Genomic DNA, 57,671 nt, shown 5'->3' with positions numbered 1-57,671 from the left:
CGATACGCTCACAGAAATTGCGAATGGATGCAGCAGTGTAACCTCTTCGACGAAGCGCAGAAATAGTTGGCATACGTGGATCATCCCAACCCGACACAACTTTCTCATTGACCATTTGAAGCAATTTACGCTTACTCATCACGGTATGGGAAAGATTTAAGCGCGCAAACTCATACTGATGCGAGGTAAAAATTTCCAATTTATTGATAAACCAATCATACAAAGGGCGATGCACATCAAATTCCAATGTACAGATCGAGTGCGTGATACCTTCCATCGAATCACTTTGCCCGTGAGCAAAATCATACATGGGATAGATACACCATTGATTACCTGTCCGGTGATGAGGCACATGGCGGATGCGATACATTAAAGGATCGCGCATGTGCATGTTGGGGTGCGCCATGTCAATTTTGGCGCGCAACACTTTAGCACCATCAGGAAATTCACCATTGCGCATCGCAGCAAAAAGCGCTAAATTTTCATCTACGGAACGGTCACGATATGGACTGTTTGTTCCGGGAGTCGTGGGAGTACCCTTCAGTGCGGCAATATCCTCAGCAGAGGAATCGTCCACATAGGCTAGGCCTTTTTTAATTAATGAAACGGCAAATTGATAGATTTGCTCGAAATAATTTGAGGCATAAAGTTCATTTTCCCATTCAAACCCTAACCAAGCAACATCCGACTTGATTGAATCCACGTATTCCGTTTCTTCAGTCATGGGATTTGTATCATCGAAACGCAAATTCGTTTTTCCTCCAAACTTTTGAGCTAATCCAAAATTCAAGCAAATACTTTTCGCATGACCAATGTGTAAGTAGCCATTAGGTTCAGGAGGGAACCGAGTAAAAATCCCCTGTGGATATTTGCCTGCAGCAAGGTCTGCTTGAACGATTTCTTCTAAAAAATTCAAAGATTTGGATTTGGATTCTTCCATGAACGCGATTGGTTTACTTGAATGTAAATTGTAGCGACAAAAATAAACATATTTTAGCTACGGTGTACACTAAAATACAAGATATCACGTTACTAAAAAAATGCCCAATAGCTACCAAATAATAATTTTTCTATTTAATTTAAAAAATAATTTTTAACTTGGCATTTGAAAAAGTAACCAATAGTTTTTAACCAGAACATCTACTCAATTATTCCTTATCATAATGAATAAATTATTCAAATTTTCCCTCTCGATTGCCCTGACATTTGTTAGTGTATTCGCATTTTCACAGACGACACCCCTCATTAATGGCGCCTCAAACGTCAAAATGAATGGAATCAACACTTATTCTGTTTTCTTTAAGGTTTCGGGCTGTGCCTCAGGATATGATTGGTCGGCAAGTAATGCGGCAGGTCAAACATCAGACATGGCAACAAGTTGGGATCTAAGCTATGGTTCGAGTAGCACGGACACTGTATCAACAGTAGTATTGGGCAGTGGGGATAGTAATGCCCCTTGGCAACCCGACCCTAAGAGTCAATACCAATATACCGTTCAGTGTGTTGGAGCAACTGCATCCTCTGATCCTAAGGCAACGGTTCAAATATTCATGTTACCTACAAATGTAAACGAATCGGCAAGACAAGTTACTGTGGATAGTCGCACATGTGCTTACATCGAAAACCCTACAGATGCCGTTGTACGATTGAAAGCTGAAGGTTGCTATGATGAGGTTGAATGGACTAAGCCTGGTGGAGCTACTGAAGTAGTCTGGGCTGAATTTGATGGTATTTTGACCTTAAGCGGTGACTATGCCGAAGGAACATATTTAGCTAAATGTAAATTCAATGGTCTTTATCAAGACAGCAACAATGCCGTCGTAACGGTATATCCGGAGTCTCAACTTGGAGGAGGTTTATTCATAGGTAAAGAATTTTACCCGCCAAGAAATTTAAGACTTTCTTCATCAGCTGCTTTAGGTGGTGGAGATTGGACAGAAATTTGTAATGGAACAGCTATCGATCTGAAGCCTGTTATGTCTGCTGCATATGATGGAAAGATGTCATACCAATTTTTCTATAACAACTCAGCAGTAACTGTCAACAATACAGGTGTATTGAGTGCAACAGGATCAGGAAACTATTTTGTTCGAGTTTGGTCGAAAGGTGGTCCAGGAGTATGTGGATTCTCAGATTCGAATGTCTTTAACATCAATAAAGTAGGATTAGACAAACCTGTCATTTTAGGAAACAATAAATATTGTTTAGAAGGTGTGACAACATTGAATGTTGACTCTACTAGCCTAATCAAGCAAGAAGGATACTTGATGCCTGCTAAACCGACAGTCCCAACATCATTCAAATGGTATGTGAACGGTACTGAACAGACTAGCTTAGGAAATTTATCTACAATCAAGGCAAATACAAACATTTCCGTACAAGTTTCGTATACGACTAACTACGGATGTAATTCAGCTCTTTCTGACGCTGTTGCGGTTACAAACTATGAACGTCCTGTTACTCCAAGTATCACAGCTAAAACAAAATTAGGCTGGTGTTTCGGAACTCCAATTGAAGCTGTACTAGAATCATCTGATCTTCCTGATGGAGAAACAACTAAATACGAATGGAGCAATAATGCAACAGGCAAGTCGGCGAGCATCAATAAAGATGGTAGCTATACAGTACGTCTAATTAATACAGACGGTTGTTATTCATTAGCATCAAGCCCAGTTGTCATCACAGTTTTGCCATTGCCAGCTGCACCATCAATCGCAACCGTTAATGCTGCTTCACCTTATTTCTGTGTTAAGTCAGAAACTGGTACAATCAATACAGTGAGCTTAGTAGCAACTTCAACAAACGATGTTATTTGGAGCACAAAATTTGAAGGAAAGGTATTAGCGGATGTTAAAACAAGCGGAACGTACACAGCGACTGCACGTGATATCAATGGTTGTATTTCATTGAATTCGAATATTATCAAAGTAGTAGCTCAACCTAATCCAGCGTTAGCATCTGATACGAAGATTGTTAAAGAAGGCGTTTATACATTAAAAGCAACAAACTTCCCTTCTGCTGCTTCGGTTAACGCAACAGGAGCTGGTGAGTACGTTTGGAAATTCGGCTCAGCATTATTGACTCCGAAAACATACATTTCTAAAGTTAAAACGGCAGGCGATTATACAGTTGCTCGTAAATATTTATATACAGTCGACGGCACTCCATTAACTTGTATTACTGATGCAGTTAAATACACGTACACAGTTGATCCAGATTATTCAGGTGTAGCGGTTTATCCAAACCCAATTACAGCAGCATCTAGCTCTGATTTAACAGCTAAGGTTCAAATTCAAATCTTAGAAGATTGGACTAATGGCGAAATCACACTTTATGATATGGTAGGTCGTCCAGTATACGCAGGTAAAATTGCTAACACAGACGGAACTTCAATCTTAGAAGTGAGTGGATTAGCAAATGGAATCTATATTTTACAAATCAAGGCTGATGGCGGCAAATCGTTCGTTGGCAAGGTCATTGTAAATAAATAAGAACAAACACTTTTAAATCAAGCCGATCCGAAACGATCGGCTTTTTTTATGATGAACTATTTTCGGTACATACTGTTGCTCATAAGCATTCCTTGCCTATCCCAGTGGACAAAGGTGGAAATACCAAGCACTGCGTCATTCCGGGCATTAAAATCGCGTGGGCGGCATATATGGGTCAGTGGAACTCAAGGAACAGTAGGACACTCTAAGGATGCTGGAAAAACGTGGACATTCCAACAAATTCCCCATACAGAAAAACTCGATTTCAGGGACCTTGCCATCATAAATGATAAAGAAATCATGCTGATGAGTGCAGGACTATCCGATGAAGGAAAAGCTGTCATCTTCCGAACGATGGATGCTGGGAAAAAATGGAATGAAATTTTCAAAAAAAATGAACCTGGCTATTTCTTCGATTGCCTGCATTGGGACACAGCAAACAAACGAGCATGGCTTTTATCGGACCCGATTAAACAAAGACTCACGCTTTTTTCATATAAGAAAATTAGATTTGTAGAGCTAGACGCCTCTTCCACTCCTGAATTACAAACAAATGAAGCTTTTTTCGCTGCGAGTGGGTCTAGCATGTTACAAGCAAAAGGCCAACTAATTTTTGTGGGGGGCGGTGCAGATTCGGTCAAAATTTACACTTACAACATCTCTAAAAACACTTGGAAAACGAATAATCCAGGTATTGCATCAGGCGAAGCAAAAGGCTATTTTTCAATCGGCTCGAAAAACAAAAATGAATTTTGGGCAGTTGGAGGAGATTACCGTAAGTTAAACGAGCTTTCGGTTCCAATCATTACCACAATCGATGGAGGGAAGCATTGGGAAATAATACAAGACACACCCAAATTTTACATGGAAAAAGTGATTTGGGCGAAACCCTATTGGATTATATCGGGCCCAAGCCAAAGTGCTGCGTACCATCCACAAACGAAACGATGGAGAAGTTTAGGAAACAGCACGTATCACAACATCATACAAGTAGGTGACACCATTTGGGGTATAGGAGCGAAAGGCCAATTAGGTTACATCAGCCTTTCGTCCATCACTAACCTATTTCTTTCTAAAGAATAACGAAATAGGCGTCCCTTCTAATTTGAAATTCTTACGCATTTGATTCTCCATATAACGCTCGTAACTCTCTTTAATATACTGAGGTAGATTACAGAAGAAAATGAACGTAGGATAAGGCGTAGATACCTGTGTACAGTATTTAATCTTAATGTATTTTCCTTTCCATGCAGGTGGCGGATAATTTTGGATTACCTCCAACATCACATCGTTCAACTTCGACGTAGAAATCTTTTGAGAACGATTCTCATAGACTTCAAGCATCATCTCCAAAACCTGGAAAATACGCTTTTTCTCCATCACCGAAGTAAAGATTACGGGCATATAATTCAACGGCGCCATGCGGTCTTTAATCGCTTTCTCCAACTGAATTGCAGTATTCGTATCCTTGGCAACTAAATCCCACTTATTTACCATCAATACAATCCCTTTCTTTGCCTTATCAGCCATACTCACGATATTCATATCTTGAGCCTCAAGTCCTGTTAATGGATCAATCGTAGTCGCATCAATTAGAATAATGGCAATGTCGCATTCTTCTAAGGCTTTAATAGAACGTAAAACAGAATAATATTCAATGTTATCGTCTATACGTGCCTTTCTACGGATACCAGCCGTATCGGTAATGATAAAATCCTTACCATATAACGTGTAGCGATTTTGAATGGCATCACGTGTGGTTCCCGCCATATCAGTTACGATAGAACGATCGCGGCCCAACAAAGCATTCAAAAAAGATGATTTACCTACATTCGGTCGGCCAAGGATTGCTACACGTGGTACACCTGCCTCTGGATTTTCGATTCCTTCATCTTTGAAATGGGAAATCATCACATCCAGCATATCCCCCGTACCACTACCACTTTCCGCTGCAATTGGATAGGGTTCACCTAAGCCCAATTCATAAAACTCGGCAGCAGCCATTGCTTTTTCATTGGTATCGGCTTTATTCGCCACTAGGATTACGGGCTTTTTAGAGCGGCGTAAAACATTAGCAAAGTCCTTATCTAAATCGGTTAATCCAGTCGTACAATCCACGACAAATAGTAGAACAGCCGATTCTTCAATCGCTAATTCAACTTGTTCACGAATCGCTCCTTCAAAAATATCTTCGGAACCATGTACATATCCCCCTGTATCAATAACAGAGAAGAATTTGCCGGTCCACTGACCATAACCGTAATGTCTGTCACGCGTAACGCCAGACATGTTATCCATGATGGCTTTTTTCTGTTCAATTAAACGGTTGAACAACGTTGATTTGCCCACGTTTGGGCGGCCTACAATGGCTACAATATTTGACATCTGTCCTATAAATTAATCGGGTGAATACCCGAATGATCGCAATTTATCTGCTTTTGCACGCCAATCTGGCTCTACCTTCACAAACTGCTCTAAAAAAACTTTTTTACCAAAGAAAGCTTCCAAATCGGCACGTGCCTGAATCCCTACTTTCTTTATACTCTCACCTTTATGCCCAATAATAATAGCCCGTTGAGAAACCCGTTCTACGTAAATTTCGGAGGCAATTCGCAAAATAGTGGGCTCATCTTTAAAGGATGTCACCACAACTTCACAAGAATAAGGAATCTCCTTTTTATAATTCAAAAATATCTTCTCTCGAATAATCTCTGCAGCAAAGAACCGTTCGGTTTTATCTGTTAATTCATCTTTATCGAAAAAAGGAGGATGAACAGGCAAATTCTCCACAATGTGCTTAAAGATTTGATCCAAATGCACATGCTCTTGCGCAGATATAGGCAAAATAGGCTTTCCTGGGAAAATACCTTGCCAGTATTCCATGCAGGCTTGGAGCTTCTCTTCTGTCACCAAATCAATTTTATTCAACAATACAACGATGGGTGTTGCTGTATTATCCTTCCAATTTGTTAGGAACTCCAAATCTTCGTAGGTATCAAATACGTCTGTCACATATAAAACCACATCAGCATCTTCCAATGAATTCTTAACAAAAGCCATCATGGACTTATGCAATTCATATTTTGGCATTAAAACGCCTGGTGTATCCGAATAGATGATTTGATATTCATCGCCTTGGTATTCTCCATTCAACATACCTAAAATACGATGGCGTGTTGTTTGCGCTTTTGAACTTACGATTGAAAGGCGCTCACCAACCAAAGCGTTCATCAGCGTACTCTTGCCCACATTGGGTTTGCCGATGATACTTATAAAACCTGCTTTATGCTGCTGGGCCATGTCAAATAATAAATTCCCCGAATGGGATATTGTGAATAATTTAACAAAGATACTTGTTTTTCCCGAAAAAACCCTGCATATTTGCACTCCAATATATCGCGGGGTGGAGCAGTTGGTAGCTCGTTGGGCTCATAACCCAAAGGTCGTCAGTTCGAGTCTGGCCCCCGCTACTAGAAAAAAGACAAGTCGAAAGGCTTGTCTTTTTGTTTTTATTTACAACCGCCACTTTAGCATCCAGCTACTTTCAAGCTATCTGATTTCCGAGTCATCAATTAAAGGCTAACTCGACCCCAATTAAAAAAACACGACCACTTAATAAATCTTTCTTTAGGTAGGCCAATCAATTTCATAGGTTTGTATGGAATTGATTACGAACGGCTAATGAAAACAACACTAAAACTACCTGACCTACAAACCTGTGAAATTTCAGATGTCTTATACATCGAAGGGAAAAGTAATTATAGCGTCATCTACCGAAAGTCTGCTGGACCAATTACCATGGCCAAAACGCTTAAGAAATTCGAATCCCAATTAAGACTTCACCCTTTTTTACGTATCCATAAGTCTTACTTAATCAACAAAAAACAACTCGCGCTCAACAAGCTGAGTGGGGACAATACACTTCAATTAGCTGACGGAACCGAATTACCCGTATCAAGGAGAAAACGAGAAATCGTAAAAAAGAGTTTATAAAAAAAGGGCTTCCAAATGGAAGCCCTTTTCATTATGCGTAATCAATTGATTATTTACCAGCTGGAGCAGCCAACAAATCAAAGAATTGATCCAATTTAGGTGTTACGATAATTTCCGTACGACGGTTTTGCTTACGTCCCGCACGGCTATTGTTTCCTGACTGTGGTTCAAATTCACCACGACCACCTGCAGTCATACGCTCAGGATCAACGCCAAACTTCGTTTGTAATACACGAACAACTGCTGTTGCACGCATCGCACTTAAATCCCAGTTATCCTTAAATTCTGGCGTAGAGATAGGCATGGCATCTGTGTGTCCTTCAACCAAGATATCCAAACCTTTGTGATCATTAACTACCTTAGCAACTTTAGCTAAAACAGCCTCAGCCTTCGTATTAACTCGAGCTGATCCAGAAGCAAACATCAATTTGTCTGAAATAGAGATATAAACTACCCCTTTTTTCACCTCGATAGATACATCTTCATCATTCACATCAGCCAATGAACGCTTCAAGTTCATCACTAAAGATAAATTAACTGAATCTTTCTTTTGAATAGAAGAGTTCAAATCTTTGATGTATTTCCCTTGCTCATTCAAAGCATCCAATGATTTACGGATACTTTCAGCACCTGATTTATTAATAACAGATAAGTCAGATAAACGATCCAACAAATTTGTATTCGTTTTCTTCATGTAATCCAATTGCTCTTGCAAGGACTTTAATTGGCCATTTTTAGCATCTAAATCCGCATCGCGCTTCTTAACTTCACCTTGTAAACTTGCTGTTAATGATTGACAATCAGCCAAATCAGATTTCGCACGTGCGACAGCTTGATCACTACTAGCTTGCAATTCCGTTAAACGCGATTGCAATTCTGTCATCTTTTTCTTGCTCGCACAAGAGGTAAACAAAAATGGCAATATCGCCAGTACCCAAATTAATTTTTTCATAAACGTATAATTAAAGGAATATGGTAAATAAGTATTTTAACAAAAGTAAAAATCAAAAATAGATATTTTGTCCTGAATAACGAAAAATTTAAAAAATATACCCATTTTTTGTAATAGCGGCTTGCGCAATTTGACGCCTTGCGTCAATTAAATTCTTCGCATCTATTTTTGTGAATCGCTTTAAGCCCAACAATAAGACATTTAATTCATCTCCTTTTGCAAAGCCCATAATAACTTCTTTACCTGAATTTGCAATTTTATCCATCGCTTCATGCAAGTATACGAGGGCGCATTCCCGCGCAATATGATGCTTTTCCTCCCCGTCTCTCAACATCAACTTGTCCACACGCACCAAGGCTGATTCTGCAACATATACTTCAATCATCATATCAGAAATCCCCATGAGAATTTCTTGTTGGTGCTCAATCTCTGTCGTAAACTTCTGAATCGCAGCACCCGCCGTCATTAAGATAGCCTTCTTCGCATTGGCAATTACTTTGTATTCTTTGCCAAAAAAGCCATCTGGCACATCCGTTGAGAAATCTGGTACACCCAATATTTCCTTCCCAACTGCCATAGCCGCGGGCATTAGTTCAATTTCACCCTTCATGGCACGTTTTAAAACGGTACCTATAGCCAATAAACGATTAATTTCGTTGGTCCCTTCAAAAATTCGATTAATCCGAGAATCCCGATACGACCGATCCATCGGTGCCTCCGCAGAGAATCCCATCCCGCCATAAATTTGAACTCCTTCATCAGCGACATAATCCAATACCTCAGAACCATGCACTTTTAAAATGGCGCACTCAATTGCAAATTGCTCAACACCCTTCAACTTAGATTCTGCATCTGCCATTCCTGATGCCTTCAAACTAGCAATTGATTCATCAATGTTTTGACCAGCCCGATAACATGCAGACTCAGACGCAAAAGTCCGAACAACCATGTTAGCAAGTTTCGCTTGTATCGCTCCAAATTCATGAATAGACTTCCCAAACTGCTTTCGCTCATTCGAATAATTTGTCGCTAAATTAATAATCCCTTTCGCTCCTCCGATCACCGCAGCGGCTAATTTTATCCGACCGATATTCAAAATATTAACCGCAATCTTAAATCCCCCTTCACGTTTAAACAATAGGTTCTCGATAGGCACCTCACAATCTGTAAAGAAAATTTGCCGAGTAGAACTCCCTTTAATGCCCATCTTATGCTCCTCTTCGTTCATGCTTATCCCAGCAAAGGACTTTTCCACGAGAAAGGCAGTCAGGTTTTTATCGTCGTCAATTTTGGCAAATACAATAAACAAATCCGCGAAGCCTCCATTCGTAATCCACATCTTCTGCCCGTTCAACACATAATGTGTCCCCGCTGCGTTCAATTTTGCTTTCGTTTTAGCCGCATTTGCATCCGAACCTGAATCAGGCTCCGTTAAACAGTAGGCAGCTTTCCACTTGCCGGATGCAAGTTTTGGCAAGTAGGCCTTCTTTTGCTCCTCTGTGCCATAGTAGACGATAGGTAACGTTCCGATACCTGTATGGGCCGATAAAGCTACCGCAAAAGAGTGACCTCCTCCACATGCCTCCGCAACCAACATCGATGTGTTAAAATCCATCCCAAAGCCACCAAATTCCTCAGGAACAGAAGTCCCTAATAATCCTAATTCCCCAGCTTTGTCCATCAAACCCACCATCACGGAAGCGTCCTTGGCAAAGTCAATCTCATCTAAGATGGGATGCACTTCTGTACGAATGAAATCCAAGCAAGTCTGGCTAATCATCCGTTGCTCTTCTGTAAAATCCTCTGGAATAAAAATTTCCGATGGCGATAAGGCACGATTTAAAAACTCTCCACCTTTAAATGCATTTGAACTACTCATGGCTATTGCTTTAATTTGTTTGAAACTGATTCAAATATGGTATCAGACTCTTCGTCTAAAATTTTATTAATCGACCCGATAACCTCGAAAAAATCGGCTAACTTTTCCTCACCTATTCGCTGATAAATCAAATCATTAAATACCAAAACCCCTTGCTTCGCCTGATCACGCTTCTGCTTACCCAGGTCCGTTAAAAAAATCTTTACGACCCGTTTATCCGCATAATTAGCTTCACGACGAATCCACTTCTTATCTTCAAGGGTTTTTAACATGCGTGTTAAACTTCGAGATTCTAGTCCCAAGGCAGGAGCAATTTTGGTAGCCGAAGTCCCTTCCTTATCAATGTGTAACAACACATAGCCAATGGCCATTGTCATATCAAATTGCGCGGAATAGGTATTGTACATGCGACTAATCGCATACCAACTAGATTTAATCTGGAAGTCAACGGTTTTTTCTGCTTTCATAGGGCTTAAGGTATGCAGGCATACCTTCGTAAATTTGAAACAAAAAAAAATAGGATGCAAGCATCCTATTTTCAATTTTCTATAAAAGTCTGATTATTTGATTCGATTCCCTCGCATCCGCTTGCTGCTTACTTTCAAGCCTGAGAATGACGACTTCATAATCAATAAACGTACTTTCTTTTTGTTGTAGAGCAAATATTTATTGCCATCATACATCAAACGAGAGAAAGTTGGACTTCCTGATTCGTCAACAAGCTGATAATAGTATTCGCCACGCTCACCCAAAACAGGGGCAAAGTGCAAACTTTTTTCTTCGCCTGCGCCTGCTTCAAAGGAAATCAACAGCTGATCTTTGGTCTCTTTCACCAAAACACCCGGTGTCTCTTGTTCCAAACTAACACGGTTAATAGACTTGCCATTAACAATGGTAATTTTACCCGATTTGACATTCGCATCAGACGCATTCAATTCTCTTTCTAAAAACAACGCATTGTCATTGTAAAACTGAATCTTATCCAAGGGCAATTGATTTTCTTTGATTAATGTCATCAACGAACCTGTCAATTGCGTCTTTTCTGAGCATGAGCTCAATAAAATAACGCTTAGCAATAATAAAACGAGCTTTTTCATAGAATTAGTTGACGCCTTCAGCAAGAATTAACACTTTATTGTTTAACACTTCAACGACTCCTCCTTCAATTTGAAAGACCTCGTTGTCGGCAGATAATGTTCCTTTTTCCAAAGTACTTACCAAGGCCGCGTGATCATTCAAAATCTGAAAAGAACCATCCACGCCAGGTAAAGTCACCACAGAGGCCTCTCCAGAGAAAACTTTACGATCGGGTGTAATAATTTCTACAAACATATGTTTTTCTTATTTAGCAGCTTCTGCTAGTAATTTCTCTCCTTTAACTACTGCATCTTCGATGGTTCCAACTAAGTTGAAAGCCGCCTCAGGCAAGTGGTCATATCCACCATCAATGATTGCATTGAATCCTTTGATTGTGTCGTTGATATCTACTAGAACGCCTTTCAAGCCTGTAAATTGTTCAGCCACAAAGAATGGTTGAGATAAGAAACGTTGAACACGACGTGCGCGTGATACAACCAATTTATCTTCTTCTGATAATTCATCCAAACCTAAGATCGCGATGATATCTTGTAATTCTTTGTAACGTTGTAAAATCTCCTTCACACGTTGCGCTGTATCGTAGTGAGAATCACCTAATACTTCAGCAGATAGAATACGAGATGATGAATCCAATGGATCCACCGCTGGATAGATACCTAACTCAGCAATTTTACGAGACAATACCGTTGTTGCATCTAAGTGAGCAAACGTTGTTGCCGGTGCTGGATCCGTTAAGTCATCGGCAGGTACGTAAACCGCTTGTACCGAAGTAATCGAACCACGCTTGGTCGAAGTGATACGCTCTTGCATCGCTCCCATCTCAGTCGCCAATGTTGGTTGGTAACCTACCGCTGATGGCATACGACCTAAAAGGGCAGATACCTCAGAACCCGCTTGTGTAAAACGGAAGATGTTATCGATAAAGAAAAGGATATCACGTCCTTGACCTTCGCCATCACCATCACGGAAGTGCTCCGCAACTGTCAAACCTGACAAAGCTACACGAGCACGTGCTCCAGGAGGCTCATTCATTTGACCGAACACCAAAGTAGCTTGAGACTTCGCTAATTCCGTTTGATCTACTTTCGAAAGATCCCACTCACCAGCTTCCATCGAATGCTTAAATTCTTCACCATATTTAATTACGCCAGACTCAATCATCTCACGCAACAAGTCATTTCCTTCACGCGTACGCTCACCTACACCTGCAAAAACAGATAAACCTTCGTAAGCTTTTGCGATATTGTTAATCAACTCCATGATCAATACGGTTTTACCTACACCGGCACCACCGAACAAACCAATTTTACCCCCTTTTACGTAAGGAGCTAATAAGTCAATTACTTTAATTCCTGTAAATAATACTTCTGTTGTCGTTGCCAACTCATCAAACTTCGGTGCTGCACGGTGAATCGGCATTCCCTTATCTGATTTTGGTTGTGAAATACCATCAATAGCATCCCCAACTACGTTAAACAAACGTCCTTTGATACCTTCACCTGTTGGCATGGTCATCGGAGTTCCTTTGTCAATTACCTCTTGACCTCTTTGAAGACCTTCTGTTCCCTCCATCGCAATCGTTCTTACACGATCCTCTCCTAAATGTTGTTGAACTTCTAAAACAAGTTCCTGACCATTTGATTTGGTAACAGAAAGAGCGTTTAAAATCGCTGGTAAATGTGATCCTTCTCCTTCGAAGCTCACATCGACTACGGGCCCAATTACTTGAGCAACTCTCCCTTTATTAACTGCGTTTGCCATTTGAAAATTAAATTTATAAAAATGAGATATCCATTCGGACTGCAAAATTAGTTCGGAATTTCCAATAAACAAAAATGAAGATTGTATTTTTCTCCTTTTTTTTAACAAAATCGGCCCGATTCTTTGAATGAATTAAAGTTTATGCAGAAATTGGCTTTCGAAAAAAACAAAGACTTAATGCCCAAAACCCCTTTTGCCTTTTCTGCTTTCGTTGGCACTCTTTGCCTGATATGCACAGCATTGTGGTTATTTTTCCCATATTCACCCATCAGCCTACATGCCATCAGTGAAATCATACCCGATCGGGCGGTGATCGACGATAATGGCAGCACAAAATTAGAAGGTGTCATTTATTTCGTCCGACAATCCTACATGACGGCCGCCGCAGAACAACGCATTTGGCCTATTTACCTTTATATAGGCTCATCGTTCATCGCCCTAACACTTTGTCTAATCGGACTCAAAAAATGGGCTCAAATCCCAAGAAATTACTTTTTCGGCGGTTTTATCGTGTGGGCGGGCCTCATCTTTTGGACGAACACACACCGTTCCATAGCAGAAATCCGTTGGGTTTTCATCGATCAACTTAACAGCCTTGGCATCATAAGCCTAATCACAATCGGCGTATTGCTATCCGCAGCCATTCCTCGATTGCTTTTTCAAGTTGGCGACAGCAGTGAATTCAAACAAAGTAGCCGAAATTGGATCATCTTCTTTGGCTTTTCATTTGTAAATCTCCTGCTTACTTACGGCAAGGAATTCTTGAGCTGGGATATCAAATATGCCATTCCCGGATTCCTTTTTGGTCAAATTGCTTGGTTAGCCTATTCATTCCAAGCGGGTCAATTGAATGCTTTACTCCGCTGGGGAATCAACCTATTTGGCCTAAGTACAATCTTGTATTTTTTTATCAGCGGAAATGATCCTGGAATTAGTGCCTTTGTACATTGGACGCTTATTTGCCAAAGCGTCATGCTTCTGCTATTTCCATTATTCATCATTAGCAATTTCAGAACGCCAATCAAACAAAACCTTCCCGTTTACAAAATCGTCCACAAAGCTCCTCACCTAGATTTGCGCTTACTCTATGTAGGTGTATTTATTATGGGTTCCGCATGGGTTTACGCAAAAAATGCTAGCGTCGTCCATCAATTTCAAGCAGCTTTCTACAATGAGCGTGGGGACATATCCATGCATGCCGAAAATCGAAAGTCGGCCGAATTTGCCTACCAACAGGCCATGCTGCATAGTAAGTTGAATGCGAAAAGCAATTTGAGTCTAGCTGCCATCGCCTTACAAGCGAATGACAATGAATCCGCAGCCTACTATTTAGCAACGAGTTTACAAAAACATGCCAGCGAGCGAGCCTACCTGGCTCTGGCTACTATTTACCATACCAATGACCATGCTTTTGAGGCATTATTTTTGCTTCAAAAAGCACAAGCACAATTTCCATCTTCGGTGGAAATTACAACAGCTTTAGCGAAACAATTTGAAACCCTAAAAAGCTTGGATTCGGCGACGTACTACTACGAAAAGGCCTTTGAGCTTGACCCCAACAGCCCTATTAGCACAGGAAACCTTCTTTACAGCCAAAAAACACCCGTTGCTAACAGCGTAGAATCCGACCCGGCTGTTGCTGCAAACAGCCTAGCCATTGCACTAAAAACAGGCAAATCCACGCCAATCGCAGCCCCCGCTATCGCGCAAAGTCCCGGAATTGACTTACGCCAATGGGCCTATGTATACAATTACCAGATGTATGCTAAAAACCAAGCGCCTGAACATCCGCTAAGCCAATGGGCTAAAAATCCTTTGACAGAAGCAGCCTTCCCCGAGCAAAGCTTGTTGCATGCTTGGCAAGATTATCACCATGGAAAACCCTTACAGGCATTACAAAAAATCGACCTGCTGATCAAAAAAGACACGGCTACGCAAGCCACAGGACTTCAAAACATGTTGAGCTTTTGGAAAACAAGTTTATTGAAACCCCAATCTATTCAACCAATACAGACACTTCAAGAGGCTAAAAAAGCTATCGAGCAACATCCTTTCCAGGTGGATGTGCTCCAACAAGCCTTCCCGATTTTGAATCAATACAAGCAAGAAAAAATGGCCTATGACGCCGCTTTGGCTGCACTCCAATGGAATGAGGGCATACCCGTTTATTACTTGATTTTTGCGATGCAGGCGTACCAAATAGGGGAAATCACGTATGGTAACGAAGCTGCCCAACAATTAAATATACGAAACCCAAGCATCTACTTAGCTAACCAAGCGACGTTGAATAAGGCAAAGGCAGAAGCTATTCGCCGACAAAATTTCGATTGAGCACTTGTGTATCAGATAATTATCGCGTAGTTTTGCAGACCAAAAATACATACATGGCGGAGTCAATGGTTCTTTCGACATGTATTCACCTAATGAACCAAACAAGATGAATCAAAAAATTCGCATCAAGTTGAAGTCGTTTGACCATACATTGGTTGACAAATCAGCTGAAAAAATCGTTAAAGCGGTTAAAGCTACAGGAGCAGTTGTATCTGGTCCAATTCCATTACCAACTAAAGTTGAGAAATTCACAGTTTTACGTTCACCACACGTGAACAAGAAAGCACGTGAGCAATTCCAATTATGTACGTACAAGCGTCTAATTGACATTTTCTCTTCTTCTGCAAAAACTGTAGATGCTTTGATGAAATTAGAATTACCATCAGGTGTTGATGTTGAAATCAAAGTTTAACTTTCGGTTTCAAACACAAAAGAAAAACCTCTCCGAGCAATCGAAGAGGTTTTTTTTATGATAACAACTGAATAATCTTCCGCAGAGGCTTCAGCGAAACCGTAATTAAATAAGGCTTTAGGCCATTCTCACGCCACGCCTTTCGATCTTCTAAGTTGGCTCGCCACCGATGCTTCCATGAAGCAGTACTCGTCCCCCCCGTGCGCATCGTCATTAATAACTTAGGTAGATAAGCGACTGAAATTGAATGTTTATATAAGACACGAAGCATAAATTCATAATCCCCCGCACAAGTATAGTGCGTCTTGAAATGACCAAACTCCTCGTAAACCTTGCGCTTCACATAAAAAGTAGGATGCGGTGGCATCCATCCCAACAACCAACTTGAGCGCTTATAGTTCCCTGCTTTCCATTTACGAACGACCTTTAAACTTACAGGATCGATAAACTGAAGATCCCCATAAATAGAATCAACATCCTGACGCTCAAATGCCTCAACCACTGAATGAATAACATCCGTGGAGGGATAAAAATCATCCGCACCAATCACTCCCACAATATCCCCGGTAACCCGAGCTAAGCCCTTATTAAATGCATCGTAAATCCCTTTGTCAGGCTCAGAAATGTAATGTATGCGAGATCCATAGGAAGCGAGCAGTTCCTGCGTACCGTCCGAGGACCCTCCGTCAATCACCCAGTATTCGATATCAGCATAATCTTGCGCAAGCACACTCTCGATGGTCTGCTTGAGCGTAGCGGCAGCATTGAAACATACAGTAATGATGGATACTTTCACTTGTTGGGATTAAAAACCAAAGATATAAAATTCCCTTCCATTGCATATTTCGAACATTATAATATTTTTTTCTTCGAAGACTTGACAAAAATATATTTTTCCGTACCTTTGCAAACCCAATTCGATTCTAAATCGGATTTTAATTAATAAAGCAATGAAAAGAACATTCCAACCCTCAGTACGTAAAAGAAAGAACAAGCACGGATTCCGTGAGCGTATGTCTACTGCAAACGGTCGTCGTGTGTTAACAGCACGTCGAGCGAAAGGTCGCCATAAGTTGTCTGTTTCTGACGAGAAAAGAGGTAAATAAGCCATAATTTAGTTCAAGCTGATTTAGGCCGTTTACTTATCCTATAAGTAATTATGCCATGAATTTCAGTTTCCCTAAATCCGAACGATTAACTCAAATTAAGGTAATCGATTCGTTATTCCAAAAGGATAGCACAAGCGTTTCTCAACGTTTTGTCTATCCTTTTCGAGTTTTGTATAAGACCAATTCGGCCACAAATCTCCCCGCACCACAAATAATCATCTCGGTTCCCAAGCGTAAATTCAAGAAAGCGGTTGATCGCAATCTCTTGAAGCGACGTATTCGTGAGGCCTACAGGTTAAACAAGCCACATTTCGTCGGACCTGAATTTCAAAAATTGCCAGATTACCTAGGTTTTGTTTATATTGGTTCTGTGATTGAACCTTACGCTAAAATCGAAAAAAGGGTCATCGGAATTTTAAAAGAACTTAGTTTGCCAGCATCATGCGAATAAAACTCAATCCGACCAAGAAGTATCTACTCGGCATTTTGCTCGTTGGCGGCTCACTCCTCTCATTCACAAAACCTGGCGATCGATTTTTCGAAATTGCTAAAAACCTCGATATCTATGCGACGGTATTCAAGGAATTAAGTACCTATTATGTCGATGAAGTTGACCCAAAAAAATCAATCGAAACATCCATTGAGGCACTTCTAAAGAGCTTTGACCCCTACACCGTGTATTACCCAGAGAATGAAATCGATGAATTTCTCCAAATGACCACGGGTAAATATCAGGGCATTGGCATCATTTTATCCGAAATCAATCAAAGTCAACGCATCAGTTTTATTGAGGAAAATAGTCCAGCGCATCTGGCAGGGCTTGGAATTGGCGATCAAATTGTCCGAATCAATGGAACCCTATTGAGTGACAGCCCAGAGACCGATCCCGCGATTCTGATGAAAGGAAGTGCCGGTTCCACCGTACAACTCGAAGTATTGCAGGTAGGGCAAAGTATCCCAAAACCTTTCGCCATTAAACGCGAAACGGTACAAATCAAAAATGTAGTAAATGCTGCGATCGTTCGTCCGGGTATCGGTTACATTTTATTGGAAGACTTCAATGCATCCGCAACTAAAGAGGTGAAAACAGCCTTGATTGAGTTGAAAAAACAAGGCATGCAAAAATTGATTTTGGATCTGCGTAACAATCCTGGTGGGTTATTAACCCAAGCGATTGACATCTGCAATTTATTCATTCCTAAGGGAGCAAAAATTGTTGAAACACGCGGGAAAGTTGAAGAGTGGAACAAAAGCTACCAAGCACTCAATCAAGCAATAGACACCGAAACGCCCATGGTTGTGCTCATCAACAACCGGACCGCCTCCGCCGCAGAAATTGTAGCGGGTGTTCTACAAGATTATGACCGAGCTGTCATTATGGGTCAAAAGAGTTTCGGCAAGGGCCTAGTCCAGGTTACCCGTGACTTGCCCTATCGAACTAAAATGAAAATTACCACAGCAAAATATTACATCCCAAGTGGACGTTGTATTCAAGCCTTGGATTATAAAAACAAAAATGCGGATGGCACAGCGAAGGCATTCCAGGATTCTGCTGCCAAAGTTTTTTACACGCAAAATGGACGAAAAGTTGTTGACGGCGGCGGTATATTGCCAGACCAACTCATTCAAAAAAAGCCACTATCTGCATTTGCGCAAGCCCTGCTAGCGAAGGATATGCTCTTTCTATTTGCAAGTGAATTTCATGGCGCTCACAGTAACATTGCCCGCGCTGAAAGCTTCGCAGTTGACGCAGATATCTTAGAACAATTTAATGCCTGGTTGGCGAAATCCCATTTTAGCTACGAAGCCCCGGTGGAAAACCAGGTCAAGAAATTATTGGAGCAAACGCGTGACCAAGCAGAATATGCCGAATTCCAGCAGCTATTACACAGCCAAACGACCCACTGGAAAACGAATCTTACAAGGGAGCTAAAGCTTCACGCGATGGAAATCACACCCTTGTTGGAACAAGAAATGATTATGCATTACTATTGGCAAAAGGGTTTAAATACCTGGTCGACTCGAAAAGATCCCAGCATATTATCTGCCATCGATTTATTAGGCAAACCAACTAAATTTGCAACTCTTTTAAGCCGTCAAGAGAAACCATGAGTTTGATTTTAAGCATTGAAACTTCCACACCATTGTGTTCGGTTGCCCTACACCGTTCTGGCGAATTATTGGACTCTCGAGAAACCCAGGAAGAAGGAGGACACGGGAGAAAACTAACACGTTTAATTGAATCCGTTTGTGCAGATGCGGGGGTTTCTTTGCAACAAATCGATGCCATTGCCGTTTCAAATGGCCCTGGTTCCTATACGGGTTTGCGTATTGGCTTAGCCACAGCCAAAGGATTGTGCTTTGGATTAGATATCCCCCTCATTACCCTCAATACACTAAAAGTGATGGCGAATGCTTGGGAAAATTTACCGGCAAACACCTTGTTATTACCGATGTTGGACGCAAGGCGCATGGAAGTTTATGCGGCAGTTTTTGATGGACAAAGTAAAAAAGCAATTTCAGATACGAGTCCAGTCATCTTGGAATCAAACTCATTTGAAACGCTAAAACAGCCGACAATTGCTTTTGGTAACGGAGCATTAAAGTGGCAAGCAGCATGTGAGAATCGACAGATCACTTTTTCTGCGGAACACCCCTTCCCGCACGCCCAGTTTATGGGAAAAGACGCGGCAGAGCAGTTTGCCAACCAAGCATTTGCATCTCTTGTGCTTGCTGAGCCCGCGTATTTGAAAGAATTCATGGGAACAAAACCCAAAATTAAATCCTTGTAAGCATGGAAGATATTGTCAACAAAGTCAAACAAAGTGGTCTTATCCAAATCGACTTAGAAAGCTTACGCCCAGCAGGCGAGCGCGTATTCTTCGATATCGCTCCTCAATTATATATGGGATTGGCGCTTCGCGAAAAAGATTTTCGCACGTTTATTCAAACGCATGATTGGGCACAATACGACGGAAAACACGTGGCCATCGCCTGTTCAGAAGATGCTATTATTCCAACATGGGCATATATGTTGGTCAGTTCAAGTTTAACAAATCACGCGGCGACGATTGTGTTTGGAAACTTAGCCGATTTAGAAAAAACCTTGTTTGACCAAGTGATTCAGCACATGGATTTAGCTGAATTTGAAGATGGGAAAATCGTTATCAAAGGATGTTCCAAGGAAGCGGTTCCGCTAGATGCCTATGTCACGTTAACCAATCGCCTACGACCAATCGCTCGAAGTATCTTTTTTGGCGAGCCATGCAGTACCGTTCCCATTTATAAAAAAGCAAAATAGTTCCACCCTTTTCCTAAATTTGCGCTTTAGCTGATTCGTATGTCCCAACAATCTCAAGAACAATACCAATTCATTTCTGCGATTTTAACAAAGCATATAGGTGCAGGCGCTACCATTGATGATCTTCAGTTTTTTTATGGCGGAAACTTCAATCTAGCCGTCCGCGTAAAAACGGGGATTTCCGAATATTTCATTAAATGGACGCAAAGGGAACATCAAGGACTTTTTGAAGCTGAAGCCAAAAACCTTCAACTCATCCAAAAAACAGGGACTATTAATGTTCCAAGTGTTTTAGGGGTCGGAACCTTAGATGAAAAGGAATACTTGATGATGGATTGCATCCAATCCGCAGAAAAATCAACCCATTATTGGTCAGATTTCGGAGGAAAGTTAGCCCATTTACACCAGCAACACGCAGCGAAAGGACATGGCCTCAACTATGACAATTATTTAGGTGCGGCCAAACAAGAAAACACTTGGCAAGCAGATGGCGTGCAATTTTTCATCCAAAATCGATTAAAAAAACAAGTGGACACAGCCATATATAACCGAAAAATTTCGGCTGAAATGGAAGAGAAATTCAATGGGCTGTACGAAAAATTACCTCAACTAATTCCGAATGAATCATCAGCGCTATTGCATGGCGATTTATGGTCAGGAAATGCGATGGTAAATGCCCAAGGAGAAATTACCTTGGTAGACCCATGTTGCTATTTTGGACTTCGGGAAGCTGAATTAGCTTTTACAACGATGTTTGGTGGATTTCCTACGGAATTCTACGAAGCATACCACCGCACTTTTCCGATTGAAAAAGACTTTCACCAACGTATTCCTTTGTATAATCTATACCCGTTGATGGTCCACGTGAATTTATTTGGCGAAGGGTATTTGCCAGCCGTGACCAAAATCCTTTCGAGCTATTAGTTGCGATCAGCAATCCATTGTTGAATGACCATATCCGGATCGGTTGATCCAGGAAAAAATGCCACAAGCTTGCGCAAAATTTCCTCCATAACCGCGTCAGGACAAGAAGCGCCACATGTCAATAAAATTTTAACAGGCTGATTGTTAGGTATGTAATCGAAAGATTGCACTTCTTCTTTCCGACGATTATTGTAATGCCAAATTTCCGAAATGCTAACTAAATTGTCCGCCGACTTAATGAAATAAGTAGGTAACTTTTCGGCACACAAATCGACCAAATGTGCCGTATTGGATGAGTTGTACCCTCCAGCAACAATCGCGAAATCGGCCTCCTCTTTTAGTAAGCCATAGGTGGCACTCTGATTATCGTTTGTTGCGTAGCAAAGTGTATCCCGGGTATCTGCAAAATGCTCTGTGATTTGTTCAGGCCGCAATTGATAAAATTCTATGATTACTTCGCGTAAATAATCAACAATTTCTTGCGTGTCGGTCGCTAGCATGGTGGTTTGATTCACAACACCAATGCGCTCCAAATCGGTTTCAGGATTAAATCCTTTGGAAAACTGCCCTTCAAACTCATCGAAAAAATCATCTGCCGACTTTTCTTTGCGAATGTAAGGTGCTAATTGTTGGGCTTGTTGGAAATCCTTAATCACCAACGTAGGAGTCACCGACTGCGAATGTGAAAAAGTAGCCTTCGTCTCTTCGTGGCTTGGCTTCCCATGCACGATAACGGAATAAGATTTTTGTCCAATGGCACTTGCGCGATTCCAAACCTTCTCCACAAAAGGGCAAGTGGTATCGTATGCGTATGTATCGATTCCAATGGAGGCTAATTTCGCTTGAATCTCCAACGTCGTACCAAAAGCGGGCACGATGACTATGTCTGAGGCGTGCAAATTGTCCCAAGGTACAATTTGAACACCCCGTGTATCTTGAATAAAGGATACGCCTCGATCCAACAAATCTGCGTTAACAGCAGGATTATGAATCATCTCAGAAAGTAAATAGATTTTCTTTCCGGGATTTTCCTCAATAATTCGGTAAGCTGTCTCAACCGCATTTTCCACGCCATAACAAAAGCCAAAATGACGCGACAAATACACTTCTACGGTTCCAAAATTAAAATGAGAAGGACGGTAGTCTTTCTTTAATTTATCATGTAAGCGTCTTTCTTCTTTGATGGATCCAATCAAAGAACTACTAAACAAACTTGGGATGGAAAAAGACTTCATTTGAATGATTTAGACGATACAAATCTAGTAATAAACGCTTAATAGATTTAAGTGTTTTCAAAATTACAAAACGGAATTTGGAATCAAGCATCAAGCAAACAATTACCATTAAATAATTGATTTAGGTAGATGTTGTGTAGGAATGAATTGTTTATGTTAATTTTACATTTGAATTTTCAACGAAATCAACAACCCAATACGAAAAAATGAACAAGTCTACTACTGGCAAGTTTCGATTTTGGCGTTCTGTTCTATCCAATCCTTTGAGTAGTGGATTGGTTTCGTTATTCCGAAATCCTATCAACTTTTTATACTTTGGGCTTTTCATTTTTGCCGTTTTAATTAACGTTGAGCATTCCTACAGTGACGCACCTAAGCAATCAGGTTATTTTAGCGGATCTATTGAGTTTGACAAACAACCTGCCCATACGATTAATACAACCAAAATTACAGCTAATATTTCGCGCTTGGGTGAAGAACAAATTTTAGAAATTACGGCCACCAGTCTAAACGATTCGGAAACGGTTTATACCCAAATTAAGAATTTTAAGGGCGAAGGCACCTATTTTATTCCGGGTGATGGCTCCTCCTCGAACATAGGGAACCTCATTAAAGATATCAACGACTACCAAGAAAAAAATAACTTTTACGAAGCAACTCGCCCAAATGGCGCAGGGATTGCCAATGGCGTAGGTCGGGTTAACATTACAACCTATTCAAACAATGTGATTGCAGGTGATTTAGTGTTAATTGGAAACAATCCCGCTGGCCAGCAAGCAATTTTAGGTGCCGCAAAATTCAAAGTTAACTTACAGCCTTAATGGAAATGATCGAATTTGAACCGGAAGTCGTTCAAGCCGCCTGGGAAAATGTCCTTGATTTTTTCGAAAAACAATTCAACAAACGCCCCAGTGATTTAGAGTCTATCTTGTTCCTGATAGGCGTTCAAGAATTAGGTATTGGGCATCGTGTATTTACCAAAGAGGAAAAGCAGGATTTAATGCATATTGCGACTTGCAAGGTCTTAAGCTTCAGTGGCTTTTACGAGCTCGAAGGACTCGATGAAGCAGGTTGGCCGCATTGGAACTTGGTAACACCCGCCCCATCTCTTAATTTTAAAGAACAAGACATTCTTCTAAAGGCACATATTATCCACTATTTTGAAACCGAAGTTTTCTAAGAATATGCTTAAAATCATCAGTTATAATGTCAATGGAATTCGTGCCGCTATTCAAAAAGGTTTTGTACAATGGCTCGCGGACCAACAAGCAGATGTTATTTGCATTCAAGAGTTAAAAGCGGAATTTGACCAAGTCGACACAAACGAAATTGAACAATTAGGCTATTCGGTTCATTGGCATTCAGCACAAAAAAAAGGTTATTCCGGAGTAGCCGTATTCACAAAATTACAGCCTAAACATACTGAAATAGGCTGCGGAATAGAAAAATATGATTTTGAAGGACGTGTCATCCGATTGGATTTCGACAATTTCTCGGTCATGAGCGTGTACATGCCATCCGGTTCGAGCGGAGACGAGCGCCAAGCATTCAAAATGGAATGGCTAACGGACTTCCAGGATTATATTCAAGCCCTTCGTCAAGAAATCCCAAATTTAATCATTTCAGGCGATTACAACATTTGCCACCGTGCCATTGACATTCATAATCCGAAAGGAAATGCCAATAGTTCAGGATTCCTTCCCGAAGAAAGGGAATGGATGGAATCATTTGTACAAAATGGTTTTGTAGATACCTTCCGTCACATCAATCCGGAACAAGCACATGCTTATTCGTGGTGGAGTTACCGTGCGGGTGCACGAGGAAAAAACTTGGGATGGCGGATTGATTACCACATGGCGAGCGAAACGCTAAAAGATCGTATTGCCAATGCTTACATATTACCTGATGCCATGCATTCAGACCATTGCCCAATCGTACTAGAACTAAATCCAGCTTAATATGCACTTCGAAAAACATGTGTTCATTTGTACCAACGACAAAGATGCCCCCAAAAAATGTTGTGGCTCTGGTCACGGAATGCAGTTAGTAGAGGCTTTTAAAGCCGCTTATGCAGAAGCAGGAAACCCCGCAAAAATTCGCATTCAACGTGCGGGCTGCCTTGATTTTTGTGGAAAAGGACCCGCAATGGTGGTCTACCCAGAAGGCGTTTTCTACGGCAATGTGCAATTGGAAGATGTTAAAGAACTTACACAAAAGCATTTAATTGAAGGTGAAGTAGTCACTCGCTTACAAATCGGATAATTCCCTACGCATGCTATACCGCTTATACCCTACCCTGCTGAATTCTTTTTCGCTTTATCTGCAGCAATCCCGCGATTCCGCTGGCAAAATCATTGTAGATGAAATCGAAATGATCGAACGGATTAATCGGGTAAAAAAGCCAACGACCAAAGCCCAACAAAAAGGCATGGATTTTGAGCGTGCCGTTATTTTAGGGGAAGACGAGGAATTATTCGCGGAAGGAATTATTGATCAAGCCCGAGCATTGATTCCAGAAAAATATAAAACGCAATATTATGTGGAGTCCCGCTATAAAAATGCGTTAATCTACGGTTATGTGGACGGTGTGGGCGATCAAGTAGCCTTTGATTTAAAAAGTACATCCTTTTATGAGCCAGGCAGGTTCGCAAAAAATCACCAAAACCTTTATCTGCTCGGATTACAAAAATTGGGCATTGAACAATTAGACTATGTGATTACCGATTTTAAAGCAGTTTACAAGGAAACGTATAATTTAAATCAATACGATTTCAGCCCGCTTTATGCGCAAATCGAGCAATTTCAAGCCTTCCTAGAAGAGAATAAAAAATTCATTCGCGACAAAAAGATTTTTGATCGCAAATCGAATGACAACCAATTGTCCTTATTCGAATAAATCAAGCAATTCCGCCAACTGAGCAATTTGAATTTTTGCGTTAACCTCTTCCGCCCGAAAATTTAAATGAACAGCCGTTATCCCAAGCGCTTCTGCAGCCTGTACATCGATGATGGGATGATCGCCTACCATCACGACTTCTGAAGGCAAACAATTCGCCATATTAAGAGCGAATTCAAAAAATTGTGCGGCAGGCTTTTTACACCCAGCTACTTCGGAGGTAATAATACGTTCAAAAAAATGGGTCATGCCCACACCTGATATTTTCACATGCTGGATATCGTCAAATCCATTCGTTAATATATACAGGGGGTATTTGGTCGAAAGTGTTTCGATGACCTGAAAGGCATCAGGGATTAGGTTGGTTTTTCGAGGAGTTCGCTCAAGATACAAGTCAGAAAACAAATTAGCATCCCCTTGAATTCCCAATACCTCAAAAAAACGCACAAAACGCGTATCACGCAATGTTTTTTGATCAATTCGACCATGTTGGTAATCATCCCACAAGGCATCATTAATTCGTTGGAACTCTTTCCAAATCACGGCTGAGCTATGTGAAATAGCATCCAAAAGGCTTAATTCTGCTAATAATTCCTGAATTACTTCGTTGGCATTGAGATCGTGATCCCAAAGGGTGTGATCCCAATCAAAAAAAATGGCTTTTGGACTAAATTTCATCGAACAAAGGTAATAATAAGCTACCTTTGTCCCTATTAATTTTAGACAAGCCATGGAGCACCAATTACAATTAAAAAAACCCTTAGCTTTTTTCGATTTAGAAACCACCGGTATTCAGGTGAATAAAGATCGCATCGTTGAAATATCTATTGCAAAGGCCAATATAGACGGCACAGTTGATATTAAGACGCGTCGAGTTAATCCAGGTATCCCGATTCCTTTGGAAGCATCTTTGGTACATGGCATTTATGATGCCGATGTGGCGGAGGAGCCCAACTTCAAGCAAGTGGCAAAATCCTTGGCAGGCTTTTTGGATGGTTGCGATTTGGCAGGGTTTAATTCGAATCGCTTTGATGTGCCCATGCTCGTGGAAGAGTTTTTTCGTGCTGAAGTTGATTTCGACATGAAAAACAGAAAATTGGTAGATGCTCAACGTATATTCCACATGATGGAACCGCGTAATTTAACCGCTGCCTATCGTTTTTACTGTGACAAAGAATTGGTGGGAGCTCATGGTGCGGAAGCCGACGTGTTAGCAACCTTGGAGGTTTTGAACGCACAAGTAAAACGCTATGCGGAAACTGCGCTGAAGGATGCAGAAGGCAAAGAATACTTCCCTATCCAGAATGATGTCAACAAATTACATGAATTGAGTGCGTCCAACTCGATTGACTTTGCAAACCGCATGGTTTATAACAAAGATAAAGTTGCGGTGTTTAACTTCGGTAAGCACATCGGTCGGCCCGTTTTAGAAGTATTAAAATCAGACCCATCCTACTATGACTGGATGATGAAGGGAGATTTTCCGATGGACACGAAACGTAAATTAACCGAAATTAAATTACAAGGTTTTCAACGCTAGGGGCTTAAAAATTCAGTTTAATTCGTATTTTTGCCTCGCATAAATGCATTCCAATTTATAACTATGCAATCGATTCCAGAAGTATTACGTACGATTCCGCTCACGCATTACATTTTATTTAGTTCTGCACTTTTTTGTATCGGAATTTTAGGGGTTTTGACACGTCGCAATGCGATTATCGTGTTTATGGCCGTTGAACTCATGTTAAATGCCGTCAACTTATTGTTGGCCGCTTTCTCATCGTATTATGCTGATCCTGCTGGACAGATTTTTGTATTTTTCATCATGGCAGTCGCTGCAGCAGAAGTAGCTGTGGGTCTAGCCATCATCGTGATGATTTACCGCAATATTCAAAGTATTGATATTGGCGTACTTAATAAAATCAAAAACTAATTAAGCGCCACAATCCATCAGAATTCCTATGTCTTTATTCTATTTAATTCCCTTGTTACCGTTTCTTGGCTTTGCCATTAATGGTTTAGCATTCCCTAAACTGAGCAAAACAGTCGCGGGTATTATCGGCACCATTCCACCCTTGGTGGCTTTTGCTCTATCGCTTCAATTGTTTTTAAACTTTGATGGCCAAGCACAAATTTATACCCTAGCAGAATGGATTAAGGTGGGAACCTTATCGATACCTTTTGAATTCCAGGTTGACCAATTATCCCTCTTAATGCTTTTAATTATCACAGGGGTAGGAACGTTGATCCATGTGTATTCCATGGGTTACATGGCACACGACGCAGGTTTTGGCAAGTTTTTTGCCTTTTTAAATCTCTTCATATTCTTTATGTTGATTTTGGTATTAGGTGCCAACTTCACCGTATTGTTTATTGGCTGGGAAGGCGTAGGTCTATGCTCTTACCTTTTGATCGGTTTCTGGAATCAGAAAAACAGTTATGGAGATGCAGCCCGCAAGGCTTTCATCATGAACAGAATTGGTGACTTAGGGTTTTTAGTGGGTATATTTTTGTTGATTCAAAACTTTAACACAACAAATTACCAGGTTATTTTCCAGGAAATTGCTTCAGGTAATGTACCTGAGAACGTAGGCTTAATCGCCTTTTGTTTGTTTATTGGTGCGATGGGTAAATCAGCCCAAATCCCTTTATTTACTTGGTTACCGGACGCGATGGCAGGCCCGACTCCTGTTTCTGCTTTGATTCACGCGGCAACGATGGTAACTGCTGGTATTTATATGGTGATTCGTGCTAATGTGATTTTCGAATTAAGTCCTGAGGTATTGCATTTTGTAGGCTGGATCGGTTTGGCAACGGCTTTATTAGGTGCTGCCATTGGTCTTTTCCAAAATGATATTAAGAAAGTGTTGGCTTATTCGACAGTCTCACAACTAGGGTATATGTTCATGGGCTTAGGTGCATCCGCTTACACGGCATCATTCTTCCATGTTATGACACATGCATTCTTTAAGGCGCTTTTATTCTTGGGTGCAGGTTCTGTGATTCATGCCATGTCAGATGAACAAGATATTCGCAAGATGGGTGGGTTGAAATCCAAAATGCCTATTACTTACATCACCTTTTTATTAGGTACCATTGCGATTGCAGGTATTCCTCCATTTGCAGGATTCTTCTCGAAAGATGAAATTTTGGCACATTTATATCACCATGATTTTGCCATGTGGTGTTTAGCGATCGTAGGCTCAGCCCTAACGTCCTTTTACATGTTCCGTGTATTTATTTTAACCTTCTTTGGTGATTTCAGAGGAACCGAGGCGCAAGCACATCATCTACATGAATCCCCATTGTCTATGACTTTCCCATTGATCGTTTTAGCCCTTTTATCTGTAATCGGTGGCTTGATTAATTTACCACACTTTGCAAGAGGCAATGAATTCTTGGCACATTGGCTAGCACCTATTTTGCCCGCAACAGGTGAAGCAGCTGAAGTTTCATTCCTAAGCTTAGAAATGGGAGCTCCTTTATTAGCTGCATTTTTACCAGCATTTTTCGCGATCTATTTATTTGGTGTACAAAAATCTGTACCGGCCTCTGACGAATCTATTACGGGCATCCAAAAAGTGATTTACAATAAATTCTACATCGATGAATTATATGATATGATCATCGTGAAACCAATGACCATTTTGGGTAATTTCTGTTTCCAAGTCGTAGAATTCTTAGTAATTGATTTGATTGTAGAAGGCGTAGGTCGAATTGTCACGTATGCTTCTACGGAGTTCCGCCGCATTCAAACAGGGAATGTTGGTTACTATATTTTCATCATGGTCATTTCCATTGCTGTTATTCTCGCTGTGAGTTTACGCACGTGGATTTTGTAATTTAAAATAGAACAAAAAGGTATGTTATTACTATTTATACTTTTATTTCCATTGGTAATGGGTGCTGGCTTAATGCTAGCAAAACCAAGCAAACCATTTGCAATCGCGCTAGCAGGCTCCATCCTTGAGGCCATCGCAATTGCTTATGCGTTATGTCCTGCTGAATCTGCCGGCTTGCAATTTAGTCAAGCATGGATTCCAGAGGCGGGCATCAGCTTTACCCTTTGGATCGATGGCATCAACGGAATTCTGATCGGCTTAACAGGCTTGTTAGTTCCGTTTATTATTGGCTCAACAAACAATTCGGATAAGTCAGAAAACGCATCTTATTTAGGATTGATCCTTGCGATGCAAACCGCTTTATTGGGTGCATTTTTAGCTAAAGATGCTTTCTTGTTTTATTTCTTTTTTGAGGCGTCTTTATTGCCGATTTACTTCCTTGCTGCGCAATATGGAGGGGAAAACAGAACAGCGATTACATTCAAATTTTTCGTTTACACCTTGTTCGGGTCTCTATTTTTACTAATTGCCTTAATCTATGTGTATTTACGTACACCCGGAGAAACGCATTCCGCAGACATTGAAACGCTTTACTTGACTGCACGTAACCTAAGTGCAGAACACCAAGGCTTCTTATTTTTAGCATTCTTCATTGCATTCGCAATCAAAATGCCGGTGTTTCCATTTCATACTTGGCAACCCGACACCTACACAACATCACCTGTACAAGGAAGTATGTTATTAGGTGGGATCATGTTGAAAATGGGTACGTATGGTATGATTCGTTTAGTCATCCCGATGTTTCCTTTGGGAATTGCACAATGGGGATTGACTGTATCGATTTTATCAATCATTGGAATTATTTACGGTTCGGTGATTGCGATCCAACAAAAAGATGCAAAACGCCTTCTTGCTTATTCATCCTTTGCACACGTTGGCCTAATGGCTGCAGGTATCATGACACAAAGTGTTGACGGTATTCAAGGAGCCCTTTACCAAATGCTATCACACGGTATCAATTTGGTAGGCCTTTTCTTTGTGATTGAGGTTATTGAACGTCGGACTAAAACGCGTGAATTAGCTCAATTAGGTGGCATTACCCAATCATCTTATGTATTAACGGTTGCGTTTATCGTATTAAGTTTAGGTTCGGTAGCCTTACCTCTAACAAATGGGTTCATTGGTGAGTTTTTATTACTAAAAAGCGTATTCGACCAAGAGATGTATTTAGGTATCATTTCTGGAATCACCATTATTTTGGGTGCCGTTTATACCTTACGTTTGATTCAAAAATCAATCTTTGGCAATGTATCCAAAGTAACAAAGGACTTCGAAGATTTAGTGTTAGGAGAAAAATTAGTATTAATACCCCTAATCCTCTTGGTAATTTTGGGCGGCTTATTCCCTCAATTTGTATTATCCTTTAGTGCAGCAAGTGTAGAAAAACTTGTCGCATTATTAAACTAAGCGGAAATTTAACAACAGCAAAGCAGAATTATGACAGCTATCATTGCTTTATCATTATTTGGAATCAGTAACCTATTTTTAGGGTTTTGGTTATCGCGTAAAATGATCCAACAAATCACCATGCTTTTCCTTGCAATCGGAATTGGCATCACGTTGACAGATTGGAATCATGAGTTTTTATGGTTTGGCAATATGTTCCGCACCAACAATACGTCGATCAACTTCAGTATCATCATTCAGCTAGCTGCATTTTTTGTGGTAGCATTTTCGAATGCCTTCGGCCAGGATGATGAGCATACGCATCCAGCAGAATACTATGCCATCATGCTCTTCTCTACTGTAGGAGCGATTATCATGGTGTCGTTTGACCACCTAATGATGTTATTCGTAGGTCTTGAGATTCTTTCCGTTGCCATGTATGTATTGACAGGTTCAGACAAGCGTAACTTACGTTCCAATGAAGCGGCAATTAAGTATTTCTTGATGGGGTCATTTGCTACCGGAATTTTATTGTTTGGGATGACATTGGTATATGGTGCAACGCGCACATTCTATATTTCAAACCTAACAAATGTTATTGCGAGCACGGCACCTGAATCCATGCCATCATTCCTCTATGCAGGTGTTTTATTAATGCTGGTCGGTATGCTTTTCAAAGTATCTGCTGCACCCTTCCATTTCTGGACACCCGATGTATATGATGGCGCGCCTACCATCTTTACGATGTTCATGTCGACTGTCGTGAAAACGGCTGGTTTTGCTGCTATTTATCACATTTTTGCCGGGGTATTTAGTGGATTGTATTCGACGTGGGTGATGCCGCTTTATTTCATCTCCATGTTAACCTTGGTAATTGGAAATGTGACCGCAGTGTACCAACAAAGCATCAAACGTATGTTGGCATATTCAAGTATTTCACATGCCGGATATATGTTGTTGACTGTTGCGGCAAGACAAGCCAGCTCCACATCAAGCATTTTGTTTTATTCGTTGGCTTATACCTTGGCAACCTTAACGGCTTTTGCTGTATTTAAATTGGTTTCTGAATATCAAACAGGTAGAACAGAAAAGCCTGCAAATTTCCAATCCTTTGAAGGCTTAGCGAAGCAGAATCCATTTTTAGCATTCTGCTTTACAGTATCCTTATTATCATTAGCAGGGATTCCATTAACAGCTGGGTTTTGGGGGAAATTCTTTGTCTTTACAGATACATTTAATCGCAACATCGTTTATCCAATCATCTTGGCCATATTGATGTCGGCGGTAGGTATATATTACTATTTCAAAGGAATCATAGCTGTATACTTCAAACAAGGAGATATTCAAAAAATAGAAATAAGCACACTCTACCAAGTGGCATTAGGTTTAACAACCTTGGGGACATTGGTATTAGGCTTGTTCCCGAACCTCGTTAAAAGCCTTTTTTAATTGAAGAAAAAGTCAGAACTCTTTAATCGCAAAGATTTAATCGCCTATTTCCTGATTGCAGGAACGGGTGCACTGATTCAATTGTTGGCAGGTGCCTTGCTGAAAGATTGGTTTCATTTAGCGTACGAATCGACGATACTCCCAGCCTATTTCATTTCGTTAATTGCCGGATTTATCCTGACCAAATTATTTGCATTCAATGCGCGTCAGTCACAACAGACACGTCGAGAAATGATCAAATTCATGATGGTGGCTACATTTTCCGGATTTGTGACTTGGGGATTTAGCATACTTCCCTACCACTTCATTCAGGCGGAATACAACGATTTATTCATACAAATCCCTTATTCATTTAAAAAAGTGAACGTTACTCAGATCAGTACCACACTGAATGGCATGGGATTCAGTTTTGTCTCAAACTATGTTTTACACAAAACTTTTACCTTCAAGAGTAGTGGTTTTTATGACCGTTTCAAGGATTTAATTAAATAGAATTCGCTAATCATCACGCATAGGTATTAGATTAATCTTAATTTTCTTAAGAATTCACATGGCCAATAAGCGCCATAGGGCGCATTTTCACTAAAATGTTCCCCAATTCTTAAAAAATTCTTAAAATTTTTAACGGATTGTTTGCAATTAAAAATATATCACGTAGTTTTGTAACTCAAACCTTAAAATATTACAAAAATGAAAAAAGTATTCGCTTTAGCTTTCGTTGCTGGTATGGTAACTTTAGCATCTTGTGGTGAGAAAAAAACTGAGGCTGCTGCTGATTCAGTTGCTGCTGATACAGCTGCTGCTGCACCAGTTGATACTGCTGCTGCTGATACAGCTGCTGCTGACACTGCTGCTGCTAAATAATTTTAGCCAGTCTCACAAAAAAGTCCTTCGCATGCGAAGGACTTTTTTTATGCCCCTAAATGAACAAAAGCAGAAAAATAACATCCTTCCTGGACCACTTTCCTCCAAAAGTGGCAGAATACTGCTTTAATCTATGGGACGAACATCAATTTGACTTTATCGTCTCAAAAAAACGAGATTCCAAATTGGGGGATTTTCGGTATGCTCCCGACAAAGGATATCAAATTACAGTCAATAACAATTTAAATCCCTATGCATTTCTGGTTACGTATTTGCATGAGGTGGCTCATCTTGTAACCTACCTTAAATTCAAGAATAAGGTAAATCCACATGGGCAGGAATGGAAAGATGCATTTCTCGAATTATTTGATCCGCTATTAGACCCGGAATTGTTACCTGAGGATTTAATCGATGTACTAAGAGCCTATTTGAAAAATCCGGTTGCCACATCCAATGGATTCACGCCTTTGGTGGAAACATTGAAAAAGTTTGATGTACCCACGGAGGAAGATGCAGCCATCTTGCTATTCAAGCTCCCTGAAGGAACAAAGTTCAAATTAAAAAACCTCCTCCTGCAGAAAGGGAAACTACGCAGAACCCGCTACATTTGCCAAGAAGTAAACACTGGCAAATTATACCTCGTCGCTAAAAATGCACAAGTACAAACAAGCGAAGCATCAACTTAATTCAATCCTACTTTTGTTGGTGTTTTTTGTGTTTGCCGTACACGTCTATGCGCAAACGAGTTCCCCGCTCACGCAAGGCAAATGGATTAAATTAGCTGTAACTCAGTCGGGGTTCTACCAAATAAATCAAGCTTGGCTAGCTAAGCATAACATTACAAACAGCGGGCCCAATAAAATCAGCATCTATTCAGCCCATTCAGGCATGTTAAACCCTGCTGATTCCTACCAAAATGGAATGCTGAAGCCCATCCCTGCCTATTATCAGTCCGGCACGAACAATACGTGGAGCGTACTTTTTTGGGGAGATTCCCCCCATACGCTTCGACAAAAGACAACTTGGGAACAAGAAACCAACCTTTATAGCGATTCGACATTTTATTTCGTCCAAATCGATGCCCCCCAAACAAATCCAATCAAAGAGATTGAAAACACGCGCTCAAGCGCGTCTTATTTACCCTATGCATGGGGATTAAAACATTATGAACCGGAAACCTATAATCTCATTCAATCAGGCCAAACTTGGCTAGGCGATGCATTTTACGGCAATTCTACTAAAATCATTCAATACACGCTGGCCGACTACTTGGTGGGGCAAGAGGCCTATTTGAAAATCAAATTATACTCCGGAAGCGTTTCGCCGAGCAGCTTTTCAATCCCGATTCTTTCCAAGTCCATCGCAATGTTACCCATACCGGGAGGCCGTTACGACCAAAAGGCAACAAGTGAAGAGTTCAACACCTGGATTAAACCGGTATTAAACAACAATTCGTGGAATTGGCCCATCAATTTTCAAAGTACAGGAGGCTCGGGATATCTGGATTACATCAGCCTCATGTATCCCAAAAGCTTCGATGGAAATGCTGAAAACCCGCTCTATTTGCTACCGAATACGTCGGACTCTCTACTTCATATCAATGTTGCGAATGTACGATCAAGCCAACAAATCTGGATCAATAATGGCGGTTCAACTTGGCAAAAACTGGCAAAAAATACAGGGTTTAGTTATTTGTTTCGCCCCAATAGTCGCTTGGCCATCGCCAATTTAGAGAAAGCCAACGAACCCAACTTTTGTGGATTCCTAACTAATCAAAATTCATTTGAGCTCCCGGCAGATACAGAATTAGTCATCATATCAAGTCCTATCCTTGAAACAGCGGCGCGTACCTTAGCAAGCTACAAAACCGCTCAACGAAAAATCGTTTCGAAAAATATCACGACCCAGGCCATCTACCATGATTTCAGCGGTGGAAAACAAGATGTTACCGCATTACGTAATTTCATCCGGTATCAGTTTCAAAAACCGGGTTCCCAATTAAAATATGTGATTTTGTTGGGTGATGCATCCATCGACTACAAAGGTCAAAATGTCGTTTCTACGGCTTTGGAAAAATCTTGCTTCATACCAACATATCAAAGTGAAGAATCTATGCATCCCCTGTTGAGTTATGCAAGTGACGATTATTACGGAATTCTATCAGAAACAGCAGGCACCTGGAAAGAAAATGCACCTTTACAAGTGGCAATTGGTCGAATTCCAGCCAAGAGTCCGCAAGAAGCCCTCATGTTTATCAATAAATTAGCAGACTTCGAATCAAAACCACTCGAAAGCACGCCACGATTTGCTTGGGTAGCTGATGATGGTGATTCCAACATTCACATGCAGGATGCAGAAGACTTTTCAAACACGCTACAAAAAGCACTTTTACCTTTGCGGCAAGAGAAGGTTTATTTGGATCAATATCCGATGCAATCGTTCAACGGGACCTATTCAAGTCCTGCTGGAACGCAAGCTGTGATAAAACTATTTGAGGAAAATGCGGATTTTATTCATTTCATGGGACATGGATCGGAAAGCGGCTGGACCGACGAGAAAATCCTGACAACAAACGACCTTGTAAAACTTAAAAACAGTAATCATTTACCCATTTTACTTACTGCAACATGCCAATTTGGACGATTTGATGACCCCAACATCCTTTCAGGCGGGGAAGTGAGTTTATTGTCTGATCAAGGAGGAGCTATTGCATTGATTAGTACGACAAGACCCGTATTCCAAAGTAGTAACTACCTCTTTGGCCAAGCATTTTACCAAGCGATGATTGCGAATAAAGAAAATGCGACCTATCGCTTAGGCGATTTATTCCGCGATGCAAAAAACGGGAGCCAATCGGGTACCATTAATCGAAATATTCAATTAATCGGTGACCCTACCCTCGCCCTACCTTGGACAACCCAAGGTTTGCAAATGACAATTGACACCACGAAGCAGGAAATTAACCTTTCAGGCTTGCCGAATAAAGAGAGTAATGTGCATGTGGCACTTTACCGCATGAGTGAAGCACAAAAGACATTAGGAACAAAAAACACAGCCTTTCAATACGAAAAAATGAGTCCCATTGTTTGGAAATCAGCAGGCTCAAGCATGCGTAACGCCATGAAGATCAGCATCAAAAATATGCCGAGTTTATCAGCCGGAGAAAAATATCAGCTTCAGGCATGGACAGTAGAATCTCCAGAAAAGCAAGCCGCAGCTATTCATTTGGGTCCATGGAAGAATAAGCAAACAGCAGAAAATGTTGCCCCATTCATACGACTTGAATTTCCGGAGGAGGATTTAAGGGCTACGAATACTAATCCAAGGCTAGTCATTTCGGTAGCAGATAGCTCCGGATTAGTTTGGCAAAATGAAACAGGTAAAATAGCTAGCCTCGTATTGGATGACAGCGTCCGTATCGAACTTGCCAGTCGATTTACTCCGAGCTTAAGCAATCCCAAACATGGCGATATTAATATCCAATTGAAATCGTTGGTACCGGGATCACACAAAATTCAAGCATTTTGTTGGGACATCTACAATAATTACAGCGAAGCCTCGTTAAGTTTCCAAGTAAAACAATCCGAAGAGGCATCTTTAGGCGGTTATATTTACCCGAACCCATTAGGGCCAACATTCCACTTTGTTTTCGATCAGGAAAAACCCTGGAATTTAATGCCCTATGAAATTCGAGTGTATGATCTGTTAGGGCGATTAATAATGACCAAGAAAGGCTTAAGTAGCTACCATGAAGAAAATAAGGGGAAGATTGTATTTGACTGGCAGGCAGATGAGTATAGTCAATTTAGTTCGCCCATGGTTATACAAATTCAATTGAGCGACACCTTAACAAATGAAAATAAAACGTTCCGCATAAAAACAAGTACCCTAAAATAAGTTTTCATATTTTTTTTGCATATCCCACATTCAATATCCTAAAAATTGCCTATTTTTGACTTTAGCTATTTTTGAACAGAAAGACTCTCTTATAATTAATATACAATGACAAAGAATTACTCAATTTTCCACAAAGCGCTATTTACAGCATTAACTGTTTGCTTCGCGACAGTAGCTTATGGCCAAACATTGGTTTCTGGACAATTAAATTCAGGCAGAATTCCAACACCAACGATGTTGTTTTTAAATGTAGCTCCAGATGCTCGTTCAGCAGCCATGGGAGATGCAGGTGTTGCTATTTCATCCGATGTCAATGCGATTTATTGGAATCCAGCAAAATTAGCTGGCGCAGAAAAAGATTTAGGATTTGCCATTTCATATACGCCTTGGTTACGTAATCTTGTGAACGATATGGCTTTGTATAACATCGCAGGTTACAAGAAAACAGCCAAAGATCAAGCATTCGGTTTTTCTATCAACTATTTCGACCAAGGGCTTTTTCAAGCTACTTTGGCTAATGGAACGAGTGCAGGGAATTTCAACTCGAAAGAATATGCATTGTCTTTAACGCATGCTAGAAAGCTTTCTAACAGCCTTTCGTTAGGTGTTAACTTGAAATACATCAACTCAAATTTATTAGGAAACTACCAAGGTACTTCTGGAACAGGGGTAGCTATGAAGCCTGCACAAACAGTTGCAGCTGACATCGCGCTATACTGGAATACAAACTCTGAGAAGAACTGGAAATACACCTATGGTTTAGTTCTTTCGAACATTTCGGGTAAGGTATCTTACGGTGGCGCAGAGAAAAACTTCATCCCTACGAACTTACGTGCGGGTGTTGCTGCAGTGAAAGATATCGATGACAAAAACAAATTGACGTTTACATTAGATTTCAACAAATTGATGGTTCCTACACCTCAATCAATTGACGCAAATGGAAACAAAGTAGGTACAGACCCTACAACAACTTCAGCAATTGGCGGTATCTTCGGATCATTATTTGATGCTCCAGATGGATTTGGCGAAGAGTTGAAAGAAGTAACAGCTTCATTAGGTGCTGAATACTTATTCAACAACACATTTGCTATCCGCGGTGGTTATTTCAACGAAAGCGAAATGAAAGGAAATCGTAAATACTTCACAATGGGTGTTGGATTTAAATTAGACCAAAAATATGGTTTTGATTTTGCTTACTTAGTTCCTACAGGTACAAGTAGCCCATTAGCTAATACATTACGCGTGACTTTGTTGGCAGCAATCAACAACGACAACGGTAAAAGATAATTAAACAAATTTCTTGTTTGACAAATGACATTCCCACCGGAATGTCATTTGTTTTATAGACCTATTATATGCTGAATAGAACCCTTGCCCCGGCCGCTTATCCGATTGAACTTATCAAATTCCCTGCCATCACGACGACGCGCTTATCCAATGGCATCGAGATGCAATCCTTGTCGCTGGGTGAACAAGCTGTCTTCAAACTGGAATTTACGGTAGCGGCGGGAGCCAGTGCGACTGAAAAGGCTGGAATCGCGAGCCTAACAAGTTCTTTGATGAAACGCGGAACAAAGCAACGGGACGCGACAGCAATCCATCAGCTATTTGATTTCTATGGCGCCTTTTGGGATGTACAAACGAGTTTAGATCATGCAACCTTTGTCTTATACGGACTTAGTAAACATCTAAAATCCCTCTTGCCCTATGTCCTGGAAATCATTCAGGAAGCTAGCTTCCCTACGGATGAATTTGAGAAAGAAATCGCCATCGAGGTACAGAAGAATAAATTAAATTGGCAAAAAACAGCTTTTTCAGCGAGTCAATTATTACGCCAACAGCTTTTTGAGGGAGATCCATACGGCCGTATTTCTACGCAGTCCAGCATTGAATCCATCCAACAAAAGGACCTAACAAATTTTCATCAAGCATACTGGCTGGGTAATATGCCACAGATCTTCCTATCTGGAAAAATTAGCCAAGATGAACTCGATGCTGTTCGAAACACTTTTGAACAACTCAAGACGAATCCCAATAAACCGGCTCATGCGCTTACAACAAGCCAGGACATACCCAAAGCCACACAAGAGTTTCGCGATCAAGCACTTCAATCAACCATCCGTTTGGGGAAACGCTCGATGACAAGGAATAATCCAGACTACTTTAAGTTTAGCGTTTTGAATACCTTATTTGGTGGGTTTTTCGGATCGCGACTGCAAAAAAACATCCGAGAAGAGAAAGGATTTACCTATGGCATTTCCTCATCGATTGTTCCCATGTTACGCGCAGGCTACTGGGTTGTAGGCACGGATGTTGCAAATGAAAATGTAGCAGAAACTTGTGATGAAATTCGCAAAGAAATGCGCAGACTTCAAGTCGAGAAAGTTGGCCAAGAAGAGCTCGAACTAGTCAAAAACTACCTGATGGGAAGTTTTACGGGTGAACTTACACAAGCATTTGATATTGCCGAAAAGATCAAGGTCATTCAAATGGAAAACTTACCCTTGGACTTTTATGATCAATTTCAAGCGCAAATTCTCACTTGTACTTCTGAAGATTTGTTGGAACTAGCTAATAAATACCTAGACCCAACAAATCTACATGAAGTTATTGTGGGAGGCCGCTAGAAACGAGCCAATTCCCGGAATTGATTTACACGACCCTCTAAATCTTGATCGGTAATTTCAAGCAAACGCTCCGTACCAAACTTCTCTACACAGAAAGAAGCCATCGCGGAACCATAAACGATCGCTTTACGCATATTCTCGAAGGAGATATCGTCTGTTTTTGCTAAATAACCGATGAATCCTCCAACGAACGTATCGCCAGCACCTGTTGGGTCGAATACTTCTTCCAAAGGCAAGGCTGGGCAATAGAACATGTTTTCACCTTGGAATAACAAAGCTCCATGCTCCCCTTTCTTGATGATTAAGGTCTTGGGGCCCATCGCCATGATCAATTTGGCAGCTGTACGCAAGGAATATTGTTCGGACAATTGACGCGCCTCCTCATCATTGATACAAAGCACATCGACCATTTTCAACACACGTTTCAAATCGTCCATCGCAACATCCATCCAGAAATTCATGGTATCCATCACGATTAATTTGGGACGCTTCGCCAAACCTTCGATCGCTTCGATCTGAACTTGCGGCGTTAGGTTCCCCAACATCAAATAATCACAATCTTGGTAAGAGGCAGGAATAGCAGGTTTAAAATCAGCCAACACGTTCAAATCTGTCACCAAGGTGTCGCGTGAATTCATGTTGTTATGGTATTTGCCAGCCCAGAAAAAGGACTTTTCCCCTTGCTTGATTTGAAGGCCATCCAAATTGATGCCTTTTGACGTTAATGTATCCATGTAGGCCTGCGGAAAATCATCCCCGACAACCGCAACCACATTCACACGCGGCAAGAAAAAAGCAGATGATAAAGCAATATAGGTACAAGACCCTCCGATAATTTTATCGGTTTTTCCGTAAGGAGTTTCTAATGCATCGAACGCAACCGTTCCAATTGTTAATAAGCTCATATAAATGGTTTTAACCAACCTTAGGACAACGACTAAATGGCTGATCAGGATTAAAAAATAAACGATAAGTAATGTAGGTTTTTTCGTTCGTCGCACCGAGTTGGGAAACAAAACGAAGCATTTTCGGATTAAAATCACCGACCCAATTCATATCCATTGTCTCATAGGGATAGAATGGATTTTCACGGGCAGCAGTCCGGAAACGTAAAGCGATAGCTGATTCAACCCCCTTGCCTTGATGATCAGGCACAACACCAAAAATCACCCCACAAGCACGTGTCAAAGCGCCGCGCATTTTCAATAATAAAAACTTAATCATACCCCACCAATTTAAACGCCCATTCAGGTGTTTAATAATTTGGTTGAGGTCAGGGATTACAATAAAAAAAGCAACGGGTTCTCCCGTTTGCGTATAGGCAAACCACAACAATTGTTCATCAATGATGGGTTTCATGGTCTTAACCAAACGTTGCGCTTGTTCTGAACTCATTTCCTTTACACCGGGAAACTTTGCCCAAGCCGCATTAAAAATAACCTTAAAATCCTCCGCATATTTTGACAAATTCGACTTTTCGATGTGCCTAAATACATATTCCGGATTCTGGTAAATGCGGTTTGCTTTTTCTTCAATCGCGGGCGTGACGTTCGCACCCGTTATGGATGAGACATACACGTATTGTTGGAAATAATCCTGGAACCCGTATTTTTCAAAAAAGTCAATGTAATAGGCTTTCGTCCAAGGCATTTTGTAGGTAGGTTCATACTCCCAACCTTTGACCATCAATCCCCAAAAGCTATCACGCTCCCCGAAATTGATCGGCCCATCCATTCCTTGCATACCCTTCGAAATCAACCAAGCCTTACAAGCGTCAAAGAGCAAAAAAGCGGCCTTTTCATCCTCGATACACTCAAAAAAGCCCATACCACCCACGGGAACCTCATCCTTGCTCGGCTCATAAAAAGCAGCTACTCGGCCTATCGCAACACCGGCATCATCAAATAATATCCAACGGATTGCCTCTCCTTGCTTAAAATGTCCGTTTTTCTTGGGATCAAATACATGCGCGACATCCGTGTCTAATGGTCGAATCCAATTGGAATCCGATGCATATAAACGAACGGGGAATTGTAAAAAAATACGTTGAAGCGATTTGTCTTCGCCTACTTCCTTCAGCAACATGTATATAGGATTTTCAAAAAACACACAAAGATAACACAATCTGAAAAGAATCGTTTCAAATTGTCAAAATGCTAAGTTTGGTGAATTAAAAGAATCGGCGTAATTTTAATTCCTTTTTAAAGGACTCTACAAAAGCACCTAGGATTCATGCAGCCGTTAAAAATATACAATACACTCAGCCGAGAAAAAGAAGTATTTAGCCCAATTAACGCACCCCATGTTGGGCTCTATGTCTGCGGGCCGACGGTCTATAATTTTGTCCACCTAGGGAATCTGAGAACTTTTACATCGTTTGACATTCTACATCGCTATTTGAAATTCATTGGATATCAAGTTCGCTATGTTCGTAACATTACGGATGTAGGACATTTGGTGGGTGATGGAGACGAAGGAGAAGACAAGATTGGCAAAATGGCCAAGTTGGAGAAATTAGAACCCATGGAAATTGTTCAGCGTTATACGAATGACTTCCATGATGTTTTGACACAATTTAATTTGTTACCTCCGAGCATTGAACCTACAGCCACCGGTCACATAGTCGAGCAAATTGAAACCACAAAAATTTTATTGGATAAGGGCTTAGCCTACGAATCCAATGGTTCGATCTATTTCGATATCGAAACCTATAACAAACAAGGTGGAGACTATGGACATTTATCAGGCCGCGTTTTAGATGATTTATTGACGGAAACACGCGACTTGGATGGCGTAGGCGAAAAACGCAGCCCATTGGATTTTGCGCTTTGGAAAAAAGCTTCCCCTGAACATATCATGCGCTGGCCTTCTCCTTGGGGAGATGGTTTCCCGGGTTGGCATCTGGAATGTACTTGCATGAGCCATAAATATTTAGGCGATACATTTGATATTCACGGCGGTGGCATGGACTTAAAATTCCCACACCATGAATGCGAAATTGCCCAGGCAAAAGCAGCACATGGACGAGCGCCTGTCCGCTATTGGATGCACACCAATATGTTGACTGTGAATGGCCAAAAGATGAGTAAATCCCTCGGAAACTCCTTTTTACCAAGCGAATTAATCGCTGGAGCTCACCCCTTATTGGAGCAAGCTTATAGCCCGATGACAGTTCGTTTTTTCATGTTACAATCGCAATACCGCAGTACATTAGACTTCTCGAACGAAGCCTTAAAAGCTGCTCAAAAAGGATACAAGCGGATCGCGAATGGCTTACGCATCATCAAAGGCATGGAATTTGAAGCAGATAATTCCCAGGCAATCGATGCCGAGCAAATAGCGGAAATCGATGCTGCGATTCAAGGCTGCTACGATGGAATGAACGATGATTTAAATACAGCTGTAACAATTTCGCACTTGTTTACGTTATTAAAAAAGATTAATCAGTTGCATACGGGCCAACTAACATTTGCGCAGTTAGGACAAGATGTTTTTGATCGCATGAAGACAAATTACATCAACTTCTTGGAGCAAGTCTTGGGACTTCGCGAGGAATTTCCGGCAAATCAAGAAGCATTGATCAACGGAATGTTAGCATTATATGCCTCCTTCAAAGAGAAGCGGGAATATGATAAAGTAGATGAAATTCGCGCTAGTTTCAAAGCGATGGGGCTATTGGTTAAGGATATGAAAACGCGCATTGATTGGGCTTACGAAGAATAAAATTATGTTTAGAAATCTATCTCCTACCGTTCGAAATTTAATCTTCATTAACATCGCTGTCTATGTTCTTGGCGGATTTTTGCCTCAGGATTTATTGAGCCTACACTATTTTCAGGCGAAGGATTTCCATGTTTACCAGGTCGTTAGCTACATGTTTGTCCATGCGAGTTTTATGCATTTATTGGGTAACATGTTTGGCTTATACATGTTTGGATCATTGCTAGAACGCATCTGGGGTGCCCAACGCTTTTTGTTTTTCTATTTCTTTTGTGGCATCGGTGCTGGTTTGCTTTACATGGGCATTCAGCATTTTATCGATTTTGCGGATTTTCGTCGGGCGACAGAAATCGTTTTAAGCGACCCAAGTTCCATGCATTTATATGATTATGCACAACACTATCAAGTAATCGCATTACCTGACGGGAATGTTAACCTGGATTGGGCGCGCGAAAACTATGCAGAATATGTGAATCGTAGCCAATTAGCAGGGGCATCCGGTGCGATTTTTGGCATTCTGATGGCATTCGGCTATTTATTCCCGAATTCTGAGATGTATTTATTCCCATTCCCCATTCCCATCAAAGCAAAATACTTTGTGAGCGGTTATGGATTATACGAGATGTACCAAGGAATTCAACAATACCAAGGCGACAATGTTGCGCACTTTGCCCACATCGGCGGGATGGTATTTGCTGTTATTTTATTGATGGTATGGAAGACAAAACGCAATCAATTCTATTGATATGCGCGGATTTTGGCTAGACTTTCAGCGCTTAGTACAGCAGCCCGGTGAGGGATTGTTGAAAATCATCGTGGTGAATTGTTTGCTTTTTCTTGTGCTGATGCTGATTCGAATTGCGATGATAATCAGCGGAAAAGCATGGGTTTATGAATCGCTTTTGGAGCAACTAACGCTATCCGCTGACATCAAGGCCAATCTTCTTCATCCATGGCGCTTTGTTAGCTACTTTTTTGTGCATGTGGAAATCTTTCATTTGGCATTCAACATGATGTTCTTGTATTGGTTTGGAAAGATTTTACAAGAGGTCGTAGGGAACAATAAAAGTGTACAGACCTTCTTTTACGGAGGCATTATGGGTGCAATAGCTTTTATCTTAGCCTATAACTTCATTCCCTATTTCGAGCGCCAAAATGGAAGTTATTTGTTAGGCGCATCCGGAGGCGTGTTCGCCATTGTTTTGGCCGCTGCCACCCTCCGACCGAACTTTGAAGTCCATTTGGTTTTCATTGGGCCCGTACGCATCAAATATATTGCAGGCTTTTATTTAATTTGGTCCCTCTTAGAGACTGTGGGGACGAATGCAGGCGGACAAATCGCACATTTAGGTGGCGCACTTGTGGGTTTTTGCATGGGTTACTTACATGAACATCCGATTCGCTGGGACCCATTAAGAAAAAAAGATAGTCCCTTTATTCATGCCGATTTAACGCGTAAAAAAAAGCCTAGAAAACAAGCCGAAAACATCGATGAAGAAGAACTGAATCAGATTTTGGACAAAATATCGAAGTCGGGATACGACAGCCTAAGCAAATCTGAAAAGCGACGATTATTCAAGGCGAGTCAAAAAAATGAGTAAGCGTCAAAAACATTTTTACCTTTGTAGAGTTTTTCTTTCACTTGAATAAATTATTTGTGTCAACTCAATTCCCTGCCGGCCCCTTACTAAGCAAGATTCAGGCTCCTGCCGATTTGCGAAAGTTACCAGCCAATCAGCTTCCCGCTGTTTGCGAGGAATTGCGTCAATACATCATTGACCATGTTTCTGTCAATGGTGGACACTTCGGAGCCTCTTTGGGTGTGACCGAACTAACTGTGGCCTTGCATTATGTATTTAATACCCCTTATGACCAATTGGTCTGGGATGTTGGGCATCAGGCATATGGACATAAGATCTTAACAGGCCGACAAGGCGTGTTTCATACGAATCGATTATTGGGTGGAATTAGTGGTTTCCCCAAAAGATCTGAAAGCGAATATGACACATTTGGGGTAGGGCACTCATCTACCTCGATTTCGGCAGCATTGGGTATGGCTGTTGCGTCACGCTACAAAAAAGAATTTGATCGTCAGCACATCGCGGTGATAGGAGATGGATCCATGACAGCAGGTATGGCCTTTGAGGCGATGAACCACGCTGGGGATATTCCAAACAACATGATTATCATTCTGAATGATAACTGCATGGCAATCGACCCGAATGTAGGCGCATTAAAAGAATACCTAACCGATATCACAACATCCCATACCTACAATAAGGTGAAGGATGATGTTTGGAATTTATTAGGCAAAATGTCTCGATTTGGGAAGTCGGCACAAGAAATCGTGTCCAAAATCGAGAATGGTTTGAAGGCTACTTTACTCAAACAAAGTAACTTATTTGAATCATTCAATTTGCGCTATTTCGGTCCAATCGATGGACATGATGTCGAATACCTTGCCACAGTATTACGCGATTTAAAAGATATTCCAGGACCCAAAATCTTGCATTGTGTCACAACCAAAGGAAAAGGCTACTCACTCGCGGAAAAAGATCAAACACTTTGGCACGCGCCAGGCAAATTTGATAAGCTAACCGGCGAGATTGAAAAGAAAACCTACGATAATCCGCAAGCACCTAAATACCAAGAAGTTTTCGGACACACGTTGTTAGAGCTTGCCGAGCAAAATCCCAAAATCATGGGGATTACCCCAGCAATGCCATCCGGTTCTTCCCTGAATATTATGATGGCAGCGATGCCCGATCGTGCGTTTGATGTAGGAATAGCCGAACAACATGCGGTGACATTCTCTGCAGGATTAGCCACACAGGGATTAACTGTTTTCTGTAATATCTACAGTTCTTTCATGCAGCGTGGGTACGACCAAGTCGTTCACGATGTGTGTTTGCAAAAGTTACCCGTTATTTTCTGCTTAGACCGTGCAGGTTTAGCAGGAGCCGATGGGCCGACACACCATGGTAACCTCGACATCGCGATGATGCGCTGTGTTCCCAATATGATTGTTGCAGCACCACGGAATGAGCAAGAGTTAAGAAACATTATGTATACGGCATCTTTGGATAAATTCAAAGAACGTGGCGAAGCAATCAGCATTCGCTATCCAAGAGGTCAAGGTGTCATGCCTGCGTGGCGGACGAATTTCGAGGAAATTGAAATTGGAACAGGCATCGAACTTAACAGGGGAAAAGATGTGGCCATTTTAAGCTTAGGACACATTGGCAATGAAGCGATTAAGGCCGTAGAACTATTGGCGAGTCAAGGAATTGATGCCGCTTTATATGACATGCGTTTCTCGAAACCCTTGGATGAAAAGCTATTGCATGAAATCTTCCGCAAATTTAATACAATCTTAACGGTAGAAGATGCATCCATCGTAGGTGGGTTCGGTTCGGCCATCGCAGAATTCATGGTAGATCACCAGTATCAGGCCAACATGATTCGTTTGGGAATCCCAGATCACATTGTGGAACATGGGGAACAAAGTGAATTATATGCACTTTGCGGAATAGATTCCAATGGAATTGCACAAAAAATAGCTGATCAATTAGGCGCTAAAGCACACGTCAAGGCATCGAAGGCCCTGACTGATTAAATTACCAACTGCTGATTTTTAATCAATTAGCACTTTTCAAAGAAATAATCCCTACCTTTGCACCTTGAATTTCCCAATTAAAGGAATTTCGTTTCATTCAACGAATACATTTTTATGCAAAGCATTCGCAACATTGCCATTATTGCCCACGTTGACCACGGTAAAACGACCCTAGTTGACAAAATCATCCACGCATCCAAAATTTTTAGAGAAAATCAAGAATTTGGAGATTTGATCCTTGACAATAACGACTTAGAGAGAGAAAGAGGGATTACGATTACGTCGAAAAACGTATCTGTTCGTTACAATGGAGTAAAAATCAACATTATCGATACACCTGGTCACGCCGACTTTGGCGGTGAGGTAGAACGCGTTCTACGTATGGCGGATGGTGTAATTTTGTTGGTAGATGCATTTGAAGGCCCTATGCCTCAAACACGTTTCGTACTTTCAAAAGCCATTGCTTTGGGTTTAAAGCCGATTGTAATTGTAAACAAAGTAGATAAAGAAAACTGTCGTCCTGACGAGGTACACGAAAGTGTATTCGATTTGATGTTCAACTTAGAAGCAACAGAAGATCAATTAGACTTCCCTTGTATCTACGGTTCATCGAAGCAAGGATGGATGAGTACAGATTGGAAAAAACCTACGGATAACATCATCCCATTGTTGGATGCGATTATCGAGCACATTCCAGCATCTAAAGTTCAAGAAGGAACTCCACAAATGCAGATTACGTCTTTGGACTACTCTTCATTCGTAGGTCGTATCGCGATCGGACGTTTAGAGCGTGGAACGCTGACAGAAGGAATGCAAATCTCCCTTTGTAAAGCGGACGGCACAACGAAAAAAATGCGTATCAAAGAACTTCAAGTATTTGAAGGCCTTGGTAAGGTAAAAGTAGAAAAAGTAGAATGTGGTGAGATTTGTGCAGTAACAGGTATCGAAGATTTCGAAATCGGTGATACAATCGCTGATGCAGAAAATCCAGAGGCGTTGGAGCGTATTGCGATCGATGAGCCTACGATGAACATGTTGTTCACGATTAACAACTCGCCATTCTTTGGTAAAGAAGGTAAATTAGTGACATCTCGTCACATCCGTGATCGTCTGTTCAAAGAGACTGAGAAGAACTTAGCCTTGAAAGTTGTTACAACAGAAAGCGAAGATAAATTCTTGGTATTTGGACGTGGTATTCTTCACTTGTCGGTATTGATCGAGACCATGCGTCGCGAAGGATACGAATTACAAGTAGGTCAGCCACAAGTAATCTTCAAAGAAGGTCCAAACGGCGAACGTTTAGAGCCAATTGAATCTTTAGTTGTAGACGTTCCTGCTGAAGTTGCTGGTAAAGTAATCGAATTAGCAACACAAGGAAAAGGTGAATTATTGATTATGGAACCGAAAGGTGACTTGCAACACTTAGAATTCAACATTCCATCACGTGGGTTGATTGGTTTACGTTCGAAAGTGTTAACGGCTACATTTGGTGAGGCAATCATGGCACACCGTTTCATTGCTTACGAAGAATTCAAAGGAGCTATTCCAGGTCGTATCAACGGATCATTGATCTCGATGAATACAGGTCCTGCGATTCCTTATGCAATCGATAAATTACAAGACAGAGGGGTGTTCTTCATCGATCCAGGTGAAGAAGTTTACACAGGGATGGTTGTAGGTGAGCACAATCGCCAAAACGACATCGAGGTGAACCTTCAAGCTGCGAAGCAATTAACGAATATGCGTGCGTCAGGTACGGATTCGAATACCAAAATTGCTCCGAAATTAAACTTCTCATTAGAAGAGTGTATGGAATTTATCCAAAAGGATGAATACTTAGAAATCACTCCAAAATCATTGCGTATGCGTAAAATTTGGTTAGATCCAAACGAGCGTAAGCGTAACGAGAAGAAACCAAGCTAATTCTAGAAGGCTGCCTCAACGGGCAGCCTTTTTTTATGGAAAATGAACTGCGGCCTGCTCTGCTAAATAATATACTTTTTTAGGCCAAAAAGGCTTTAATTTACTCAATCGATACACACTCGGCTTACGAATAAAATACCAGGTTGAACCCTGCCACGATTTCAAAAAACGCGGATCTCGCAAGTCTAATTCTGCGCTTAGTATTAGATGACTATTGTTGGCATTTCGATGAACACCCGGCTTTGTTAGGTATACAAATTCCATTCCTTGATATTCCCACAGAAAACTACCGTTCGGCCACCTGCGTGTCAACGTATCAACTACCTGATTATTTGCCCACCAGGCTCCCGCATTGGACTGCAGCCATGCTTGACTTGCACCACCATTGCTTTGTCCACGAAACCCTTGCGTAGAAAGAAAGACCACTTGTTTATCCGCGATGCTTAAGTAGGCCTCACGATGCAAAGGTTCTCCCATCCGATGGATCAAAATTCCTGCTAAGAGAAAGGCCGAAAGATTCAATCCCCATACTTTCCGACAGGCCCACCAGTGCCATAACAATCCAAGGCCCCCATAATAGGCTGCTAGTTCAACGAGATTAAGCCGAATAAATGAAATAACCGTCTGAAAACGATCCGTTGTGGCAAACATCAAACCGTGCAGGAGTTCGAAACTGAGTAAAACCAAATGTCCCAGCGACGAAAAAGCCATCGGGAAATAGCTCATCATGGGAGCTAAAATCAGAAAGATAAAGCCAACGCCCAAGGTGAGTGTAGAAAGCAAAACCAACAAAGGATTAAGCAAAAAGAAATACAGCGGATTAGGAAACTGATGAAAGTAATAGATGATGAGAGGCCAAGTTAACACTTGAGCACTAATAGCAACACAGGTCAGTTCCCAGCTTTGTTTGATGAGCCAATAGTTCGGCGACCACATATTTACGAGGGGCCTTTGGAATAAGATAAGTCCCAGCACCGCCGCATAAGACAACTGAAAGCCAACCTGAAAAAGATCCATCGGCTGAATCACGAGCAACACAAAACCCGAAAATGCCCAAACATTCACGGGGTGCGTTCGGAGTCGGAAAATTTGTGCAAACAACAACACCGAAAACATCCAAGCGGATCGCAATACCGGAGCAGAAAATCCAGACAGGGCGGCATAAGACCAAAGCACCAACATAATGAGCCCAAAATAAAATCGAGGACCCCAAGGTCGGAATCGAAGTAAAAAACCCAATAGAAATTGTAAACCAAGATAAAGTAAACCTACATGCATGCCAGATACCGACAAAATATGAATTGCCCCTAAGGCCGCATAAGATTGGCGTGTCTCAAAATCGATGGTACTTCCCATACCCAAAAACATCGCATCAGCCACGTTCCGATGAACACCATTAGGTAATGCTTGGTGCAAATAGCTACTTGCTTGCGCCCGCATGCGCTCAAATATGGAAGGAGTCGCACTTGCATCTTTCAGCAACTTCAAGCCCTGGATAGGCACAAACGCAGCGGAGTAAATTCCTTGCAAAGCATAATAATGTCTCCAGTCAAAGGCACCCGGCAACAAGGGTTCACTAATAGGCTTTAATGATCCATAGACGTGAAATACCTGACCAAAGCGAGGCGCTGCACCCTTGACAGGAATAAACAAATTAGCCAAGGCATGAACACGCTCCCACTGTTTCCCGTGACGCACGGAGATGATTTTGGCTTGAATTTTCCAAGCCGACGGACCGTGAACCGGTGTTTGATTCACTTGAAATACAAACGCATCGTGTTTGGGCAAATGATGAGCGAATTCAGCGGATAGTTGCGAAATACGCGCAACTGCTAAACCGATGAGCAGAAGTCCGCAGATCGATCTGCGGGTAGGTGACGCAAGCCATAAAACAGGTACTAACAGAATTAAACCGAGCGGCGAGATCAATAGTCCGATGACCCAGAGACCTAAAATACGTAAAAATGGGAAAGGGCTAAAAAAGGAAAACACATGTTAGGCGATAAGGCCTAAATGTAGAATTTTTTCGATTGGATTCGTTCCTCTACGCTATCAGGAACTAGATATTTTATCGATTGCCCATGTTGGACACATTGACGAATGTAGGTGGCTGAGATCTGCAATAAAGGCGCCTCAATGCGGGTAACCTGTGGATGTTGCCATAAATGACATTGGGTTAGTTCGCCACGCGGATAAACATAGAGCCCAAAATAATCAAGAATCTGATTATAATTCTTCCAACTTTTGAACTGTTCGAGGTTGTCTCCTCCTAAGATTAATCGGAAAGAATCATTTGGAAATTTCTCCGTCAGGTGGGTAAGCGTATGAATTGTATAAGATGGTTTGCTTAGATGAAACTCAATGTCCGAACTTTTGAATTGATAATTATCGGCAATGGCACGATCCACCAAATCCAATCGGTCGAATTCGTGCAAGAGCGTTTTACTCTGTTTATGTGGATTTTGGGGAGAAACGACAAACCAAATTTGGTCAACGTCCGTTTGATTTAATACCGCTTGAGCAATCATGAGGTGGCCATGATGAATGGGATTAAACGATCCGAAAAATAGGCCGATTTTCATGTTAGCGCGTAAAATTGTCAAATAAGTCTTGCGCCTCTTTAACCGCAACTTCCAATTGGTCATTCACAAGAATCACATCAAATTTATCTTGGAATGCCCATTCAAACTTCATTTTGAAGATACGTTTCGAAAGGGATTCTTCCGTTTCGGTGCCGCGCGCACGAAGACGATCCTCGAGCATTTCGAGCGTAGGTACTTTGACAAAAATGGCCAATGCACGCTCCTTGTAATAGTTTTTCAATGCTAGGCCGCCTTTCACATCTACATCAAAAATCACATGCTTGCCAGATGCCCAAATACGTTCAATTTCAGATTTTAAGGTACCATAATAAGCGCCCGGATAAACTTCCTCCCACTCGACAAAAGCATCCTCATCAATTTTGACACGAAACTCATCAGGCGTCATGAAATAATAATCTTGTCCATTTGCCTCTGCGCGCCCGCGTTTGTCGCGTGTGCAAGCAGATATTGAAAAACCCAAATTCGGGTTATTCGCCAATAATTCTTTTACGATAGTTGTTTTGCCGGATCCGGATGGAGCAGAAAAAATAATGAGTTTACCTTCCAAGTGCTGCTTGATTTAATTAGCTAGCAAAATAACGGAATAAGAATGGAAATAAGGATTAAAACGACAAAAAGTTTTGCTTTGATGCGTGCAAAAAGTGCTTCTGGACACTTAGTCGAACAATTCGATTTAATCGCGTTGCGCAAAGACTGCTCAAGCTCAAAGCCCTCTTGGCAAGGCAGGCACTGATCTTTATTTGCCAGAAATGTTGCCTCCTCTTCAGGTGTAGCTTCGCGGTCAATGATGCGTTGAATTAACCTTAAACAATCAGGCTGATGGGTACAAGTCTTTTTCATGAGTTTACATGCTTAATGCACTAATTTTTTAACAACGAGGAAAGGGTAAAAAGTTCATTTTCAAGAAGTGACACATTGTCAGTGATACCCCTTACTTTTCGCATAGGTGGCTAAGCTCTCTTTTAAGATCGCACGGGCACGATGCAGTCGTGAACGCACTGTCCCAATCGGGATATCTAAAATACGAGCCATCTCCTCGTAACTAAATTCTTCCAAATCACAGAGAATAATAATCATACGAAAGTCCACGGGCAAAGCTTGAATCGCTGCCGTAATTTCATCCCCAAGCATCTCGTTGACCGTTTCCGCATGCAAATCTGCGTGCGAGGCAGGCTCCTGATCTTCATCACCCGAAAACGACTGCTCGACCCATTCGAACTCCACTTTCGCGGGTCCGCGGGATTTTTTCCGGTAATCATTAATGAAATTATTTTTCAGAATTCGAAATAACCAGGCTTTGGCATAGGTACCGGGCTCGAAAGAATCAATGAAACGAAATGCTTTCATGCACGTATCTTGAACAAGATCCTGTGCATCATCCTCATCATTCGTTAAACGGAGTGCGAAATTATACATCGCATCGAGGTGCGGCATAAATTCTTTCTCAAATAGTGCTTGCGCATTTGCTTTAGGCGACGAAACCGATTGTGTAGGTATTTCCATGTTAGGCAATTAAGCACATCGCATATGATATGTGCGAGCTACTGCCTACAAATCTAAGACCAAAAATAAATCTGCCAAAAAGACCTATTCAGGTCGGTTGAAAAACTCTAGAATGCCAAATACGGCCATTCCTAATAATGTTGAAGACAATGCTTTCAAAACACTGTAGCCGATCAATGTCCAATCCCCTGCTTCTAGGGTAAAAAGCAGCAAATGGTGTGACATCAACACAAGGAACAAATACGGAAAGAACCAAAGCCATTTCATTTCAGCTAACGAAATACTTGAACGTTCATCATAGCCGTTAGCCGGCGTAAGAATTCGAAAATATACAGGACGGAGCCATGCAACAAGAACACAGGCAAAGGCATGCATCCCATGTGTATTATAAAAAATATCAATTAACCAACCGACCGACATTGCGCCTAAAAGCAGCAACAGCGGATTTGTTTGCATGGGAGCTTTTACCAAAAACCACGTGTATATAAAACAAAATGCCACGTTGGCAATGGCAATATCACGCAAAAACAACACCTGAATGGCGATGGCAAAAACAACCGAGAAAAACCATTTATAATTAAATGTGAAGTTCATCTTATTCTGATTTCGGTTTAGTCGTTTCTAATTGTGCCTGCTGGCCTGCCAAACGATTCTTAATCACATACACATATTGCAAAGTAGCAAACTGCGTGAACAGCATGACTTTAATATCATGGAAGGTATCATCCTTTTCGAGGCCCACCTTGGCAACGATTCCAATCGGGATATTTGGCGGAAAAACGGCATTATAATCCGAGGTAACGACTGTATCGCCCTTGACAACCTTTTTATATTTGGACACATCCATCATGTCGGCAACTTCGCTTTGATAACCCGGCCACTTGATGTAGCCTAACTCACCGCTGCGTTTTAATTTGGCAGAAACCGAATTGCTTGTATGTAACACCGAAACGACCAAAGCCAAATTATCCGTACAAGACATAACCTTCCCCACAATACCTGTCGAGGAAATCACGGCCATCCCAGGCAAAATTCCATCAGACCGACCTTTGTCGATTGTCAAATAATTCTGCGACATGCGTGTGGATTGATCGATTACCCGACTGGCTACGGCTTGATAGCGATTCAACATCGCCTCACTTACGTAATAGGGAAATTTTGTAAGGGGTTGTTGCTGACTCTTTAAACGCAACAATTCCGAACGTAGTTGCGCATTTTCTTGTGCGAGCGTACCATTCACGATGCGGAGTTGATGATACGTTTTTACCTCCTGGGTGGTAGCCAAAATGGAGGCCGCCCACTGATTGGTCGTATTAAAATAGAGGGAATGCTGATACGCATTGTATTTAAACACAGCCCAAATATTGACCAATTCTAGCAACAAAAGCAAAAGGATAACCCTTTGACGCGCTAAAAATTGGAACAATTGAATCATGAGTTATCTCGATTGAAAACTAGGTTATTAAAACAGGCTTGTATTTCTCTAGGTTTTTCAAGATTTCACCTGTACCACGAACCACAGCTTTCAATGGATCATCTGCCACGTGAACTTTCAATTGCGTTTTCTTCTCAATACGCTTATCTAGACCATGCAACATCGCACCACCACCGGCTAAATGAATACCGTTGTGGAAAATGTCACCGGAAAGTTCGGCCGGAGCACGTTGAAGGGTTTCCATGATGGCAACCTCAATCTTCGTGATAGAAGAATCCAATGCGTATGCGATTTCAGAATAATTAATCAAGATTTCTTTCGGGATACCCGTCATTTGATCACGACCGCGAATTTCAAAATCTGCTGGTGGATTTTCTAGTTCTGGCAAGGCAGCACCTACTTGGATTTTGATTTGCTCTGCTGAGCGCTCCCCGATCACCAATTTGTGTTCGCGTAATAAATAATCTTTGATGTCACGTGTAAATTCATCTCCTGCAACACGAATCGAGTTTTCAACGACGATACCGCTTAATGAGATAATAGCCACTTCAGTTGTACCTCCTCCAATATCAACAACTAATGAACCATTGGGCTGCTCAATGTCGATACCAATACCAATCGCTGCTGCGATAGGCTCATGCACCATGTAAACCTCACGAGCACCTGCGTGCTCAGCTGAATCCTTTACCGCACGTTTCTCAACCTCCGTAATCCCAGAAGGAATACAAATCACCATGCGAAGTGCTGGAGAGAAAAATGAATTTCCGCGATCCAACATTTTGATTAATCCGCGCAACATTAATTCGGCAGCGGTAAAGTCGGCGATTACCCCATCTTTCAAAGGACGAATTGTCTTGATATTATCATTTGTCTTCTCATGCATCATCATGGCTTGTCGACCCACGGCTAACACTTTATTTGTGTTACGGTCTAAAGCAATAATCGACGGTTCGTCAACAACAACTTGATTTTTGTGAATAATTAAGGTATTCGCTGTACCTAAATCAATGGCGATGTCCTTGGTCAGGAAGTTAAATAGTCCCATGGTGTTTCAAATAGGGGAAATGATAAAGCTATACATGCTCTAGAAAACAAATTTACAGATAAAAAATGACCTAATTATTTATTTTATATCAAATTTCTGTTCCCCCTAAAAATAATTATAAAAAACAGAATAGCACAGAAATTCAATCCGACACCACCCCGCCAGCGGGATTTATAGGTATATTACAATTAATGCTGGTCGACACATTTAAACAAATGGACAAAAATTAATATAAAATAATTTGGAATTATTATCTGATTTATTAGTTTTGTCCAAATTAAAAAGTTAAAACCGTGTTTGTCGGTGGATAATCAGCAATAAAATGGAAGATTACAACAAGATCATTGAATCCCTTGGGGTCAAATTCATCAAAGCACGAAACATAAGAATATTACAACCTATTCGTATTAAGAATTATTACGATGTGGAAAATTCGCTCTTGATATTGTACAAAGGCGAAGTTTCTTTTGGCGAAGAAGATACTCCGGTAGAAGAAGGTGATATGCTTTTTATCCCTGGTGGTAAAATGGTGAGCGTAACTTACGGAAACGCAGAAAAACCAAAAGCTGTCAACAACGAAGAGTTCATGACGCATCGCGAATTGTACTTCGACTTGAACATGGATTCGCAAAACATCGGTAGCCATGACAATTCGTTCGGCATGGTGGCCTTTGAGGCGAAAGTCTTTGACTCGGTTAACTTCTTTACTTCCCTAGATATTCCTCCTTTCCTTATTAAAAAGGACGAAAAACTAGCGCAGACGATCAAAGAAATTTTATTGGAAGACATGTCGGATGAGATTGGCAAAGGCCGCATCATCAAGATCAAAACGGAAGAAATCGTTATCGAGGTCATTCGTTACATCATCCAAAACCGTTTATTCGTTGAGCAATTAGCGACCAACAGTACCTATTTCAAAGACCCACGTTTAATTGATATTTTCGCTTACATCAAAGACCATATCGGTGGCGATTTATCAAACAAAGTGCTTGCCAACGTGGCGAATGTATCCGAAGATTACGTGGGTCAATACTTCAAAATGTTGACAGGTATTAATCCACAAGATTACATCGAATACCAACGGATGGAAGCAGCCGTAGGTTTATTACGTACAACGAAGAAATCGATTCGCGCAATCGGTTCGGAAGTTGGCTACAAAGACACCGCTTATTTCTGCCGTCGTTTTAAAATGATGTTTGGTATACCAGCGGGTAAAATGAGACGTCGCGAATCCTTGATGAATATCTAAGTCATTTCGCTTAATACATAAAAAAGGCCCAGTTTTCGCTGGGCCTTTTCTTTTGCTAATCGTTACAACAAGTATTTCAACTTGACTAACTCGCGCTCCGTTAGGTAACGCCAACTTCCACGTGGTAAATCTTTTTTGGTCAAACCGGCAAAGGTTGTTCGATCCAGTTTAGTCACCTCATAACCTAAATGCTCAAATATACGACGCACGATGCGGTTTTTACCCGAGTGAATTTTAACACCGATTACATAGCCATCCGGCGTAACTTTGGCCAAATCATCTACTTTAATTTCACCATCTTCCAACTTTAAGCCCGCAACGATCTTTTCAAAGTCCTCGTCGGTCAATGGCTTATCCAATTCCGCTTGATAAATTTTCTCAATTTCATTCGATGGGTGCGTCAACTTATCCGCTAATTCGCCATCGTTTGTCAATAAAATTAAGCCCGTTGTATTTCGGTCTAAACGTCCAACGGGATAAATACGAGATTCACCCGCATTTTTCACTAATTCCATGACAGTTTTACGATCTTGAGGATCTTCCGTTGTTGTTAAGAAATCTTTAGGCTTATTTAATAAGACATAGGCTGGTTTCTCACGATTCAAGCGGCGATTACCATATTTAACAACATCTGTGGGCCCAACTTGGTAACCCATTTCTGTCACAACTTTGTTATTTACTTTGATTTCTCCAGCTTCAATTAATTTATCCGCATCTCGACGCGAGCAGATACCCGCATTCGCGATGAAACGATTTAAGCGAACATCATCTCCACGACGCTCAATCTGCGCAATTTTCTTTTGAATTTTGGCAGGCGCTGTTTCCTTGTAACGATCTAATTTATACGCAGGAGTAAAGGCAGGTGCCTGATCATGTCGGTTACGCGGTTTAAATGTATCGCGTTTCGAAAATTTCGATGAATTTCCACGGTCATCATCTCTTGGCGTAAACTTACGTTCTTCACGAGGCTCAAAATTGCGAGGAGATTCTTCGCGCGCAGGGCGAGGGGTAAAATCACCGCCCGCTCTTCTAAAAGGTGCGCGAGGCGCTTCACCATCTTCACGAGGTGC

Annotated in this window: 56 protein-coding genes and 1 tRNA gene (1 of these 57 running past the window's edge); 34 read left to right on the top strand and 23 right to left on the bottom strand. The window is 41.2% G+C overall.

Annotated features, from left to right (window positions below; genetic code table 11):
- Positions 1 to 940, bottom strand: partial view of a glutamine--tRNA ligase/YqeY domain fusion protein gene (locus tag PQG45_RS07495; RefSeq protein WP_315575046.1) — the 5' portion only. The gene continues 731 nt to the left of window position 1, outside the view; only the first 940 of its 1,671 coding nucleotides appear in the window; its start codon is at positions 938 to 940; its stop codon lies off the left edge, out of view.
- Positions 941 to 1,163: 223 nt separating this feature from the next.
- Between PQG45_RS07495 and PQG45_RS07490 the strand changes: the two genes are divergently transcribed.
- Complete coding sequence (locus PQG45_RS07490; RefSeq protein ID WP_315575044.1) at positions 1,164 to 3,491, top strand: T9SS type A sorting domain-containing protein; 2,328 nt, start codon at positions 1,164 to 1,166, stop codon at positions 3,489 to 3,491.
- Positions 3,492 to 3,605: 114 nt separating this feature from the next.
- Positions 3,606 to 4,574: a WD40/YVTN/BNR-like repeat-containing protein gene (locus PQG45_RS07485; RefSeq protein WP_390825460.1), complete on the top strand. Its 969-nt coding sequence runs from the start codon at positions 3,606 to 3,608 to the stop codon at positions 4,572 to 4,574.
- Here the strand turns inward: PQG45_RS07485 and der are convergent.
- Entirely contained in the window at positions 4,554 to 5,876 is a 1,323-nt protein-coding gene (gene der, locus PQG45_RS07480; RefSeq protein ID WP_315575040.1) for a ribosome biogenesis GTPase Der, read from the bottom strand. The genes PQG45_RS07485 and der overlap by 21 nt on opposite strands.
- A gap of 12 nt (positions 5,877 to 5,888) precedes the next feature.
- Complete coding sequence (gene era / locus PQG45_RS07475) at positions 5,889 to 6,791, bottom strand: GTPase Era (RefSeq protein WP_315575039.1); 903 nt, start codon at positions 6,789 to 6,791, stop codon at positions 5,889 to 5,891.
- 97 nt (positions 6,792 to 6,888) lie between these two features.
- On the opposite strand from era, the gene PQG45_RS07470 reads away from it, so the two are divergent.
- Positions 6,889 to 6,961 (top strand) — tRNA-Met (locus tag PQG45_RS07470).
- A 211-nt stretch (positions 6,962 to 7,172) separates the two neighbouring features.
- A complete protein-coding gene (locus PQG45_RS07465; protein ID WP_315575037.1) occupies positions 7,173 to 7,484 on the top strand; it encodes a LytR/AlgR family response regulator transcription factor in 312 nt (103 codons plus the stop codon).
- A gap of 49 nt (positions 7,485 to 7,533) precedes the next feature.
- On the opposite strand, the gene PQG45_RS07460 is transcribed toward PQG45_RS07465, so the two are convergent.
- From PQG45_RS07460 to atpD, 6 genes are all read right to left on the bottom strand, one after another.
- The gene (locus tag PQG45_RS07460) at positions 7,534 to 8,436 is read right to left on the bottom strand and encodes an OmpA/MotB family protein (RefSeq protein WP_315575035.1); all 903 of its coding nucleotides are present in this window, start codon (positions 8,434 to 8,436) and stop codon (positions 7,534 to 7,536) included.
- 88 nt (positions 8,437 to 8,524) lie between these two features.
- Entirely contained in the window at positions 8,525 to 10,315 is a 1,791-nt protein-coding gene (locus PQG45_RS07455; protein ID WP_316070593.1) for an acyl-CoA dehydrogenase family protein, read from the bottom strand.
- 2 nt (positions 10,316 to 10,317) lie between these two features.
- Positions 10,318 to 10,782 carry a MarR family winged helix-turn-helix transcriptional regulator gene (locus PQG45_RS07450; protein ID WP_315575031.1) on the bottom strand — a complete coding sequence of 155 codons (465 nt, stop codon included), beginning with the start codon at positions 10,780 to 10,782 and terminating at the stop codon, positions 10,318 to 10,320.
- Between the two features lie 93 nt (positions 10,783 to 10,875).
- On the bottom strand, positions 10,876 to 11,412 hold the full coding sequence (locus tag PQG45_RS07445; protein WP_315575030.1) for a hypothetical protein: 537 nt from the start codon (positions 11,410 to 11,412) through the stop codon (positions 10,876 to 10,878).
- A gap of 4 nt (positions 11,413 to 11,416) precedes the next feature.
- Positions 11,417 to 11,647 (bottom strand): F0F1 ATP synthase subunit epsilon, encoded by a 231-nt coding sequence (locus tag PQG45_RS07440; protein WP_316070592.1) that lies wholly within the window; start codon positions 11,645 to 11,647, stop codon positions 11,417 to 11,419.
- A 9-nt stretch (positions 11,648 to 11,656) separates the two neighbouring features.
- Positions 11,657 to 13,174 carry a F0F1 ATP synthase subunit beta gene (gene atpD, locus PQG45_RS07435; RefSeq protein ID WP_315575026.1) on the bottom strand — a complete coding sequence of 506 codons (1,518 nt, stop codon included), beginning with the start codon at positions 13,172 to 13,174 and terminating at the stop codon, positions 11,657 to 11,659.
- Between the two features lie 177 nt (positions 13,175 to 13,351).
- Between atpD and PQG45_RS07430 the strand changes: the two genes are divergently transcribed.
- On the top strand, positions 13,352 to 15,505 hold the full coding sequence (locus PQG45_RS07430; protein ID WP_316070591.1) for a tetratricopeptide repeat protein: 2,154 nt from the start codon (positions 13,352 to 13,354) through the stop codon (positions 15,503 to 15,505).
- 106 nt (positions 15,506 to 15,611) lie between these two features.
- Positions 15,612 to 15,917, top strand: a complete 306-nt coding sequence (gene rpsJ / locus PQG45_RS07425; protein ID WP_315575090.1) for a 30S ribosomal protein S10 — start codon at positions 15,612 to 15,614, stop codon at positions 15,915 to 15,917.
- Between the two features lie 55 nt (positions 15,918 to 15,972).
- On the opposite strand, the gene PQG45_RS07420 is transcribed toward rpsJ, so the two are convergent.
- Positions 15,973 to 16,713, bottom strand: a complete 741-nt coding sequence (locus tag PQG45_RS07420) for a glycosyltransferase family 2 protein (RefSeq protein WP_316070590.1) — start codon at positions 16,711 to 16,713, stop codon at positions 15,973 to 15,975.
- Positions 16,714 to 16,867: 154 nt separating this feature from the next.
- On the opposite strand from PQG45_RS07420, the gene rpmH reads away from it, so the two are divergent.
- Genes rpmH through PQG45_RS07390 form a run of 6 tightly spaced genes read left to right on the top strand, consistent with a single transcriptional unit; the run spans position 16,868 to position 21,251 of the window.
- Positions 16,868 to 17,023, top strand: a complete 156-nt coding sequence (gene rpmH, locus PQG45_RS07415; RefSeq protein WP_127802947.1) for a 50S ribosomal protein L34 — start codon at positions 16,868 to 16,870, stop codon at positions 17,021 to 17,023.
- A 58-nt stretch (positions 17,024 to 17,081) separates the two neighbouring features.
- On the top strand, positions 17,082 to 17,477 hold the full coding sequence (locus tag PQG45_RS07410; protein ID WP_315575020.1) for a ribonuclease P protein component: 396 nt from the start codon (positions 17,082 to 17,084) through the stop codon (positions 17,475 to 17,477).
- Entirely contained in the window at positions 17,468 to 19,138 is a 1,671-nt protein-coding gene (locus PQG45_RS07405; protein ID WP_316070589.1) for a S41 family peptidase, read from the top strand. Before PQG45_RS07410 ends, PQG45_RS07405 begins: the two co-directional genes overlap by 10 nt.
- Positions 19,135 to 19,818, top strand: a complete 684-nt coding sequence (tsaB, locus tag PQG45_RS07400; protein ID WP_316070588.1) for a tRNA (adenosine(37)-N6)-threonylcarbamoyltransferase complex dimerization subunit type 1 TsaB — start codon at positions 19,135 to 19,137, stop codon at positions 19,816 to 19,818. The genes PQG45_RS07405 and tsaB overlap by 4 nt, the downstream gene beginning before the upstream one ends.
- A gap of 2 nt (positions 19,819 to 19,820) precedes the next feature.
- Complete coding sequence (locus PQG45_RS07395; RefSeq protein WP_316070587.1) at positions 19,821 to 20,327, top strand: DUF2480 family protein; 507 nt, start codon at positions 19,821 to 19,823, stop codon at positions 20,325 to 20,327.
- 39 nt (positions 20,328 to 20,366) lie between these two features.
- A complete protein-coding gene (locus PQG45_RS07390) occupies positions 20,367 to 21,251 on the top strand; it encodes a fructosamine kinase family protein (RefSeq protein WP_316070586.1) in 885 nt (294 codons plus the stop codon).
- Here PQG45_RS07390 and PQG45_RS07385 read toward each other — a convergent pair.
- The gene (locus PQG45_RS07385; RefSeq protein WP_316070585.1) at positions 21,248 to 22,486 is read right to left on the bottom strand and encodes a 4-hydroxy-3-methylbut-2-enyl diphosphate reductase; all 1,239 of its coding nucleotides are present in this window, start codon (positions 22,484 to 22,486) and stop codon (positions 21,248 to 21,250) included. The genes PQG45_RS07390 and PQG45_RS07385 overlap by 4 nt on opposite strands.
- Before the next feature lie 206 nt (positions 22,487 to 22,692).
- Here PQG45_RS07385 and PQG45_RS07380 point away from each other — a divergent pair, with 206 nt between their 5' ends.
- From PQG45_RS07380 to PQG45_RS07360, 5 genes are read left to right on the top strand one after another with little or no spacing between them, the layout of a single operon-like run.
- A complete protein-coding gene (locus tag PQG45_RS07380) occupies positions 22,693 to 23,307 on the top strand; it encodes a hypothetical protein (protein ID WP_316070584.1) in 615 nt (204 codons plus the stop codon).
- The gene (locus tag PQG45_RS07375; protein ID WP_316070583.1) at positions 23,307 to 23,666 is read left to right on the top strand and encodes a hypothetical protein; all 360 of its coding nucleotides are present in this window, start codon (positions 23,307 to 23,309) and stop codon (positions 23,664 to 23,666) included. The genes PQG45_RS07380 and PQG45_RS07375 overlap by 1 nt, the downstream gene beginning before the upstream one ends.
- 4 nt (positions 23,667 to 23,670) lie before the next feature.
- Positions 23,671 to 24,444 (top strand): exodeoxyribonuclease III, encoded by a 774-nt coding sequence (locus PQG45_RS07370; RefSeq protein WP_316070582.1) that lies wholly within the window; start codon positions 23,671 to 23,673, stop codon positions 24,442 to 24,444.
- A gap of 1 nt (position 24,445) precedes the next feature.
- On the top strand, positions 24,446 to 24,748 hold the full coding sequence (locus tag PQG45_RS07365) for a (2Fe-2S) ferredoxin domain-containing protein (RefSeq protein ID WP_316070581.1): 303 nt from the start codon (positions 24,446 to 24,448) through the stop codon (positions 24,746 to 24,748).
- A gap of 10 nt (positions 24,749 to 24,758) precedes the next feature.
- Positions 24,759 to 25,382 (top strand): hypothetical protein, encoded by a 624-nt coding sequence (locus PQG45_RS07360; protein WP_316070580.1) that lies wholly within the window; start codon positions 24,759 to 24,761, stop codon positions 25,380 to 25,382.
- Here PQG45_RS07360 and PQG45_RS07355 read toward each other — a convergent pair.
- Positions 25,371 to 26,060 carry a YjjG family noncanonical pyrimidine nucleotidase gene (locus PQG45_RS07355; protein ID WP_316070579.1) on the bottom strand — a complete coding sequence of 230 codons (690 nt, stop codon included), beginning with the start codon at positions 26,058 to 26,060 and terminating at the stop codon, positions 25,371 to 25,373. The genes PQG45_RS07360 and PQG45_RS07355 overlap by 12 nt on opposite strands.
- Positions 26,061 to 26,112: 52 nt before the next feature.
- Here PQG45_RS07355 and PQG45_RS07350 point away from each other — a divergent pair, with 52 nt between their 5' ends.
- The 11 genes from PQG45_RS07350 (at position 26,113) to PQG45_RS07300 (ending at position 39,507) form a co-directional block, all read left to right on the top strand.
- The gene (locus PQG45_RS07350; protein WP_316070578.1) at positions 26,113 to 26,922 is read left to right on the top strand and encodes a 3'-5' exonuclease; all 810 of its coding nucleotides are present in this window, start codon (positions 26,113 to 26,115) and stop codon (positions 26,920 to 26,922) included.
- A gap of 63 nt (positions 26,923 to 26,985) precedes the next feature.
- Entirely contained in the window at positions 26,986 to 27,315 is a 330-nt protein-coding gene (gene nuoK / locus PQG45_RS07345) for an NADH-quinone oxidoreductase subunit NuoK (protein WP_315574999.1), read from the top strand.
- A gap of 28 nt (positions 27,316 to 27,343) precedes the next feature.
- A complete protein-coding gene (nuoL, locus tag PQG45_RS07340) occupies positions 27,344 to 29,224 on the top strand; it encodes an NADH-quinone oxidoreductase subunit L (RefSeq protein ID WP_316070577.1) in 1,881 nt (626 codons plus the stop codon).
- Between the two features lie 21 nt (positions 29,225 to 29,245).
- Positions 29,246 to 30,691 carry a complex I subunit 4 family protein gene (locus PQG45_RS07335; protein ID WP_315574997.1) on the top strand — a complete coding sequence of 482 codons (1,446 nt, stop codon included), beginning with the start codon at positions 29,246 to 29,248 and terminating at the stop codon, positions 30,689 to 30,691.
- A 30-nt stretch (positions 30,692 to 30,721) separates the two neighbouring features.
- The gene (locus PQG45_RS07330; protein ID WP_315574996.1) at positions 30,722 to 32,119 is read left to right on the top strand and encodes an NADH-quinone oxidoreductase subunit N; all 1,398 of its coding nucleotides are present in this window, start codon (positions 30,722 to 30,724) and stop codon (positions 32,117 to 32,119) included.
- Positions 32,120 to 32,611, top strand: coding sequence for a GtrA family protein (locus tag PQG45_RS07325; protein ID WP_316070576.1), 492 nt, complete (start codon positions 32,120 to 32,122; stop codon positions 32,609 to 32,611). It abuts the gene before it with no gap.
- 198 nt (positions 32,612 to 32,809) lie between these two features.
- Positions 32,810 to 32,983 carry a hypothetical protein gene (locus PQG45_RS07320; RefSeq protein ID WP_315574991.1) on the top strand — a complete coding sequence of 58 codons (174 nt, stop codon included), beginning with the start codon at positions 32,810 to 32,812 and terminating at the stop codon, positions 32,981 to 32,983.
- Between the two features lie 59 nt (positions 32,984 to 33,042).
- Complete coding sequence (locus PQG45_RS07315; protein ID WP_316070575.1) at positions 33,043 to 33,669, top strand: SprT-like domain-containing protein; 627 nt, start codon at positions 33,043 to 33,045, stop codon at positions 33,667 to 33,669.
- Positions 33,635 to 36,880 carry a type IX secretion system sortase PorU gene (gene porU / locus PQG45_RS07310; RefSeq protein ID WP_316070574.1) on the top strand — a complete coding sequence of 1,082 codons (3,246 nt, stop codon included), beginning with the start codon at positions 33,635 to 33,637 and terminating at the stop codon, positions 36,878 to 36,880. Before PQG45_RS07315 ends, porU begins: the two co-directional genes overlap by 35 nt.
- A 105-nt stretch (positions 36,881 to 36,985) precedes the next feature.
- The gene (gene porV, locus PQG45_RS07305; RefSeq protein WP_316070573.1) at positions 36,986 to 38,167 is read left to right on the top strand and encodes a type IX secretion system outer membrane channel protein PorV; all 1,182 of its coding nucleotides are present in this window, start codon (positions 36,986 to 36,988) and stop codon (positions 38,165 to 38,167) included.
- A 68-nt stretch (positions 38,168 to 38,235) separates the two neighbouring features.
- Positions 38,236 to 39,507 carry a M16 family metallopeptidase gene (locus tag PQG45_RS07300; protein WP_316070572.1) on the top strand — a complete coding sequence of 424 codons (1,272 nt, stop codon included), beginning with the start codon at positions 38,236 to 38,238 and terminating at the stop codon, positions 39,505 to 39,507.
- Here PQG45_RS07300 and PQG45_RS07295 read toward each other — a convergent pair.
- Positions 39,504 to 40,412: a PfkB family carbohydrate kinase gene (locus tag PQG45_RS07295; RefSeq protein WP_315574983.1), complete on the bottom strand. Its 909-nt coding sequence runs from the start codon at positions 40,410 to 40,412 to the stop codon at positions 39,504 to 39,506. The genes PQG45_RS07300 and PQG45_RS07295 overlap by 4 nt on opposite strands.
- Positions 40,413 to 40,422: 10 nt before the next feature.
- Entirely contained in the window at positions 40,423 to 41,592 is a 1,170-nt protein-coding gene (locus PQG45_RS07290) for a hypothetical protein (protein WP_315574982.1), read from the bottom strand.
- A 147-nt stretch (positions 41,593 to 41,739) separates the two neighbouring features.
- On the opposite strand from PQG45_RS07290, the gene cysS reads away from it, so the two are divergent.
- The 5 genes from cysS to typA all read left to right on the top strand — a co-directional run bounded on the left by cysS (position 41,740) and on the right by typA (position 48,766).
- Positions 41,740 to 43,230, top strand: coding sequence for a cysteine--tRNA ligase (gene cysS / locus PQG45_RS07285; protein WP_315574980.1), 1,491 nt, complete (start codon positions 41,740 to 41,742; stop codon positions 43,228 to 43,230).
- A 4-nt stretch (positions 43,231 to 43,234) separates the two neighbouring features.
- Positions 43,235 to 43,972, top strand: coding sequence for a rhomboid family intramembrane serine protease (locus PQG45_RS07280; RefSeq protein ID WP_315574979.1), 738 nt, complete (start codon positions 43,235 to 43,237; stop codon positions 43,970 to 43,972).
- Position 43,973: 1 nt separating this feature from the next.
- The gene (locus PQG45_RS07275) at positions 43,974 to 44,828 is read left to right on the top strand and encodes a rhomboid family intramembrane serine protease (protein ID WP_315574978.1); all 855 of its coding nucleotides are present in this window, start codon (positions 43,974 to 43,976) and stop codon (positions 44,826 to 44,828) included.
- 56 nt (positions 44,829 to 44,884) lie between these two features.
- The gene (gene dxs / locus PQG45_RS07270; protein WP_315574976.1) at positions 44,885 to 46,843 is read left to right on the top strand and encodes a 1-deoxy-D-xylulose-5-phosphate synthase; all 1,959 of its coding nucleotides are present in this window, start codon (positions 44,885 to 44,887) and stop codon (positions 46,841 to 46,843) included.
- A gap of 114 nt (positions 46,844 to 46,957) precedes the next feature.
- Positions 46,958 to 48,766 (top strand): translational GTPase TypA, encoded by a 1,809-nt coding sequence (gene typA, locus PQG45_RS07265; RefSeq protein WP_315574974.1) that lies wholly within the window; start codon positions 46,958 to 46,960, stop codon positions 48,764 to 48,766.
- Positions 48,767 to 48,799: 33 nt separating this feature from the next.
- Here typA and PQG45_RS07260 read toward each other — a convergent pair whose 3' ends face one another.
- The 8 genes from PQG45_RS07260 to PQG45_RS07225 form a co-directional block, all read right to left on the bottom strand.
- The gene (locus tag PQG45_RS07260) at positions 48,800 to 50,758 is read right to left on the bottom strand and encodes a ComEC/Rec2 family competence protein (RefSeq protein WP_316070571.1); all 1,959 of its coding nucleotides are present in this window, start codon (positions 50,756 to 50,758) and stop codon (positions 48,800 to 48,802) included.
- A gap of 17 nt (positions 50,759 to 50,775) precedes the next feature.
- Positions 50,776 to 51,348, bottom strand: a complete 573-nt coding sequence (nadD, locus tag PQG45_RS07255) for a nicotinate (nicotinamide) nucleotide adenylyltransferase (RefSeq protein WP_316070570.1) — start codon at positions 51,346 to 51,348, stop codon at positions 50,776 to 50,778.
- Between the two features lies 1 nt (position 51,349).
- Positions 51,350 to 51,916, bottom strand: a complete 567-nt coding sequence (gene gmk, locus PQG45_RS07250; protein WP_316070569.1) for a guanylate kinase — start codon at positions 51,914 to 51,916, stop codon at positions 51,350 to 51,352.
- Between the two features lie 20 nt (positions 51,917 to 51,936).
- A complete protein-coding gene (locus PQG45_RS07245; protein WP_316070568.1) occupies positions 51,937 to 52,209 on the bottom strand; it encodes a hypothetical protein in 273 nt (90 codons plus the stop codon).
- A gap of 78 nt (positions 52,210 to 52,287) precedes the next feature.
- Positions 52,288 to 52,872, bottom strand: a complete 585-nt coding sequence (locus tag PQG45_RS07240; RefSeq protein WP_316070567.1) for a sigma-70 family RNA polymerase sigma factor — start codon at positions 52,870 to 52,872, stop codon at positions 52,288 to 52,290.
- An 84-nt stretch (positions 52,873 to 52,956) separates the two neighbouring features.
- Positions 52,957 to 53,466, bottom strand: coding sequence for a hypothetical protein (locus PQG45_RS07235; protein WP_316070566.1), 510 nt, complete (start codon positions 53,464 to 53,466; stop codon positions 52,957 to 52,959).
- Between the two features lies 1 nt (position 53,467).
- Positions 53,468 to 54,307 carry a rod shape-determining protein MreC gene (gene mreC, locus PQG45_RS07230; RefSeq protein ID WP_316070565.1) on the bottom strand — a complete coding sequence of 280 codons (840 nt, stop codon included), beginning with the start codon at positions 54,305 to 54,307 and terminating at the stop codon, positions 53,468 to 53,470.
- A gap of 19 nt (positions 54,308 to 54,326) precedes the next feature.
- Positions 54,327 to 55,352 carry a rod shape-determining protein gene (locus PQG45_RS07225; RefSeq protein ID WP_315574959.1) on the bottom strand — a complete coding sequence of 342 codons (1,026 nt, stop codon included), beginning with the start codon at positions 55,350 to 55,352 and terminating at the stop codon, positions 54,327 to 54,329.
- Positions 55,353 to 55,674: 322 nt separating this feature from the next.
- Here PQG45_RS07225 and PQG45_RS07220 point away from each other — a divergent pair, with 322 nt between their 5' ends.
- Positions 55,675 to 56,601, top strand: a complete 927-nt coding sequence (locus PQG45_RS07220) for an AraC family transcriptional regulator (RefSeq protein ID WP_315574957.1) — start codon at positions 55,675 to 55,677, stop codon at positions 56,599 to 56,601.
- Positions 56,602 to 56,663: 62 nt separating this feature from the next.
- Here the strand turns inward: PQG45_RS07220 and PQG45_RS07215 are convergent.
- On the bottom strand, positions 56,664 to 57,671 hold a 1,008-nt coding region (locus tag PQG45_RS07215; RefSeq protein WP_315574955.1), incomplete at its 5' end, for a pseudouridine synthase.

Source organism: Aquirufa regiilacus (assembly GCF_032470275.1).
Classification (GTDB): domain Bacteria; phylum Bacteroidota; class Bacteroidia; order Cytophagales; family Spirosomataceae; genus Aquirufa; species Aquirufa regiilacus.
The sequence above is the reverse complement of the archived record's forward strand: the minus strand, read 5'-3'. Positions and strand labels throughout refer to the sequence as shown.

Bases quoted from the DNA above. Each gene is read 5' to 3' on its own strand.
- PQG45_RS07490 (WP_315575044.1), top strand. From the start codon at position 1,164: ATGAATAAATTATTCAAATTTTCCCTCTCGATTGCCCTGACATTTGTT.
- der (WP_315575040.1), bottom strand. From the start codon at position 5,876: ATGTCAAATATTGTAGCCATTGTAGGCCGCCCAAACGTGGGCAAATCA.
- era (WP_315575039.1), bottom strand. From the start codon at position 6,791: ATGGCCCAGCAGCATAAAGCAGGTTTTATAAGTATCATCGGCAAACCC.
- PQG45_RS07465 (WP_315575037.1), top strand. From the start codon at position 7,173: ATGAAAACAACACTAAAACTACCTGACCTACAAACCTGTGAAATTTCA.
- PQG45_RS07460 (WP_315575035.1), bottom strand. From the start codon at position 8,436: ATGAAAAAATTAATTTGGGTACTGGCGATATTGCCATTTTTGTTTACC.
- PQG45_RS07455 (WP_316070593.1), bottom strand. From the start codon at position 10,315: ATGAGTAGTTCAAATGCATTTAAAGGTGGAGAGTTTTTAAATCGTGCC.
- PQG45_RS07450 (WP_315575031.1), bottom strand. From the start codon at position 10,782: ATGAAAGCAGAAAAAACCGTTGACTTCCAGATTAAATCTAGTTGGTAT.
- PQG45_RS07445 (WP_315575030.1), bottom strand. From the start codon at position 11,412: ATGAAAAAGCTCGTTTTATTATTGCTAAGCGTTATTTTATTGAGCTCA.
- PQG45_RS07440 (WP_316070592.1), bottom strand. From the start codon at position 11,647: ATGTTTGTAGAAATTATTACACCCGATCGTAAAGTTTTCTCTGGAGAG.
- atpD (WP_315575026.1), bottom strand. From the start codon at position 13,174: ATGGCAAACGCAGTTAATAAAGGGAGAGTTGCTCAAGTAATTGGGCCC.
- PQG45_RS07430 (WP_316070591.1), top strand. From the start codon at position 13,352: ATGCCCAAAACCCCTTTTGCCTTTTCTGCTTTCGTTGGCACTCTTTGC.
- rpsJ (WP_315575090.1), top strand. From the start codon at position 15,612: ATGAATCAAAAAATTCGCATCAAGTTGAAGTCGTTTGACCATACATTG.
- rpmH (WP_127802947.1), top strand. From the start codon at position 16,868: ATGAAAAGAACATTCCAACCCTCAGTACGTAAAAGAAAGAACAAGCAC.
- PQG45_RS07410 (WP_315575020.1), top strand. From the start codon at position 17,082: ATGAATTTCAGTTTCCCTAAATCCGAACGATTAACTCAAATTAAGGTA.
- PQG45_RS07405 (WP_316070589.1), top strand. From the start codon at position 17,468: ATGCGAATAAAACTCAATCCGACCAAGAAGTATCTACTCGGCATTTTG.
- tsaB (WP_316070588.1), top strand. From the start codon at position 19,135: ATGAGTTTGATTTTAAGCATTGAAACTTCCACACCATTGTGTTCGGTT.
- PQG45_RS07395 (WP_316070587.1), top strand. From the start codon at position 19,821: ATGGAAGATATTGTCAACAAAGTCAAACAAAGTGGTCTTATCCAAATC.
- PQG45_RS07390 (WP_316070586.1), top strand. From the start codon at position 20,367: ATGTCCCAACAATCTCAAGAACAATACCAATTCATTTCTGCGATTTTA.
- PQG45_RS07385 (WP_316070585.1), bottom strand. From the start codon at position 22,486: ATGAAGTCTTTTTCCATCCCAAGTTTGTTTAGTAGTTCTTTGATTGGA.
- PQG45_RS07380 (WP_316070584.1), top strand. From the start codon at position 22,693: ATGAACAAGTCTACTACTGGCAAGTTTCGATTTTGGCGTTCTGTTCTA.
- PQG45_RS07375 (WP_316070583.1), top strand. From the start codon at position 23,307: ATGGAAATGATCGAATTTGAACCGGAAGTCGTTCAAGCCGCCTGGGAA.
- PQG45_RS07370 (WP_316070582.1), top strand. From the start codon at position 23,671: ATGCTTAAAATCATCAGTTATAATGTCAATGGAATTCGTGCCGCTATT.
- PQG45_RS07365 (WP_316070581.1), top strand. From the start codon at position 24,446: ATGCACTTCGAAAAACATGTGTTCATTTGTACCAACGACAAAGATGCC.
- PQG45_RS07360 (WP_316070580.1), top strand. From the start codon at position 24,759: ATGCTATACCGCTTATACCCTACCCTGCTGAATTCTTTTTCGCTTTAT.
- PQG45_RS07355 (WP_316070579.1), bottom strand. From the start codon at position 26,060: ATGAAATTTAGTCCAAAAGCCATTTTTTTTGATTGGGATCACACCCTT.
- PQG45_RS07350 (WP_316070578.1), top strand. From the start codon at position 26,113: ATGGAGCACCAATTACAATTAAAAAAACCCTTAGCTTTTTTCGATTTA.
- nuoK (WP_315574999.1), top strand. From the start codon at position 26,986: ATGCAATCGATTCCAGAAGTATTACGTACGATTCCGCTCACGCATTAC.
- nuoL (WP_316070577.1), top strand. From the start codon at position 27,344: ATGTCTTTATTCTATTTAATTCCCTTGTTACCGTTTCTTGGCTTTGCC.
- PQG45_RS07335 (WP_315574997.1), top strand. From the start codon at position 29,246: ATGTTATTACTATTTATACTTTTATTTCCATTGGTAATGGGTGCTGGC.
- PQG45_RS07330 (WP_315574996.1), top strand. From the start codon at position 30,722: ATGACAGCTATCATTGCTTTATCATTATTTGGAATCAGTAACCTATTT.
- PQG45_RS07320 (WP_315574991.1), top strand. From the start codon at position 32,810: ATGAAAAAAGTATTCGCTTTAGCTTTCGTTGCTGGTATGGTAACTTTA.
- PQG45_RS07315 (WP_316070575.1), top strand. From the start codon at position 33,043: ATGAACAAAAGCAGAAAAATAACATCCTTCCTGGACCACTTTCCTCCA.
- porU (WP_316070574.1), top strand. From the start codon at position 33,635: ATGCACAAGTACAAACAAGCGAAGCATCAACTTAATTCAATCCTACTT.
- porV (WP_316070573.1), top strand. From the start codon at position 36,986: ATGACAAAGAATTACTCAATTTTCCACAAAGCGCTATTTACAGCATTA.
- PQG45_RS07300 (WP_316070572.1), top strand. From the start codon at position 38,236: ATGCTGAATAGAACCCTTGCCCCGGCCGCTTATCCGATTGAACTTATC.
- PQG45_RS07295 (WP_315574983.1), bottom strand. From the start codon at position 40,412: ATGAGCTTATTAACAATTGGAACGGTTGCGTTCGATGCATTAGAAACT.
- PQG45_RS07290 (WP_315574982.1), bottom strand. From the start codon at position 41,592: ATGTTGCTGAAGGAAGTAGGCGAAGACAAATCGCTTCAACGTATTTTT.
- cysS (WP_315574980.1), top strand. From the start codon at position 41,740: ATGCAGCCGTTAAAAATATACAATACACTCAGCCGAGAAAAAGAAGTA.
- PQG45_RS07280 (WP_315574979.1), top strand. From the start codon at position 43,235: ATGTTTAGAAATCTATCTCCTACCGTTCGAAATTTAATCTTCATTAAC.
- PQG45_RS07275 (WP_315574978.1), top strand. From the start codon at position 43,974: ATGCGCGGATTTTGGCTAGACTTTCAGCGCTTAGTACAGCAGCCCGGT.
- typA (WP_315574974.1), top strand. From the start codon at position 46,958: ATGCAAAGCATTCGCAACATTGCCATTATTGCCCACGTTGACCACGGT.
- nadD (WP_316070570.1), bottom strand. From the start codon at position 51,348: ATGAAAATCGGCCTATTTTTCGGATCGTTTAATCCCATTCATCATGGC.
- PQG45_RS07245 (WP_316070568.1), bottom strand. From the start codon at position 52,209: ATGAAAAAGACTTGTACCCATCAGCCTGATTGTTTAAGGTTAATTCAA.
- PQG45_RS07240 (WP_316070567.1), bottom strand. From the start codon at position 52,872: ATGGAAATACCTACACAATCGGTTTCGTCGCCTAAAGCAAATGCGCAA.
- PQG45_RS07235 (WP_316070566.1), bottom strand. From the start codon at position 53,466: ATGAACTTCACATTTAATTATAAATGGTTTTTCTCGGTTGTTTTTGCC.
- mreC (WP_316070565.1), bottom strand. From the start codon at position 54,307: ATGATTCAATTGTTCCAATTTTTAGCGCGTCAAAGGGTTATCCTTTTG.
- PQG45_RS07225 (WP_315574959.1), bottom strand. From the start codon at position 55,352: ATGGGACTATTTAACTTCCTGACCAAGGACATCGCCATTGATTTAGGT.
- PQG45_RS07220 (WP_315574957.1), top strand. From the start codon at position 55,675: ATGGAAGATTACAACAAGATCATTGAATCCCTTGGGGTCAAATTCATC.